This window comes from Streptomyces smaragdinus (assembly GCF_009604385.1).
Lineage (GTDB): Bacteria > Actinomycetota > Actinomycetes > Streptomycetales > Streptomycetaceae > Streptomyces > Streptomyces smaragdinus.
Window position 1 is genome coordinate 57672 of record NZ_WEGJ01000017.1, and the last position, 57671, is coordinate 115342.

The window sequence follows — 57671 nt, forward strand, 5'->3', positions numbered from 1 at the left end:
CGCTGCTCGGGTTCCTCTTCGCCGTGCAGTCGGTGCTCTATCTGCTGGCGCTGGAGCACATCTCGCCGGGGCTGGCCGTCCTGATCCACTATCTGTACCCGGTGTTCGTCCTGGTGCTCTCCGCGACGCTGCGGCACGACCGGACGGCGACCCGGATCATCCCCTCCCTCGCCGTCGCGCTGATCGGTCTGGGGCTGACCGTCGGGCCGCCCGGCTCCTTCGCCGGGCCGGGTGTGCTGTACGCGCTGGCCTGTTCGGTCGTCTACGCGGTGTACGTCGTCGTCGGCACCCGGATCTCGCCGGCCGTGCCGCCGCGGCAGCTCACGCAGTGGGTGGTGGTGTTCGCGGCCGTGTCGCTGGCTCTGGTGGCGGTGCCCACCGGGCGGTTCGCCATGGACTTCGAGCCGGCCGGCTGGGCGGTGATCGCGGCCATCGCGATCCTGTCGACCGCCATGCCGATCGCCCTGTTCTTCGCCGGTTCGGCGACGCTGGGCGCGACCCGGGCCTCGATCATCAGCATGGCGGAGCCCGTGGTGGGCGTGCTGACCGCCTGGGTGGCGCTCGGTGTGGGGCTCAGCACGCTCCAGCTGTTCGGCGGAACGATTCTGCTCGTGGGCGCCGCGATGAGCGTCCGGGTGCCGGCGTCGCCGCTGCGTTCCGAGTGAGTGACGGGCGGGTCACGGGGCCCGGTTAATCGGGTGCGGGCGCGGGGTGGTTGCTCGTACTGTCGTACCCATGAACGCACCTCCCGGTGCGAAGGCAGCGGTTACTTCTGGTGGATTTGGGTTCGATTCCCGAAAGTGAAGCCGGGCACGCGTTGCGCGGGCTCACTCGAACCGCCGCCGACCTTGATCTCGGGAGGCTGTACTTCGGCACCGGAGCGCCCGGTGCGCAGGTGACGGCTACTTCGGTCTGCAACACCGAGCCGGATACGGCTCCGTACCGTCGCCGCCTTCGACCTCGGGCGCCCGATGCCGGACGAGGCCTCCCCTCCCATTGACACTTCTCGGGGGGAAGCATGTCCAAGTTCAACCGGAAGGCCGCCGTCGGCCGCGCTCCGGACACCGTCACCTTCGAGGGCGGCGCCGCCTACACCCGCGACGCCAAGTCCGACCTCGTGCTGCTCGCCGTGGTGAACATGGTGGGCGAGGACACCTTCTACGAGAAGGCCGCCGACCGTGACAACCGCTTCCGGGACCTGGTGCGTACCGTCGCCGTCGAGGACGGCGAGTGGCTGGCCGCGTTCGTGCGCTGGCTGCGCGGCGAGGCGAACATGCGGTCCGCCGCGCTCGTCGCCGCCGCCGAGGGCGTACGCGCCCGGCTGGAGGCCGGTCTGCACGGCGTGAACCGGCGGCTGGTCGACGCGGTGTGCCTGCGCGCCGACGAGCCGGGCGAGTTCCTGGCGTACTGGACGGCCACCTACGGCCGTACGCTGCCCAAGCCCGTCAAGCGCGGGGTGGGGGACGCCGCCCGCCGGCTGTACAACGAGCGGTCGCTGCTGAAGTACGACGCCGGCACGGCCCGGGACTTCCGGTTCGCCGATGTACTGGAGCTCACGCACCCGGCGCCCGACGCCGCGAAGCCGTGGCAGGGGGAGCTGTTCAAGTACGCCATCGACCGCCGGCACCAGCGCGACACGGTGCCGCAGGGGCTGCGTACCGTACGGGCGCGGGCCGAGCTGATGGCGCTGCCCGTCGAGGAGCGGCGCGCCGTCGTCGAGCGGCCGGACGCGGCACAGACTCTGCGGGCGGCCGGGGTGACGTGGGAGGCGCTCGCCGGCTGGCTGCAGGGGCCGATGGACGCCACGGCGTGGGGGGCCGTGCTGCCGTCGATGGGCACCATGGCGCTGATCCGCAACCTGCGCAACTTCGACGAGGCCGGGGTGCCGGACGAGGTGACCGACCAGGTCCTCGCGCGGATCTCGGACCCCGCCGAGGTGGCGCGGTCGCGGCAGTTCCCGTACCGCTACCTGTCGGCGTACCGCGCCGCGCCCTCGCTGCGCTGGGGTCACGCGCTGGACAAGGCGCTGACGGCGGCCACCGCCAACATCCCGGCGCTGCCGGGGCGGACGCTGGTGCTCGTCGACACCTCGGCGTCGATGACCGGCACCGTCTCCGCGCGCTCGCGGGTGCGGCACGTGGACGTGGCGGCGCTGTTCGGGGTGGCGCTGGCGTACCGCGGGTGCGACGTGGACCTGGTCGGGTACGCCAACGGCTGGTTCCTGCACGACATCACCACCGGCGGGTCGGTGCTGCGTGAGATCGACAGGTTCTGCGAGCGGATCGGTGAGGTCGGCCACGGTACGGAGACGGCGCGCACGCTGCTCGACACGTTCGACAAGGACGCGCACGAGCGGGTCGTGATCATCTCCGACATGCAGGCGTTCCAGGCGTGGAGCTCGCACGGGCAGATCTCGGTGTCGGAGGCCGTCCCGGCGGATGTGCCGGTGTTCGGCGTCAACACCACCGGGTACGCGGCCGCGTCGATCGACGCGACGCGTCACCAGCGGTTCGAGATCGGCGGGTTCAGCGACAAGCTGTTCACGATGATCTCGCTGGTCGGCGACCGCGGCCGCACGGCGGCCTGGCCGTGGGAGACCGCGGCCCGGTAGCGGGCCGGCCCGGGGACCGCGGCGGCGGTCCGCGGCCGGCCGCGTCCTCCTCCCGAGGCATGCCGACCGGGAGGAGGACGAACGGGGGCGTACGGTGCCGGGATCCGTCCCGGCACCGTACGTGCGTCCCCGGCTGATACGGTCCGCAGTGATCCAAAGGGGGGCGGGGATGACCGACGACTGGCCGGAGACCGAGGCCGGGGCACTGGCCGTGCAGGAGCGGATCGCCCGCGCGGCGGATCTGACCGACCCCGGTCCCGCGCCCGGCGCGGCCCGGCTGATCGCCGGGGTGGACGTCGCGTACGACGAGCACAGCGACCGGCTCGCGGCGGCCGTCGTCGTCCTGGACGCCGCCACCCTCGACGTCGTGGAGCAGGCCACCGCCACCGGCCGCGCCCGCTTCCCGTACGTCCCCGGCCTGCTCGCCTTCCGCGAGCTCCCGCCGGTGCTGGACGCCCTCGCCGGCCTGTCCGCCGCCCCCGATCTCGTCGTCTGCGACGGTTACGGCCTGGCTCACCCGCGCCGCGCCGGCCTCGCCGTGCATCTGGGCGTGCTGACGGGGCTGCCGTGCTTCGGCGTGGCCAAGACCCCCTTCGTGTACGGCCACCCGGACCCGGGCCCCGCCCGCGGCGACACGGCCCCCCTCCTGGACGGCGCGGAAACCGTGGGCCGCGCCCTGCGCACCCGCGCGGGCGTCAGGCCGGTGTACGTGTCGGTGGGCCACCGGATCAGCCTGGACCACGCCTGCGCCCACACCCTGGCCCTCACGTCGAACGGCTTCCGCCAGCCGGAGACGACCCGCCGCGCGGACCACCTGTGCCGGGCGGCGCTGAAGGACGCGCTCTAGACGAGGTCACCGTCGGGCCGCCGCGACCAGGGCCGACAGCACCCGCACGTCGTCGCCCATCTCCGGATGCCACTGCACCCCCACCGCGAAGCGCGCGTCCGGCAGCTCGACCGCCTCCACCGTCCCGTCCTCCGCATGGGCCGACGGGACCAGTCCGGCGCCCAGCTCCGCCACCGCCTGGTGGTGGAACGCCGGCACGGACACCGCCCCGTCCAGGACGCCGCCCAGCACCGTGCCCGGGACCGGCTTCACCACATGGGTGCCGAACACCCCCGGCGTCCCCCGGTGGCCCTCCAGATGCTGGGTCAGCGTGCCGCCGCGGGCCACGTTCATCAGCTGCATCCCCCGGCAGATCCCCAGCAGCGGCAGGTCCGCCGCCGTCGCCGCGCGGATCAGCGCCAGCTCCCACGCGTCCCGTTCCACCGCCGGCGGGCCCGTCTCGGGGGCACGCTTCGCGCCGTAGCACGACGGGTCGACGTCCGGGCCGCCCGCGATCACCACCCCGTCCACCCGCGCCAGCACCTCCGGCGCCGCCCCGGCCGCGTCCGGCGGGAGCAGCATCGCGCGGGCGCCCGCCGCCCGTACCAGATCGACGTACCCCGCCGGCAGCAGCACCGCCGGCAGGTCCCATACACCCCAACGGGCGGATGTCTCACGGTAGGTGCTGATGCCGATGACGGGGGTGACCATGGCCGCTAGCGTAAGGGCTCCGCCGACAGGAGGTCCCAGACGTGGCAGACCGCACCCCCTCGCTCACGGCCGACGGACTGCGCGCGCTCGTCGACGCCGGGGAGATCGACACCGTCGTCCTCGCCTTCACCGACATGCAGGGCCGGCTGCAGGGCAAACGGTTCGCCGCCCGCTTCTTCCTCGACGAGGTGTCCGAGCACGGCACGGAGGGGTGCAACTACCTCCTGGCCGTCGACGCCGACATGAACACCGTCGACGGCTACGCGATGTCCTCCTGGGACCAGGGCTACGGCGACTTCGCGATGCACGCCGACCCGGCGACCCTGCGCCAGATCCCCTGGCACCCCGGGACGGCCATGGTCACCGCCGATCTCGCCTGGCACGACGGCTCACCCGTCCGCCCCTCCCCGCGCCAGTTACTGAAAGCCCAGCTGGCCCGGCTGGCGGAGCGCGGCTGGAGCGCGCAGACCGGCACCGAGCTGGAGTTCATGGTCTTCGAGGACACCTACGAGCAGGCCTGGGGGAACGGCTACCGGGGCCTCACCCCCGCCAACCGCTACAACGTCGACTACTCCGTCCTGGGCACCGGCCGCGTCGAGCCCCTGCTGCGCCGCATCCGCAACGAGATGGGCGCCGCCGGCATGACCGTCGAGTCGGCGAAGGGCGAATGCAACCTCGGCCAGCACGAGATCGCCTTCCGCTACACCGACGCCCTCACCACCTGCGACAACCACGCCGTCTACAAGACCGGCGCCAAGGAGATCGCCGCCCAGGAGGGCCGGGCCGTCACCTTCATGGCGAAGTACGACGAACGCGAGGGCAACTCCTGCCACATCCATCTGTCCGTCCGCGACGAACGGGGCACCCCCGTCTTCGCGGACGACACCGCCGAGGACGGCATGTCCGCCGTGATGCGCCACTTCCTCGCCGGACAGCTCGCGGCCCTGCGCGAACTCACCCTCCTGTACGCCCCGAACATCAACTCGTACAAACGCTTCCGCCCCGGCTCCTTCGCCCCCACCGCCGTCGCCTGGGGACGCGACAACCGCACCTGCGCCCTGCGCGTCGTCGGCCACGGCCGCTCGCTGCGGCTGGAGAACCGGCTCCCCGGCGGCGACGTCAACCCGTATCTGGCGGTCGCCGGGATGATCGCGGCCGGACTGCACGGCGTGGAGCACAAGCTCGAGCTCCCCCCGCCGGAGACCGGCAACGCCTACGCGGGCGACGCCGTCCGGGTGCCCGCGACGCTGCGCGAGGCCGCGGAGCTGTGGCACGGCAGCGCGCTCGCCCGGAGCGCGTTCGGGGAGGACGTCGTCAAGCACTACCTGAACATGGCGACGGTGGAGCAGGAGGCGTACGACACCGCCGTCACGGACTGGGAGCGCTACCGCTCCTTCGAACGCATGTAGGGAGTCCTGTGCCGCACGAGCTGCACGTCACCGATCCGGCGACCGGCGAGCGATTCGAGACCGTTCCCGGCACCCCGCCCGACGCCGTGGACGCCGCCGTCCACCGGGCCGCGCGGGCGCAGCGCGGCTGGGCGGACCTCGCCCCCGCCGACCGCGCCCGGCTGCTGCGCCGCTTCGCCGACGCCGTCGACGGGCACCGCGAGGAACTCGCCCGGCTGGAGGTACGGGAGGCCGGCCACCCCGTCACCAACGCCCGCTGGGAGGCCGGCAACGTCCGCGACCTGCTGGAGTACGCGGCCGGCGGCGCCGAACGCCTCACCGGCCGGCAGATCCCCGTCCCCGGCGGCGTGAACCTCACCTTCGCCGAGCCCCTCGGCGTCGTCGCCGTCATCGCCCCGTGGAACTTCCCGATGCCGATCGCCGCCTGGGGCACCGCCCCGGCGCTCGCCGCGGGCAACGCCGTCCTCCTCAAGCCCGCCGAGACCACCCCGCTCACCGCCCTGCGGCTGGCGGAGCTGGGGCTGGCCGCCGGACTGCCTGAGGGCCTCTTCCAGGTGCTGCCCGGCGCCGGCCCGGTCACCGGCGCCGCCCTCGTCGAACACCCCGGCGTGGCGAAGGTCGTCTTCACCGGCTCCACCGCCGTCGGGAAGCAGATCATGGCCACCTGCGCCGCCTCCGTGAAGAGGGTGACGCTGGAACTCGGCGGCAAGAGCCCCAACATCGTCTTCGCCGACGCCGACCTCGAACGCGCCGCCGCCACCGCCCCCGGCGCCTTCCTCGACAACACCGGCCAGGACTGCTGCGCCCGCACCCGTATCCTCGTCCAGCGCCCGGTGTACGACCGGTTCCTGGAGCTCCTCGAACCCGCCGTGCACGCCTTCACCACCGGCGACCCCGCCGACGAGGCCACGATGATGGGCCCGCTGATCTCCGCCGCCCACCGCGAACGGGTCCGCGGCTACGTGCCCGAGGACACCCCCGCCGCCATCCGCGGCAAGGCCCCGACGGGCGACGGCTTCTGGTACCCGGCGACGGTCCTCACCGGCGTCCCGCCCGACGACCGCCGCGCCACCGAGGAGATCTTCGGCCCGGTCGCCGTCGTCCTGCCCTTCGACGACGAGGACGACGCCGTACGGCTGGCGAACGCGACCCCGTACGGCCTGGCCGGCTCCCTGTGGACCCGCGACAGCGCCCGCGCCCTGCGGATGTCCCGCGCGGTCGCCGCCGGAAATCTCTCCGTCAACTCGCACAGCAGCGTCCGTTACTGGACACCCTTCGGCGGCTTCAAACAGTCCGGTCTGGGCCGCGAACTGGGACCGGACGCGCTCGCCGCCTTCACCGAGACGAAGAACGTCTTCATCAGCACCGAGCACTGAAGGAGCGCCCGTGTCCCAGGAACAGCCCGTCTGCCGCCGCCTGCCCGGCCGTACCGCCGTCGTCACCGGAGCCGGCAGCGGCATCGGTCTGGCCACCGCCCGCAGGCTCGCCTCCGAGGGCGCGCACGTGGTGTGCGCCGACATCGACGAACGGGCGGGGAAGGCCGCCGCCGACGAGACGGGGGGTCTGTTCGTACGGACCGACGTCACCGAACCGGACCAGGTCGAGGCCCTCTTCGCCGCCGCGCACGAGACGTACGGCTCGGTGGACGTCGCCTTCAACAACGCCGGCATCTCCCCGCCGGAGGACGACTCCATCCTCACCACCGGCCTCGACGCCTGGCGCCGCGTCCAGGACGTCAACCTGACCTCCGTCTACCTGTGCTGCCGGGCCGCCATCCCCTACATGCGGCGCCAGGGCCGGGGCTCCATCGTCAACACCGCCTCCTTCGTCGCCGTGATGGGCGCCGCCACCTCGCAGATCAGCTACACCGCGTCCAAGGGCGGCGTGCTGGCGATGTCCCGCGAACTGGGCGTGCAGTTCGCCCGCGAGGGCATCCGCGTCAACGCCCTGTGCCCCGGGCCGGTGAACACCCCGCTGCTGCGGGAGCTGTTCGCGAAGGACCCGGAGCGGGCGGCGCGCCGGCTCGTGCACATCCCGCTCGGCCGGTTCGCGGAGGCGGAGGAGATCGCGGCCGCCGTCGCCTTCCTGGCCAGCGACGACTCGTCCTTCGTCAACGCCGCGGAGTTCCTGGTCGACGGGGGGATCGCGGGGGCCTACGTGACACCGCTGTAAGGGGCATCCCTACAGAAACGTCTTCCCCTCGCCCCGGTACGTCGGCACCGTTGCGGTCACCTCGTCGCCCCGGATCAGATGCAGGGCGTCGAACCGCTCGCACAGCTCGCCCGCCTTCGCGTGCCGGAACCACACCCGGTCACCCACCTCCAGGCTGTCCGCCGCCGCGCCCAGCAGCGGGGTCTGCACCTCGCCGGCGCCCTCCTGGGCGTCGTAGCGCAGTCCCGTCGGCAGCCACGGCACGGGCAGCCGGTCGGTGCCGGGCGCGCCGGACGCCGGGTAGCCGCCGCCCAGCACGGTGACCGCGCCGGGGCCGGGGCGGCGGACCACCGGCTGGGCGAAGAGCGCCGCCGGACGGCCGCCGAAGGACGTGTAGTTGTCGAACAGCCGCGGCTGGTACAGCCCCGACCCCGCCGCGATCTCCGTGACGGCGTCCTCCGCCGCCGTGTGCTGCACGCTGCCCGTACCGCCGCCGTTGACGAACTCCAGCTCCGGCGCCACCGCCCGCACGGCCCGTACCGCCTCCGCCCGCCGCGCCGCCAGCTCCCGCTTCGCCGCCGCCTGCATCAGCCGGATCGACGCCGACCGCCCCGGCCGCCCGGCGAGCGCGTCGCCCACGCCGGCGATGTGACCCTCGTACGCCATGATCCCCGTCAGCCGGAACCCGGGCCGGCGCACCACCGAGCGGGCCAGCTCCGCCAGCGCCGCCGGCGTCGCGTGCGGCGAGCGGCGGGCGCCGATCCGCACCCGGCCGCCGAGCATCCGCAGCGAGGTGTCCAGCTCGACGCAGACCCGGATCTCCTCCCGCCCGCCCGCCCGCGCGGCGTCGATCAGCTCCAGCTGGTCCGGGGAGTCGGCCATCACCGTGACCGACCCGGCCAGCTTCGGGTCCGCCGCCAGCCGCGCGAAGCCCGCCCGGTCGGCCGACGGATACGCCAGCAGCACGTCGTCGAAACCCTCGCCGGCCAGCCACAGCGACTCCGCCAGCGTGAAGCTCATGATCCCCGCGAACCCCGGCCGGTCCAGCACCCGCTCCAGCAGCGCCCGGCAGCGCACGGACTTGCTGGCGACCCGGATCGGTTTGCCCTGCGCGCGGCGGACCAGATCGTCGGCGTTGGCGTCGAACGCGTCGAGGTCCACGACGGCGAACGGGGCGTCGAAACGGGCGGTGGCACGGTCGTAGCGGGCCCGCTGGGCACGCGACTCGGCGAGGGGAGCAGCCATGGCGCGAAGACTGCCAGACTCCGCCTACCCGTGGGTAGAGGAACGGGGGCGGAGATCGCGGCCGGATCGCCGCGGACGGCGGGGACAGCGCGGCGCCGACGTGAGTAGAGTGTGCCGTCCTCGGTTCGCCGGTTGTTCGCAGGTCATCGATACGCCACAGGGGAGGGACCGCCGGTGAGCACTGACGCCGGCCGGGTGTCCGCACAGGGCCCCGGAGCGCCCGGGTACCCGGCCCCCGTACGGCCGCCCCGCGCGCCCGGCGGACGGCGCTCCACGACGGCCGTCGTCTGTCTGCTGCTGGGCCTCGCCGCGCTGACCGTCGCCGCCGTCGGCACCTGGGCCGGCCACGGCCCCGACGTCCCCGCGGACGTCGCCGCGTTCGACCGCGTACGCGAGATGTGGCACAGCGAGCCCGTCGACGCCCTCCTCCCGCCCACCCTGCGCGGCGACGGCGCCGGACCCGGCGGCGCCGACCGCACCTGGACGCGGATCGTCCTCGCCCCCGACAGCGGCTGCGCCGGCGCCTTCGACCCGGCGCTGGCGAAGGAGCTCGCCCCCGTGGGCTGCGAACGGCTGCTGCGCGCCACGTACACCGACGCGACCGGCACCGACGTGATCACCGTCGGCCTCCTCTTCGCCCGGGCCGAGCCCGCGCCGTGGAGCCGGGCCGCCGCCCGCTTCGAGCACGAGGGCGTGGACAGCCGGGCCCGTACGCTCCCGCGGCCCGTCGCGGGGAAGGACACCCCGGCCGCCCGGTTCGGCGACCACCAGCGCGCCAGCTGGGCCATCGGCCTGCTGCCCGACGCGCCCGTCGTGGTGTACGCCGTCTCCGGCTTCGCCGACGGCCGCGAGATCGGCCGGCCGCAGCCCGCGGCCGAGGCCATGCTGGACAAGCAGACCTCCGCCGCCGCCCAGTCCGGGCTCGGGGACGAGGCGCAGGGCGTGGCCGACGGCGTCGAGGCGGCGCTGCGGGCCCGGATCACCGCCACCGCCCCCGGGGAGGACCGGTGAGGCGCCGGCTCGCCGTCCTCGCGGCGACCGCCGCCCTCGTCCTGTCCGGCACGAGCGCGCACGCCGACGCCGTACGGGACCTGGAATGGGGCATCGACGGCATACGCGCGCCCCAGGCGTGGGGCATCAGCCAGGGCCGGGGGATCACCGTCGCCGTGCTCGACACGGGCGTCGACGGCAGCCACCCGGACCTCACCGGGCAGGTCCTGCCGGGCAAGGACCTCGTGGGCTTCGGCGCCGGGAAGGGCGACGACTCCTGGGCCCGCCACGGCACCGCCATGGCCGGCATCATCGCCGCCCACGGACACGGCCCCGGCGGCGGCGACGGGGTGCGCGGGGTGGCGCCGGCGGCCCGGATCCTGCCGGTACGGGTGATCCTCGAGGACAGCGACCCCAAGCGGAAGCAGGCCCGGGCCAAGAAGGGCGGGGCGCTCGCCGACGGCATCCGCTGGGCCGCCGACCACGGGGCGGACGTCATCAACCTCTCCCTGGGCGACGACAGCCGCACCGCCCACCCGGAGCCCGGCGAGGACGCCGCCGTCCAGTACGCGCTGGCCAAGGGCATCGTCGTCGTCGCCTCCGCCGGCAACAGCGGCGCCAAGGGGGACCGGATCTCCTACCCCGCCGCCTACCCCGGCGTCATCGCGGTGACCGCCGTCGACCGGAACGGGGAGCGGGCCGACTTCTCCACCCGCCGCTGGTACGCGGGAGTCGCGGCGCCCGGGGTGGACGTGGTGATCGCCGACCCCGACCGCAACTACTACGAGGGCTGGGGCACCAGCGCCGCGTCCGCCTTCGTCTCCGGCGTCGCCGCCCTGATCCGCTCGGCCAACCCCGACCTCAGCCCCCGCCAGATCAGGCAGCTCCTGACGGACACCGCCCGGCGCACCCCGCCCGGCGGGCGCAGCGACTCCCTGGGCGCCGGCGTGGTGGACGCCGGGGCGGCGGTACGGCAGGCGGTGCGGACGAAGCCGCGGCCGCAGGCCCCGGTGGCCGCGAAGGCGCCGGACCGGTACTTCGGCGGCGGGCCCGACTCGGCGGCCACGGCCGGCGGCGGGGGGCTCGGGCTCCAGGAGACCGGCGAGGGCCTCGCGGGGGTGGCGCTGCTGGGGGCGGCGTGGCTGCTGTGGCGGCGCCGGCCGCAGGACGCCCCTGACGCCCCGCCGCCCGGTCCGGCCCCGCTACCCTCGTCGGGTGGCGCCTCAGAAACACCCTGACACCGGTCCGAAGAACATCCCGATCCACGAATTCGCCGACGACGACGGCTCCGCCGACCCCGCGCTCGCCGCGGCGCTGGCCGCCTGGGCGGCGGACCGCACACCGGCCACCGACTCCGGGGTGCTGGCGGCGCTCGCCGGCACCCGGCTGCTCGTCCCGGTCGTGGCGGTGCTGGGGGAGGTGGAGACCGGCCCCGACGGGCACAAGCGCGAGAAGACCAGCGACATGGCGGTCCCCACGCTCAACACCCCCGACGGCCGGCGCGCCCTGCCGGCGTTCACCTCGACCGACGCCCTCACCCGCTGGGACCCCGCCGCCCGCCCGGTCGCGGTGTCGCTGAAGCAGGCCGTCCGGGCCACGGTCTCGGAGCAGGCCGACACCCTGGCCCTCGACGTGGCCGGCCCCGTGCCGTACGCCCTCACGGGCCCGGCGCTGCTGGCCGCCGCCGACGGCCGCGCCTCCGTCGACCCGCTGGCCGACCCGGCGGTCACCGACGCCCTGCGCGCGGTGCTGAAGACGTCCCCCGCGGTGGTACGGGCCTACCTCGGCCCCGGCGACGGCTCCGACGGCACCCTGGCGCTGGCGATGGCCGGCGACGACCCGGGCGGCGAGGCCCGGCGCGTGGCCGCGGCCGTGGCGGCGGACCCCGCGCTGCGCGCCCGGCTGGTCAAGGGGCTGGAGCTGGCGGTGCTCCCGGAGGCGGTCACGCTCTCCATGGCGCCGTTCTACGTGCGCTGAGGGGGAGGGCTGTCAGCCGTAGACGGGCCCGGTGTACTTCTCGCCCGGGCCCTGACCCGGCTCGTCCTTCACCAGGGAGGCCTCGCGGAACGCCAGCTGCAGGGACTTCAGCCCGTCCCGCAGCGGCGACGCGTGGAAGGAGCTGATCTCCGGCACCCCCGCGTCGAGGAGTCCGGCCAGCGCGTGGATGAGCTTGCGCGCCTCGTCGAGGTCCTTGTGCTTCTCGCCGTCCTCGGTGAGCCCCGTCTTCACGGCGGCGGCACTCATCAGGTTCACCGCGACCGTCACGATCACCTCGACGGCCGGCACCTCCGCGATGTCGCGGGCCATGTCGTCGAAGTCGGGGTGCTGGGGCTCGGGGGCGGGGTTCGCGTCACTCATGGGGCCCAAGCGTAGAGCCTCCCGGCGTCCCGGCCCCCCGCCCCCCGGAGGGGACGACCCGCCGCCGATGTGCGCGGTACGTCCGGGGGCTGGTACTCTTGACTCCGACCGGTCGGTCACCCTTGTCATGTCTTGTAGTCATGCCAGAGTGCCGGCCCACAAGTGGACGCTCCTGAGCATCCCACCCGACCAGCCCCTGGGGCCGGCGGGTCACCGGTCCAGATGCGCCCCGCGGTCACCGCGGCGGTGCTCCCCGGCAAGGAGCATCCGCCTGTGTCCCGTCCGGGGCATTTTTCATGCTCCGGGTGTGTTAGGTCACCACACAGACGTAACGCGGCTGCCCGCCAGGCATCCGCGCGGTGCTACCGAGGAGGCCACATCAGCGCCGAGCCCCGCATCAACGACCGGATTCGCGTCCCCGAGGTGCGACTTGTCGGTCCCAGCGGCGAGCAGGTCGGCATCGTGCCGCTTGCCAAGGCCCTGGAGCTCGCACAGGAGTACGACCTTGACCTGGTCGAGGTCGCGGCGAACGCCCGTCCGCCCGTGTGCAAGCTCATGGACTACGGGAAGTTCAAGTACGAGTCGGCCATGAAGGCCCGTGAGGCGCGCAAGAACCAGGCGCACACGGTCATCAAGGAGATGAAGCTCCGGCCGAAGATCGACCCGCACGACTACGAGACCAAGAAGGGTCACGTGGTCCGCTTCCTGAAGCAGGGCGACAAGGTCAAGATCACGATCATGTTCCGCGGTCGCGAGCAGTCCCGTCCCGAGCTGGGGTACCGACTGCTGCAGCGCCTCGCGGACGACGTCCAGGAGCTGGGCTTCATCGAGTCCAACCCCAAGCAGGACGGCCGTAACATGATCATGGTTCTCGGGCCGCACAAGAAGAAGACCGAGGCCATGGCCGAGGCGCGGGAAGCCCAGGCGGCCCGCAAGGCCGAGCGCCAGGGCCGGCCGCTCGAGGGTGAGGACGAGGCCGAGGCCGGGATGACGGTCCAGGAGCCGGCCGAGGCCTGAGCCGGACGGACCGGCCCGGCCGGTCCGCACCAGCAACACCGGTGTCCCCCGCCCAGGGGGGCCATCGGAAGCCAACCGAAACACCGGGCGCTTTCGCCTGCCGGTTTACCGGCCGGGCAGGGGCGTCCACTGACGAGGAGTGAACGGCGCTATGCCGAAGAACAAGACGCACAGCGGTGCCAAGAAGCGCTTCAAGATCACCGGCTCCGGCAAGGTGCTGCGCGAGCGCGCCGGCAAGCGCCACCTGCTCGAGCACAAGTCCTCCCGCCTGACCCGCCGCCTCACGGGCAACGCGGAGATGGCCCCGGCCGACGCCAAGAAGATCAAGAAGCTTCTCGGCAAGTAACACCCCCGCGCCGGCGCGTGCCTCATACGCGCCGCGGCGCCCCGTCCCGGGACCATCCGTAACCAAGGAGTTTGAAAAATGGCACGCGTCAAGCGGGCAGTGAACGCCCAGAAGAAGCGCCGCGCGATCCTCGAGCAGGCCAGCGGCTACCGCGGCCAGCGTTCCCGCCTGTACCGCAAGGCGAAGGAGCAGGTCACCCACTCCCTCGTCTACAACTACAACGACCGCAAGAAGCGCAAGGGCGACTTCCGTCAGCTGTGGATCCAGCGCATCAACGCCGCTGCCCGCGCCAACGGCATCACCTACAACCGCTTCATCCAGGGTCTGAAGGCCGCCAACATCGAGGTGGACCGCAAGATGCTGGCCGACCTCGCGGTCACTGACGCGAACGCCTTCGCGACCCTCGTCGAGGTGGCCCAGAAGGCCCTTCCGAGCGACGTCAACGCGCCGAAGACCGCCGCCTGAGCGAGACTGCGACGTACGACGGCCCGCCGTCGACGCCACAGCCGGCCGCGTACCCGGCCGCACCCAGGCAGGGCAGGACCCGCAGGGCTGGAGCCCTGCGGGTCCTGTCGTTCCCGACGGCACCGATGGAGTGAGTACGAGCGTGACACCGTCCACAGCCCCCGCCCCCGAGCTGACCTCCGTGCGCTCCGCGCGCGTGACCGCCGCGCGGCGGCTGTCGCGGCGTACCTTCCGCGGCAAGGAGCGCCGCTTCCTCGCCGAGGGGCCGCAGGCGGTGCGCGAGGCCGTCGGACACCGCGGTGACGGGGAGCCGGCGCTGCTCGAGCTGTTTGCCACGGTGGAGGCCGCGGAGCGGTACGCCGACATCGTCGCCGCCGCCCGCGCGGCCGGGGCGCGGGTGCATACCGCCACCGACGAGGTCATGGCGGAGGTCTCGAACACCGTCACCCCGCAGGGCCTGGTCGGGGTGTGCCGGTTCGTGGACTCGCCGTTCGAGGACATCCTCGCCGCCCGGCCGAAGCTGGTCGCCGTGCTGGCCCATGTACGCGACCCCGGCAACGCCGGCACGGTGCTGCGCTGCGCCGATGCCGCGGGCGCCGAGGCCGTCGTGCTGACGGACGCCTCGGTGGACCTGTACAACCCGAAGTCCGTACGGGCCTCCGTCGGCAGCCTCTTCCACGTGCCCGTCGCCGTCGGCGTGCCCGTCGAGCGGGCGGTCGCCGGACTGCGCGAGTCGGGGGTGCGGATCGTCGCGGCGGACGGGGCCGGGGAGGACGACCTGGACACCGAACTGGACCGCGGCACCCTCGGGCGTCCCACCGCCTGGGTCTTCGGCAACGAGGCGTGGGGGCTGCCGGAGGAGACCCGGGCGCTGGCCGACGCCGTCGTACGGGTCCCCATCCACGGCCGGGCGGAGAGCCTGAACCTGGCGACGGCGGCCGCCGTCTGCCTGTACGCCTCCGCGCGCGCCCAGCGTGCGCCCGGCGGCTGCCGCTGACGGCGCGCTGCCTGTACCGGCGCCGGACGGGCGCCGGTGCCCACCCGGCGGGTGCCGTCCGGCCGCCTTCAGCGAGTAGGGTGGGCTGGCCAGAGGGCCGGACGACGGGGTGACGGGTAACACCGGGCCGGCGAAAGGGGGTTGCCAGTGGAGTTCACGGACGGCGTCGGCGACCCCAAGAGCCTGGGCCTGGACCCCGACGACCTGCCGGACGGACTGGTCGTGGCCGACGAGACGGGCCGGGTCATCTGCTTCAACAAGGCCGCCGCCCGGATCACCGCCACAGCCCCCCGCCGGGCCCTGGGACGCCCCCTGACGGAGGCCCTCCCCTTAGAAGACCTCAAGGGGCGGCGGTGGTGGGTCCTGACCGACCCGTACGGCGGACTGGCCATCCGTACCGCCCAGCCCGAACGCCATCTGCTGCTCCCGGGCAACCGCGAGGTGCTGGTCGCCGCCCGCTACGTCCGCCGGCACCCCGCCGGCCCCCTGCACCGCCTCGTCGTCACCCTCCGCTCCACGGAGGCCCGCCTGCGCAACGAACGCAGCCACGCCGAGCTGATCGCCACCGTCGCCCACGAGCTGCGCTCCCCGCTCACCTCGGTCAAGGGATTCACCGCGACGCTGCTGGCCAAGTGGGAGCGGTTCACCGACGACCAGAAGCGGCTGATGCTCGAGACGGTGCACGCCGACGCCAACCGCGTCACCCGGCTGATCGCTGAGCTGCTGGACATCTCCCGGATCGACTCCGGCCGGCTCGAGGTGCGCCGCCAGCCCGTGGACATAGCCGGGGCCGTCCGCCGGCACGTCGAGGCCCATACGACGGCGGGGGAGGACCCCGGCCGGTTCGTTCTGCTGGTCTCCCCGGGGCTGCCCGATCTGTGGGCCGACCCCGACAAGATCGACCAGGTGCTGGGCAATCTGCTGGAAAACGCGGTGCGCCACGGCGCCGGAACTGTCACGATCGAGGTGGCACCCGCCCCCCGCCCCCCGCGCGAGCCGGGGGACACCCCGTCCGCGCCCGCCCCGCAAGGCACAGAGGTGACCGTGAGCGACGAAGGCCCCGGCATCCCCGAGGAGTCGATGAGCCGCGTCTTCACCCGCTTCTGGCGCGGCAGCAAGCGCGGCGGCACGGGCCTGGGCCTCTACATCGTCAAGGGCATCGTCGAGGCCCACGGCGGGACGATCTCCGTCACCCGCGCGCCCGGCGGCGGTGCCCGGTTCCGATTTATGCTGCCCGTCGGCGTCCCGGCCCATCTGGCCTGAGGACCCGCCGCCGGGCGATCCCCACCCGCGCCCCGGGCCCGTACCGGCACCCGAGGGCCGACCCCACACCCCCGCGCCCCGTAGACTCGTGCTTTGGCACAAGGGCACCAACCGGCCACCACCGCCGGACCGGGGCGCGCCAGCCAGCCAATCGGAAGACCGGGAAGAGGATGTCCGCACCCAACAAGTCGTACGACCCCGTCGAGGTCGAGGCGCTGAAGCCGCAGGAGATCGAGCGGATGCGCGACGAGGCGATCGCGGCGTTCGCCGCCGCCACCGACCTCGAGCAGCTCCGCGAGGCGAGGACCGCCCACGGCGGCGACCGCTCGCCCCTGGCGCTCGCCAACCGCGAGATCGGCGCCCTGCCGCCGCACGCCAAGGCCGACGCCGGCAAGCGCGTGGGCCAGGCCCGCGGCGCGGTGAACAAGGCGTTCAAGGAGCGCCAGGAGCAGCTCGAGGCCGAGCGTGACGCCCGGATGCTGGTCGAGGAGGCGGTGGACGTCTCGCTGCCCTACGACCGGATCCCGGCCGGCGCCCGCCACCCGCTCACCACGCTCTCCGAGCGCATCGAGGACATCTTCACGGCCATGGGCTACGAGGTGGCCGAGGGCCCCGAGGTCGAGGCGGAGTGGTTCAACTTCGACGCCCTGAACATCGGCCCCGACCACCCCGCCCGGACCGAGCAGGACACGTTCTTCGTCCGCGGCCCGCACGGCGAGGAGGACTCCGGTGTGGTGCTGCGCACCCACACCTCGCCGGTGCAGATCCGCTCCATGCTGGACCGCGAGCCCCCGGTGTACGTGATCTGCCCGGGCCGCGTCTACCGCACGGACGAGCTGGACGCCACCCACACCCCCGTCTTCCACCAGGTCGAGCTGCTCGCCGTGGACGAGGGCCTGACGATGGCGGACCTCAAGGGGACGCTGGACCACATGGTCCGCGAGCTGTTCGGCGGCGAGGGGATGAAGACCCGGCTGCGGCCGAACCACTTCCCCTTCACCGAGCCGTCCGCCGAGATGGACATGGTCTGCTACGTCTGCCGCGGCGAGTCCGTCGGCAACCCGGACCGTCCCTGCCGCACCTGCTCCTCCGAGGGCTGGATCGAGCTCGGCGGCTGCGGGATGGTCAACCCCAAGGTCCTGGTGGCCTGCGGAATCGACCCGGAGAAGTACAGCGGGTACGCCTTCGGCTTCGGCATCGAGCGGATGCTGATGTTCCGCCACAACGTCCAGGACATGCGAGACATGGTCGAGGGTGACGTCCGCTTCACCCGGCCGTTCGGGATGGAGATCTGATGCGAGTCCCGCTTTCGTGGCTGCGGGAGTACGTCGACCTGCCGGCCGCCGTCACCGGCCGCGACGTCCAGGCCAAGCTCATCTCGGCCGGTCTCGAGGTCGAGACCGTCGAGCGCCTCGGGTCCGGCCTCAAGGGCCCCCTCGTCGTCGGCAAGGTCCTCGCGATCGAGGAGCTGACGGAGTTCAAGAAGCCGATCCGCTGGTGCCAGGTCGACGTCGGCGACGCCAACGGCACGGGTGAGCCGCAGAACCTGATCTGCGGCGCCCGTAACTTCGCCGTCGGCGACAAGGTCGTCGTGGTGCTCCCGGGCGCCGTGCTCCCCGGCGACTTCGCGATCGCCGCGCGCAAGACGTACGGCAAGGTCTCCGAGGGCATGATCTGCTCCGCCCGCGAGCTGGGCATGGGCGACGACCACGACGGCATCATCGTGCTCCCGCCGGAGTACGAGCCCGGCACCGACGCGATCGAGCTGCTGGAGCTGGTCGACGAGGTCCTCGACATCGCCGTCACCGCCGACCGCGGCTACTGCCTGTCGCTGCGCGGCGTCGCCCGCGAGACCGCCATCGCCTACGGCCTGCCGCTGCGCGACCCGGCGCTCCTCGACGTGCCCGGGCCCAACGACCAGGGCCACCCGGTGGAGATCTCCGACTACACCGGCTGCGACCGCTTCACCGCCCGCACCGTGACCGGCGTGGACCCCGAGGCGCGCTCGCCGCTGTGGCTGCAGCGCCGGCTGCAGAAGGCCGGGATGCGGCCGATCTCGCTGGCCGTGGACATCGCGAACTACGTGATGCTGGAGATCGGCCAGCCGCTGCACACCTACGACCGCACGCTGATCAACGGTGCGATCGGGGTCCGCCGGGCGACCGCCGGCGAGAAGCTGACGACGCTGGACGACGTCGAGCGCACCCTGGACGCCGAGGACCTGCTGATCACCGACGACAACGGGCCGATCGGCCTGGCCGGGGTGATGGGCGGCGAGGGCACCGAGATCGCCGACGCCGCCGAGCCGGCGCCGCTGCTCGGCGAGGCGCAGGGCACCACCGAGATCGTGATCGAGGCCGCGCACTTCGACCCGGTGACGATCGCCCGTACCGCCCGGCGGCACAAGCTGTCCTCCGAGGCGTCCAAGCGCTTCGAGCGCGGCGTCGACCCGCAGGCCGGCCCGGCGGCGGCGCAGCGCGCCGTCGACCTGCTGGTGCTGCTCGCCGGCGGGACCGCCGACCCGGGCGTCACCGAGGTCACCGGACCGGCCGCGCCGCGCACCGTGATGATGCGCGCCGACCACCCCGACCGCGTCGCGGGCGTCGCCTACGGCCGCGAGACGGTCGTACGGCGGCTGCAGGAGATCGGCTGCGACGTGTACGGGGCGGACGAGCTCACGGTCAGCGTGCCGTCCTGGCGCCCGGACCTGTCCGCGCCGAACGACCTCGCCGAGGAGGTCATCCGGCTCGAGGGCTACGAGAACCTGCCCTCCACCCTGCCCAAGCCCCCCTCCGGCCGGGGTCTGACGCCCCGCCAGCGGCTGCACCGCCGGGCCGGCCGGGCGCTGGCCGGCGCCGGCTACACCGAGGCGCCCTGCTACCCGTTCACCAGCGTCCAGGCGCTGGACCAGCTGGGTCTGCCGGCGGACGACGCCCGGCGCTCGGTGGTCACGCTCGTCAACCCGCTCAGCGACGAGGAGCCGGCGCTGCGCACCACGCTGCTGCCGGGCCTGCTCGCCGCCCTGCGGCGCAACGAGAGCCGGGGCACGCACGACGTGGCCCTCTTCGAGACCGGCCTGGTCTTCCGCCCGGTGCCCGACGCCGCCCCGGTGGCCGTACGGCTGCCGGTGGACCGCCGGCCCACCGAGGAGGAGATCGCCGCCGTCGAGGCCGCGCTGCCCCGCCAGCCCCGCCGGGCCGCCGTGGTCCTCGCCGGGTCGCGGGAGCAGGCCGGCTGGTGGGGCAAGGGACGCCCCGCGACCTGGGCCGACTCGATCGAGGCGGCGCGGATCGTGGCCCGTGAGGCGGGCGTGGAGCTGACCGTCGAGGCCGACCGGCACGAGCCGTGGCACCCCGGTCGCTGCGCCGCGCTGTACGCCGAGGTGGACGGCCGCCGGCAGCTCGTCGGCCACGCCGGTGAGCTGCACCCGCGGGTCGTGAAGGCGATGAGCCTGCCGGAGCGGACCGCGGCCATGGAGATCAGCCTGGACCTGCTGGGCAAGGCGGGCTCGAGCCCGGTGGCCCCGGTGATCTCGAACTACCCGGTGGCCACGCAGGACGTCGCCCTGGTGGTCGACGCGTCCGTCCCCGCGGAGTCCGTCGAGGCGGCGCTGCGCTCGGGCGCGGGCGAGCTGCTGGAGTCGATCCGGCTGTTCGACGTCTACACCGGCGACCAGACCGGCGCCGGGAAGAAGTCCCTGGCGTACGCGCTGCGCTTCCGGGCCGCGGACCGGACGCTGACGGTCGACGAGGCCTCGGCCGCCCGTGACGCGGCGGTCGCCGTCGCCGGCGAGCGGACCGGGGCGGTGCTGCGGGGCGCGTGACCTCGTACGACGCAGGAAGGGCCCCGCCGGTCGGCGGGGCCCTTCGTCGTGTCCGTACGGGACTCAGCGCTTGGCGTGCCGGCCCCGGCCGCCCGCCTGGGCGGCGGGGTCGTCGGAGGCGGCTCCGGAGGCGGACGACTTCTTCCGCGAGCGGAGGTACTCGATGCCGATCGGCACCACCGAGAGCAGCACGATCAGGACGAGCATCGCCTCGATGTTCTTGTGCACGAACTCGATCTGGCCGAGGAAGTAGCCGAGCAGCGTGACACCCACGCCCCACAGCAGGCCGCCGATGAGGTTGTAGGTGAAGAAGATCCGGTAGTTCATCCGGCTCACGCCGGCGATGATCGGCGTGAAGGTCCGGACGATCGGCACGAACCGGGCCAGCACGATCGACTTCGGGCCGTGCTTCTCGAAGAACTCGTGCGCCTTCTCGACGTTCTCCTGCTTGAACAGCTTCGAGTCCGGCCGGTTGAACAGGGACGGGCCCACCTTGCGCCCGAAGAGGAAGCCCACCTGGTCCCCGGCCACCGCGGCCAGCCACACCAGCAGGCACACCAGCGCCAGCGGGGTGTGCAGATACTCGCCGTCCGCGACCAGCAGACCCGTGGTGAACAGCAGGGAGTCGCCCGGCAGGAAGAACCCGATCAACAGCCCCGACTCGGCGAAGACGATCACCAGGATGCCGATCAGACCGAAGGTCTGGATCAGATAGTCGGGGTCCATCCAACTGGGACCGAGGGCGAGTGTCGTCACGGGATCGAAGCTCCTGTTGATCATCGGAACAGCCACGGATACCGCTCCAAGCTACAGGGCGCCGGGACCGGGGAGCGCACGGGCCGAACGGCCTCTCCCGCCGGTGAGGACGCTCGGGACCCGCGTGACGTTCCCGTGCGGGCGTACGAGTATGCCTCAGGCGTACGTGTAGAAGCCCGCGCCGCTCTTGCGGCCCAGCCGGCCCGCGTCGACCATCCGCTGGAGCAGCGGGGGAGCGGCGTACAGCGGCTCCCGGTACTCGGTGTACATCGAGTCCGCGATCGAGACGATCGTGTCCAGCCCGATCAGGTCCGACAGCCGCAGCGGGCCCATGGGGTGCGCGCAGCCCATCTCCATGCCGTTGTCGATGTCCTCCCGCGTAGCCAGACCCGACTCGAACATGCGGACGGCCGAGAGCAGGTACGGGACCAGCAGCGCGTTGACGATGAAGCCGGAGCGGTCCTGGGCGCGGATCGCGTGCTTGCCGAGCACCTTCCCGGCCAGCGTCTCGGCCCGCTTGATCGTCTCGTCGCTCGTGGTCAGCGCGGGGATGAGCTCGACCAGCTTCTGCACCGGGGCCGGGTTGAAGAAGTGGATGCCGATCACATGGTCGGGGCGGGAGGTCGCCACCGCCAGCTTCACCAGCGGGATGGAGGAGGTGTTCGACGCGAAGATCGCGTCGGGGCGGGTCACGACCTGGTCCAGGACCTGGAAGATCTCCGTCTTGACCTGCTCGTTCTCCACCACGGCCTCGATCACCAGATCGCGGTCGGCGAACTGGCCGAGATCGGTGGTGAAGGTCAGCCGGGCGAGCGTCTCGTCCCGCTCCGCCTCGCTGATCTTGCCGCGCTCGGCGGCCTTGCCCAGGGAGTTGTGCAGCCGGGTACGGCCCAGTTCCAGCGCCTCGCCGGTGATCTCGGCGACCTTCACGTCCAGACCGGCGCGGGCACAGACCTCGGCGATCCCCGCACCCATCTGTCCTGCGCCGATCACTCCGACGCGCTGGATGTCGTTCACGGCGTACGGCCTTTCCCTGGGGTTCGTGTACGGCCCGACGTTACCCGAGGCCACCGGGCGGGAACCGGGCAGGGCCGGACGCCGCCGGAGATTCCGCGGCGTAGACCAATGAATCACCGTGCGGATCCTTGTAGCGGCCCGGCCGTTCCCGTAAGGATGATCACGAACTCCGAAGTGGTTCAGACCACTTCGGGGCGCGTCCGTGTGCCGTGACCCGGCCGTACGGGCGCGGACAGCGGATCACCGACGAGTCGGAGGAATCTGATGGGGAGCAGCAACCCCGGACACGAGCCGAAGCTGAGCCGCCGCCGGTTCGGCGCGGCGGCGCTCGGCGCGCTGGGTGCGATGGCGCTGGGCACGGGCGGCGCCGTGGCGTCGCCCGCGGCAGGGCGGCCGGACTTCCTGGGCCGGCGGCCGCGGGAGCAGATGCGGGGGACGTGGATCTCCACCGTGGCGAACATAGACTGGCCGATGGCCCAGGGGCTGTCCGCCGGGGAGCAGAAGGCGGGTCTGCTGGCGCGGCTGGACGAGGCGGTGGCCCGGCGGCTGAACACGGTGGTCTTCCAGGTCCGCCCGACCGCCGACGCGATGTTCCCCTCCCCGTACGAGCCCTGGTCGGAGTTCCTGACCGGGGTCCAGGGGCAGGACCCGGGCTGGGATCCGCTGGGCTTCGCGGTGCGTGAGGCGCACAAGCGGGATCTGCAGCTGCACGCGTGGTTCAACCCGTTCCGGGTGCGCAACGACACGAAGGCGGAGCTGCTGGTCGCCGACCACCCGGCGAACGTGCACCCCGAGTGGGTCGTCCCGTACGGCGGGAAGCTCTACTACAACCCGGGCATTCCCGAGGTCCGGGCGTTCATCCGGGACTGCATCATGTACGCGGTGCGGAACTACGACATCGACGCCGTGCACTTCGACGACTACTTCTATCCGTATCCGGTCGCGGGCCAGGAGTTCGACGACGACGCGCAGTACGCGGAGTACGGCGGGGCGTACGCGTCGCGGGCCGACTGGCGGCGGAGCAACACCGACGAGCTGATGAGCGGGCTGAGCCGGGAGATCAAGGCCGCCAAGCCCCGGGTGCAGTTCGGCGTCAGCCCGTTCGGGGTGTGGCGCAACAAGGCCACCGACCCGGAGCTCGGCTCCGACACCACCGCCGGCGCGGAGACGTACGACAGCCTCTTCGCCGACACCCGCAAGTGGGTGAAGGAGGAGTGGCTCGACTACATCTGTCCGCAGGTGTACTGGAACATCGGCTTCGCCGCGGCCGACTACGCGAAGCTCGTGCCGTGGTGGAACGACGTGGTGGCCGGCACGAACGTCGACCTCTACATCGGTGAGGCGCTGTACAAGGTGGGCGCAGCCGGCCAGCCCGAGGCCTGGTTCGACCCGGCCGAGCTGTCCCGGCACCTCGCGTTCTGCGCGGACTACCCGCAGGTCAAGGGGAACATCTACTTCTCCGCGAAGCTGCTCCCGCAGGACCCGCTGGGCGCCGTGAGCCGGCTGGTGGCCGACCACTACGGCCGCCCGGCCCGCGCGCCGCGTTAGTCAGCGCCGCCCGGACCCCGTGCCACCGGCCTCGTGCTGGACCACGGTGTCCGGGCCCGGGGCCAGCACGCACTCCTGACCGTCCTCGTACGTCACCCGGTACGGGGGCCTGCCCTCCGTACCCAGCACCTCGGTGATCTTTCCGACCCGGTCGTGGTCTCCGACGGTCCTGCCGTGGGTCACCAGCCTGTCGCCCTTTTCGGCTCGCACGATGTCGACCTCCCGTCCGTCCTGTCTCGTTCGCCAGTCTATTTCGGTACGCGCCACTTGGCCCCTTCAACGAGCCGCCCGCTGGGTCACCGCGATGCACACCAGCACGGCCACCGCCGTCGGCAGCGCGGCGGGGGCCAGGTGCTCGCCCAGGAGGGACACCGACCACACCAGCGTCAGCAGCGGCTGGGCGAGCTGCAGCTGGCTGGCCCGGGCCACCCCGATGGCCGCCATCCCCCGGTACCAGACGAACAGCCCGGCGAACTGCGACGCCAGCGCGATCCACAGCAGCCCGGCCACGGAGTGCGCCGTCGGCCGGGCCGGCTCCGCCCCCAGCGCGATCAGCGCTCCCGGCAGCGACAGCGGGAGGCAGGCCACCAGGGCCCAGGCGATGACCTGCCAGCCCGGCATCGTACGGGCGAGGCGTCCGCCCTCCGTGTAGCCGGCGGCGCAGGCCAGCAGCGCGCCGAGCAGATACAGGTCCGCGGTGTCCGGGGCGCCCCCGCTCTGGCTGACAGTGAAGGCGCCGACGACCGCGGCGCCCGCCACCGCGGCCGGCCAGAACGTCCGCGGGGGCCGGGCGCCCCGGTGCAGGGCGGCGGCGAGGGCGGCCGTGGTCAGCGGGAGGAGCCCCGTGACGACGGCGGCGTGCGAGGTGCTGGAGGTGCGCAGGGCGAGCGTCGTGAGCAGCGGGAAGCCGATGACGACGCCGAGCGCCACCACCGCGAGCCCCGGCAGGTCGGCCCGGCGGGGGAGCGGCACGCGCAGCGCCAGCAGGGCGCCGCCGGCGACCACGGACGCGAGGACGAGGCGCAGGGTCACCGTCGACCAGGGGCCGAACCCCTCCAGGGCCCAGGCGGTGCCGGGGAAGGTCAGCGAGAAGGTGAGGACGCCGGTCGCGGCGAGGACGGTGCCGCCGAGGGGGGTGGCCCGGCGGGGCGTGGGGGCGCCGACCGTTATCGGCTCGGGGACGGTAGCGCTATTGTCTGCTCTCATGAATGACAGTAGCAGTACGGCGAATCTCGTACGTCTCCTGCGGGACGAGCTGAAGCGCTACTCCCCGGGTGAGAAGCTGCCGTCCAGCCGCAGCCTCGTCGAGCGCTACCGGGTGAGCCCCGTGACCGTCTCCGGCGCCCTGCGCAGGCTCGCCGCCGAGGGCCTGGTGACGACCCGCCCCGGCGCCGGCGCCTTCCGCGCGGAGACCCGCCCCCACGGGACCCCGGCCGGTGACACCTCCTGGCAGGAGATCGCCCTCAGCGCCGACCCCGCCGCCGACGCCGTCCCCCGCTCCGTGGACGCCGCCGACATCCTCGTCACCCTCGCGGCCCCGCCGCCGGGGGTGATCGAGCTCAACGGCGGCTACCTCCACCCCGCACTCCAGCCGGAGCGTGCCCTCGCCGCCGCCCTGGCCCGCGCCGGCCGCCGGCCCGGGGCGTGGGAGCGGCCCCCGGTGGAGGGGCTGGCGGAGCTGCGGGCGTGGTTCGCGCGGGAGATCGGCGGCGTCGCCCCGGACCGGGTGCTGGTCACCGGGGGCGGCCAGCCGGCGCTCACGGGCGCCCTGCGGGCCCTGGCCGCGCCGGGGGCGCCGGTGCTGGTGGAGTCCCCGACGTACCCGGGGATGCTGGCCGCCGCCCGGGCGTTCGGGCTGCGGCCGGTGCCCGTGCCGGTGGACGCCGAGGGGGTGCGTACGGATCTCCTCGCGGAGGCGTTCCGGGCCACCGGGGCCCGGGTGTTCGTCTGCCAGCCGCTGTTCCAGAACCCCACCACCGCCGTGCTGGGCGCCGGGCGGCGGCGCGAGGTGGTGCGTATCGCCCGCGAGGCGGGGGCGTTCGTGGTGGAGGACGACTTCGCCCGGCGGATCGCCCACGAGGACGCCGGCGAGCTGCCGCCGACGCTGGTCTCCGGTGATCCCGACGGGGTGGTCGTGCACGTCACGTCCCTGACGAAGGCCACCTCGCCCAGCCTGCGGGTGGGCGCGATCGCCGCCCGGGGGCCGGTGCTGGACCGGCTGCGGGCCATCCAGATCGTCGACAGTTTCTTCGTCCCCCGCCCGCTGCAGGAGGCCGCTCTCGAGCTCGTCGGCTCCCCCGCGTGGCCCCGCCATCTGCGCACCGTGGCGGCGGCGCTGCGCACCCGGCGCGAGGCGCTGCTGGGCGCCCTGGCCGGCGCGCTGCCGGAGCTTCCCGTACCGGAGGCGGCGCCGGGCGGCTTCCACGTCTGGCAGCGGCTGCCGGACGGCACCGACGAGCGGGCGCTGGCCGCCGCGGCGCTGCGCGCGGGCGTGGCCGTCGCCCCCGGCCGGCACTACTACCCGGCGGAGCCGCCCGCCCCGCGGTTGCGGCTGAGTTTCGTCTCGCCCGCGGACACCGGGGAGATCACGGAGGGGGTGCGCAGACTCCGTACCGCTTTGGACAGTCTTGTCTGATGCGTGTGGGATCTTGACCGGATTTCTGCCGCCCCCGATCAACTATCCCTTGATTGATCTGGGCAATCGCCGGTCCCGCTCCTATGATCCGGCCATGAACGTACGCCTCACGCTCCTGGCGGCGGCGCGGAACTCGTCCTCCCGGCTGCACGAGCGGTTCGACGACGATCGCCCGCTGGACGCCGGGGGCTGGGCGGAGGCCGAGCGTGCGCTGCCCGCGCTGGCACCGCTCGCGGCGGCCGATCTGCGCTACTGCTCGCCGTCCCCGCGGGCCCGGGAGACCGGCCGGGTGCTGGGTCTGGCACCGCTGGCGCAGGTGGCGCTGCGGGACTGCGACATGGGGCGCTGGCGCGGCCGGACGCTCGAGCAGGTCATGGCGGTCGAGCCGCGCGCGGTCGACGGCTGGCTCGCCGACCCGTACTCCGCGCCGCACGGCGGGGAGTCGCTGATGGCGTTCATCCAGCGGGTGGGCGGCTGGCTGGAGACCCGGCCCGCGGACGGCACGCTGCTGCTGGCGGTGGCCGAGCCGTCGGTGATCCGGGCGGCGCTGGTGTACGCGCTGAAGGCCCCGCCGTCGGCGTACTGGCGGATAGACGTGATGCCCCTGTCGACGGTGAGTCTGATGGGGCAGCCGGGGCGGTGGAACCTGCACCTGGACGGCTGGGTGTAGGGGCTCGCGCCCCCGCGCCCAGCCGTCCGGGGTCCGCTACGGCAGCGTGCGCAGCAGGGGGAGGGACGCCGTCGCGATCCGGCCCTTCTCCACCGTCACCACGGTCACGGGGGACCCGGTGACACCCTCGGGCAGGTCGGCGCGGACCTGGTACACGCCGGGCGCCACGTGCGCGAAGCCGAACCAGCCCGTGCCGTCGCTGAGCCGGGTCACGCTCTCGCCGCCCGCCGTCAGCGGGCGCAGCGTCACCGGCACCTGATCGAGCACGGCTCCGTCGCCGAGCTTCAGCACACCCGTCACATGGCCGTCGGTGGGCGCCGACTTCCACGGCATGCCGGGCACCGTCGCCGGGTCCTTGAACGGGGCGTCCGCGCCCTGGGTGAGCGCCTGGACGAGCTTGGCGCGCTCCGTCGCGAGGCCGTTGGCCGCCACGTCCATCGTCGGGTTGGCGTAGGAGTAGCCGCTCCAGCCGGCCGCCGTGTTCCCGGCCGCCGTCGGGCGCAGCGCCTCACGCACCTGGGCGACGGAGTCCGCGATGCCGTTCAGGTAGAGGGCGGGGCCGTTGACGGCCTGGCGCCCGGCCTGGTTGTCGGCCATGAACTGGGACCACTCCGAGTACATGAGCGCCTGGTCGGGGTTCCAGTTGCGCTTGTAGTTCATGGTCACCGCGGTGTCCATGATCCCCTCGTCCAGCCAGCCGGCCCAGTCCTGCAGCACCTCGGCGTACGTCCGGGTCCGCTCCCAGCCGCCGACGGCGGAGGGGCCGTGGCCGTAGGTGATGGCGTCCATCGACAGCCGCGCCTGCGGGTCGACCTCCCAGATGCCCAGGTAGATCTTCCGGACCAGGTTCGTCATCTGGGCGCGCCGCCACTCGGTCCACTGCGCGTCGTCGGCCGCGGGCACGTCGGTGCGGCCGGTGGCGTGCTGGAAGCGGGCGACGGAGACGTCGTTGTAGCCCCAGTCGCTGTGCGTCGTGGTGGAGCTGCCGTCGGGGTAGCGGACGTAGTCGAGGTTGACGCCGTCCACGTCGTAGTTGCGCACGATGCTCTGGATCGCGCGCACGATGTAGTCGGCGGCGGCCGGGTGGCCCGGGTCGACGTAGGCGTTGGCGCCGACCAGCTCCTGGCCGTTCTCCTTCTTGTTCAGCCACCGGTCGGCGCCGGTCGCCGACGGCCCGTGCTGGTTGAACACGTGGTCGGGGGAGCGGGGCGGGGTGGCGCTGTTCCACATGGTGTTGACGTTGACCCAGGCGTGCACCTGGAGCCCCGCCGCGTGACCCTGGCGGACGATCTCGGACAGGGGGTCGAACGGAGCCGGGGCTATCGCCGCGTCGGTGCGCGGGTACAGGGCGTTGTTGCAGAAGCAGTCGTAGCGGCGGGCGGTCTGGACGATCAGCGCGTTGGCGTTGATGTCCAGCGCGTCCTGCACCAGCTGCGAGACCTGGGCGGGCGTGTAGACGCCGTTGTTGAAGCCGTCCACCCAGTAGCTGCGCCACTGGGCCGGGGCCGCTGTCTCTCCGGTGCTGTCGGCCTGTGCGGGAAGCGCGGTGAACGCGCCCACGAGCAGTGCGAGGCTCGCCGCCAGGGTGGTGAATACGCGTGGCAGTCGCAAGTGATCTGCCCCCCTCGGGAGTTCGGATCGGACGGGAACGGTGTGGGGGGAGCCGGCGCTACACGGACAGGAATCGGCGTGCCGGGGCGTGACGCAACGGTCCTCCGGTTGCGGGTGAGGTGGCTGCGATTCTGGGAGCCGCGCCCGATCGGCGTCAAGACCTGCGCAAACGCGCGCAACCACCGCGCAACCACGATGAGTTGGGGCGCGGAACCCGGCCCTCCCGGGTGCGGTGTACGGGCGCCCCGGGCGGCTGGCTAAGGTGCTGCGTCATGACCGAGCCCGGATACGTGCGTGAGGCCCGCGAGTTCTACGACGCGATCGCCGTCGAGTACAACGAGATGTTCCCGTCGGGCCCCGAGGGCAACCCGCTCGACCGGGCGGTGCTCGAGACCTTCGCCGCCCGGGTCCGGGACGACGGCGGCGGCCCGGTCGTGGAGGCCGGCAGCGGACCGGGGCGCGTGTGCGCGTACTTCACGGCGCTCGGCACGGACATCACCGGCGTCGACGTGTCGCCGCACACGGTGAAGCTGGCGCGGGCCCGCTTCCCGGAACTGCGCTTCGAGACCGGCACGATGACCGCCCTGGAGCGCGCCGACGGCAGTCTGGCGGGCCTGCTCTCCTGGTACTCGCTGATCCACGTCCCGCCCGCCCGGCACCCGGAGGTGCTGGCGGAGTTCCACCGCGTGCTGCGACCGGGCGGCCGGCTGCTCCTCGGCTTCCAGGTCGGCACGGTCCCCAACCACCACGAGCGGCCCTTCGGCCACGACGTACGGCTGGACTTCCACCGGCTGTCCCCGGACCGCACCGCGGACCTCCTTGCGGCGGCCGGCTTCGATGTCGAGGTCAAGCTGGTCCGCGCGGCGCACGGCGAACAGGAGAAGACCCCGCAGGGATTCCTGCTCGCCCGCAAGGCCACCCCCTAGGCTCTCGTACGTACGGAGAGGAGCCCCATGTCCGCACCCACGCTCCGTGACGTCGCGCGGCACGCGGGGGTGTCCGTGCGCACCGTGTCGAACGTCGTCAACAACTACGCCGTCGTCGCCGCGACCACCCGGGCCCGTGTCCAGGCGTCCATCGACCTCCTCGGCTACCGGCCGAACCTGCTCGCCCGCCATCTCAAGCAGGGCCGCTCCCGGATCATCGGCCTCGTCGTCCCCGAGCTCGACGTGCCGTACTTCGCCGAGCTGGCCCGGCTGATCATCGCCCGGGCGCGGGCCCGGGGTTACACCGTGCTGATCGACCAGACCGACGGCGACGCCCGCCGGGAACGCGAGCTGATCACGGAGCACGCGTACGCCCTCAGCTTCGACGGTGTCATCGTCAGCCCGCTCGCCCTGACCGCCGACGATCTGCGCGAGCGGCGCAGCGGGCTGCCGCTGCTGCTCCTCGGGGAGAAGCTGTTCGGCGGCGGCGCCGACCACGTGGCGATCGACAACGTCGGAGCCGCCCGCGAGGCCACCGCCCATCTGCTGGCCGCCGGCCGCCGCCGGATCGCCGCCATCGGCGTCCAGCCCGGCGCCGTCACCGGCACCGCCGCCCTGCGCGTCCAGGGCTACCGGCTGGCCCTCGCGGAGGCCGGGGTCGAGCCCGACGAGTCGCTGCTGGTGCCCGCCGCCCGCTACCACCGGGCCAACGGCGCCGCCGCGATGGCGGGGCTGCTCGACCGGCCGGATCCGCCGGACGCGGTGTTCTGCTTCAACGACCTGCTGGCCCTGGGCGCCCTGCGCGTGGCGCTCACCCGCGGGCTGCGGGTGCCGCAGGACCTCGCCGTCGTGGGCTTCGACGACATAGAGGACGGCCGCTACAGCACCCCGACGCTCACCACGGTCGCCCCGGACAAGGAACTCCTCGCCCGGCACGCGGTGGAGCAGCTGCTGGGCCGGATCGAGGACGGCGACACCGGTGACCCGCTGGAGCTGCGCACCCCGTACCGTCTCATCGTCCGGGAGAGCGCTCCGCGCGGTAGTCGCCGGGTGGGACACCCATGACCCGCTTGAAGGCGACGCCGAACGCGCTCTCCGAGCCGTAGCCCACACCGCGGGCGATCGCCGCGAGGGTGTCGCCGCCGGTCCGCAGCCGCCGGGCCGCGAGCTCCATCCGCCACCGGGTCAGGTACTCCAGCGGCCCCTGCCCGACGGTGGCCCCGAACCGGGCGGCCAGGGTGGACCGGGACACCCCGGCGGCCTCCGCCAGCGCGGCCACCGTCCAGCCCCGCGCCGGCTCGCGGTGCAGGGCGGTCAGCGCCGCGGCGACCACGGGGTCGGCGAGGCCCGCGGGCCAGCCCGGCACGGCGTGCGGCTCGCGGGCGAGGTGCAGGCGCAGGACGTGGACGAGCATGACGACGGCGAGATGCTCCGCCACCAGCGAGGCGGCCGCCGGGCGGTGCGTCAGCTCGCGGTCGATCTCGGCCAGGGCCCAGGCCACCGTCCGGGCGTGCGGGGTGCCGGCCGGTACGTGGATGACCGGGGGCAGCCCGCCCAGCAGCAGCTCGTGGGCGCGGTCGCCGAAGGTGAAACGGCCCCCGACGAGGAACACGTCGTCGCCCGCGCCGGCCCGGGCGACCCCGTCCCCGGCCGCCACGAACAGGGGACCGGCGGGGACGGCGACGGCGTCGGGATCGCTGCGGAGGGTGAAGGGGCGGGGCTGGGTGAGGAGGTAGCAGTCGCCCTCCGCCAGGGCGACCGGCGCGTCCACCCCGTCGACCTCCAGCAGACAGGAGCCCCGGCGTACCGCGTTGAACTTCACCCCGGGCGGGGCGTCGAACCGTACGGCCCAGCGCCCTCCGGCCGCGAGGCCCGAGGAGAGATGGGCGCGCGTCTCGAGCAGGGTCAGCACATCCTCCAAGGGGTCCACGGGCACCTCCGTTCTGGACGATGGCTAATGAGATCAGGACTTTCGATGATAGATAGTCCAGCCACCGGGTTCTACCGTGGATCCCATGAACCTTCTCACCACCCCCTTCGACGCCCGCTCCCGCGCCTCGGAGGTGCTCGACGGCGTGGACCTCACCGGCCGGCGCGCCGTGGTCACCGGCGGCGCCTCCGGCATCGGCGCCGAGACCGTACGGGCCCTGGCCGCCGCCGGCGCCGAGGTCACGATCGCCACCCGCCGCCCCGAGTCCGCCGGGGCGCTCGTCCGCGAGGGCGCGGGCCGGGTGCACGGCCGGGCGCTCGACCTGGCCGACCTCGCGTCGGTCGACGCCTTCGTACGGTCCTGGGACGGCCCCCTCGACATCCTCGTCGCGAACGCCGGGATCATGGCCCTGTCCACCCGCACCCTCACCCCGGCCGGCTGGGAGCTCCAGCTCGCCACCAATTACCTCGGCCACTTCGCCCTGGCCACCGGCCTGCACCCGGCGCTGCGGGCCGCCGGCTCCGCCCGGATCGTGGTCGTCAGCTCCGGGGCCCACCGGGGCGCGCCGTTCGACTTCGACGACCCGCGCTTCGAGCGCCACCCGTACGACCCGTGGACGGCCTACGGCCGGTCCAAGTCCGCCGGCGTGCTGTTCACGGCCGGTGCCCGCCGCTGGACGGCCGACGGGATCACCGCCGACGCGCTCAACCCCGGCTACATTCTCACCCGGCTGCAGCGGCACCTCGGGGACGACGACCTGCGTGCGTTCGGCGTGCTGGACGACGAGGGCAACGTCACGCCGCCGTCGTACTACAAGACCCCCGAACAGGGCGCCGCCACCTCGGTGCTGCTCGCCGCCTCGCCCCTGCTGGCGGGCGTCACGGGGCGCTACTTCGAGGACAACCAGGAGGCCCGTACCGTCCGCGGCGACGAGGACGCGCCCGGCGGCGTCGCCGCCCACGCGCTCGACCCGGAGGCGGCCGACCGGCTCTGGGACCTCGGTACGAAGGCGCTGGCCGGACGGCCGGACTCCCGCTGAACCCCGGCCTGTTGACGGCGCGGCGGCGGGGCGATACAACGTTGCAACATCCGCCGACGGAAGGCCCGCAGATGCCGCGTACCGCCCGGTTCACCGTCGACCCGGACTTCACCGTCGGCGAGGTGGACCCGCGACTGTACGGAACGTTCGTCGAGCACATGGGCCGCTGCGTCTACACGGGTATCTACGACCCCGCCCACCCCACCGCCGACGCCGCGGGCTTCCGCGGGGACGTCGCCGGGCTCGTCCGCGAGCTCGGCACCCCGCTGGTCCGCTACCCCGGCGGCAACTTCGTCTCCGGCTACCACTGGGAGGACGGCGTCGGCCCGGCGGCGGACCGGCCGCGGCGGCTCGACCCGGCGTGGCGGTCCATCGAGACCAACCGGGTCGGCACGAACGAGTTCCTCGGCTGGGCCCGCGGCCTGGGCCTTGCCCCGATGATGGCCGTCAACCTCGGCACCCGCGGCATCGACGCCGCCCGCTCCCTCGTCGAGTACTGCAACCACCCCGCCGGCACCGCCTGGTCGGACCTGCGGATCTCGCACGGGGCACGCGAGCCGCACGGCGTGCGGCTGTGGTGCCTGGGCAACGAGCTGGACGGCCCCTGGCAGACCGGCCACAAGACGGCCGTCGAGTACGGGCGGCTCGCGGCCGAGGCCGGCAAGGCGATGCGCCAGGTCGACCCGGCGATCGAACTCGTCGCCTGCGGCAGCTCCGGCGCCGGTATGCCGACGTTCGGCAGCTGGGAGCGCGAGGTGCTCGAGCAGGCGTACGACGAGGTCGACTATCTCTCGCTGCACGCCTACTACGAGGAGCTCGACGGGGACCGGGCGAGCTTCCTGGCGTCCGGCGCGGGGATGGACGCCCAGATCGCGGACGTCGTCGCGACCGCCGACCACGTCCGGGCGGTGAAGCGGGCGAAGAAGCGGATGCGGCTGTCGTTCGACGAGTGGAACGTCTGGTACGCGCAGCGCTTCGCCGGCGAGCGCAACCTCGAGACGGCCGAGGTGCCGCGCCTGATCGAGGACACCTACAGCGTCACGGACGCGGTGGTCGTCGGCTCGCTGCTGATGACCCTGCTGCGCCACGCCGACCGCGTCGCGATCGCCTGCCTCGCGCAGCTGGTGAACGTCATCGCCCCGATCCGCACGGAGCCCGGCGGCGCGAGCTGGCGCCAGACCACCTTCCACCCCTTCGCCCTCACGGCCCGCCACGCCCACGGCCGCGTCCTGCACACCACCGCCACCGGCCCCCTCCTGGACACTCCCCGGTACGGCGAGGTCCCGGCCCTGGACCACGTGGTCACGTACGACGAGGAGTCCGGCGCCCTCACCGTCCTCGCGGCGAACCGCGACCAGTCCTCCCCCCTCCTCCTGCGAGCCGCCCTGCGCGGCCTGCCCGCCGCCTACCGCGTCGTGGAACACCTCGCCCTGACGGACGACGACCACGACGCGGCGAACACCGAGGCGGCCCCGGACCGGGTCGTCCCCCGTCCCGTCACCGGGACGACCGTGGACGCCGACGGGGTCCTGGCCGCGGAGCTCCCGCCCGTGTCCTGGCACGTCATCCGGCTGGCGCCGGCGGTCGGCTGAGCACCGCCGCGCGGGCGGCGTCAGTGCGCGAAGCGCCAGCGCATCGCCCCGTGCGGGGCCGCGGTGGCGACGCCGACCGCGGTGTCGAACGAGAGGCGGTACACGTACCACGGCGGCGGACCCGCGCTCGGGGCGCTGTACGGGGCCGTCAGCGCGTCGTCCGCCACCGCCACGGGCCAGCCGCCCTCGCGGTAGCTCTCCGCGACCTTCTCCAGGGTGCGGGCGGTGGTGACACGGGCCGCGCTCCCCTCCAGGACCAGGTCCAGACCCTCCAGACCGAAGGAGACGGCGCACGCCGGGTTGACGGCGAGATTGCGTGACTTGCGGGTGTGAGGCCCGCTGGTGAAGAAGAGGTCACCGTCGAGCCACAGCGAGCCGATCCCCGCGGAGTGCGGCCGGCCGTCCTTGCCGGCCGTCGCGAGGAACGTCGTGGTGCTCACGTGCACCAGGTCACTCCCCAGACGCTCCAGGGCCCTGCTCCAGGGCAGCGGCGCGTTGCCGTAGCGGTCCAGATTGGTCGTCTCGACGGGTTCGGGGTCCGTCATCGTGTCGCCTCCGGTCGTCGGGCGGTCTCTCCTCGAGTGACTGTCGCGCAGCCGGGCGGGAGGCGCCACCGCACGGCCCGGACGATCATCCGTTGCATAAAACTTCAGCGCTCCGTATAGTCATGCCATCGAGAGAGGGAGGACGACGATGGCGGTGCGCGCTGCTGTGGCCGGTGCCAGCGGCTATGCCGGAGGAGAGATCCTGCGGCTGCTGCTCGGGCACCCCGAGGTGGAGATCGGCGCGCTGACGGCGCACTCCAACGCCGGACAGCCCCTGGGCGTGAGCCAGCCGCACCTCGTGCCGCTCGCCGGACGCATCCTCGAGCCCACCGACCCCGCGGTCCTCGCCGGCCACGACGTCGTCTTCCTCGCCCTGCCGCACGGCCAGTCCGCGGCCGTCGCCGAACAGCTCGGCGACAGCGCGCTGATCGTCGACTGCGGCGCCGACTTCCGGCTCACGGACGCCGCCCAGTGGGAGGCGTTCTACGGCTCCCCGCACGCCGGCACCTGGCCCTACGGCCTGCCCGAGCTCCCCGGCGGCCGCGACGCGCTGCGCGGCACCCGGCGGATCGCCGTCCCCGGCTGCTACCCGACCGCCGTCTCCCTGGCCCTGGCCCCCGCCTACGCCGCCGGGCTCGTCGAACCGGAGGCCGTGGTGGTCGCCGCGAGCGGCACCTCCGGCGCCGGCAAGGCCCCCAAGGCCCATCTGCTGGGCAGCGAGGTCATGGGTTCCATGAGCCCGTACGGCGTCGGCGGCACCCACCGCCACACCCCGGAGATGATCCAGAACCTCAGCGCCGCGGCCGGCGAGCCGGTCACCGTGTCCTTCACCCCGACCCTCGCCCCGATGCCCCGCGGCATCCTCGCCACCTGCTCCGCCCGGGCACGTCCCGGCGTCGGGTACGAGGAGCTGCGCGAGGCGTACGAGAAGGCGTACGCGGGGGAGACGTTCGTGCACCTCCTCCCCGAGGGCCAGTGGCCGTCGACGGCCGCCGTCACCGGGGCGAACACCGCACTGATCCAGGTCGCGTACGACCGGGCCGCCGGCCGGGCCGTCGTGGTCGGCGCCATCGACAACCTGACCAAGGGCACCGCGGGCGGCGCGGTGCAGAGCATGAACATCGCCCTGGGCCTCCCGGAGGAGCTCGGGCTTTCCACGACAGGGGTGGCACCGTGAGTGTGACGGCAGCGAAGGGATTCACCGCGAGCGGCATCGCCGCGGGGATCAAGGAGAGCGGCAACCCGGATCTGGCGCTCGTCGTCAACACCGGCCCGCGGCCGGCCGCCGCCGGCGTCTTCACCTCGAACCGGGTGAAGGCGGCCCCGGTGCTCTGGTCGGAGCAGGTGGTCAGGGGCGGCCGGGTCTCCGCCGTGATCCTCAACTCCGGCGGCGCCAACGCCTGCACCGGCCCGGCCGGCTTCCAGGACACCCACGCCACCGCCGAGAAGACCGCCGAGGTCCTCGGGCACAACGCCGGGGAGATCGCCGTCGCGTCCACCGGGCTGATCGGTGTCCGGCTCCCGATGGACAAGCTGCTGCCCGGCATCGATCAGGCCGCCGCCCAGCTGTCCGCGCACGGCGGGGAGAAGGCCGCCATCGCCATCAAGACGACCGACACCGTGCACAAGACGGCCGTCGTCGAGGGCGACGGCTGGGTCGTCGGCGGCATGGCGAAGGGCGCCGGCATGCTGGCCCCCGGCCTTGCCACCATGCTGGTCGTCCTCACGACCGACGCCGACCTCGAGGCGGGCCCGCTCGACGCCGCGCTGCGCGAGGCGACCCGGCTGACGTTCGACCGCGTCGACTCCGACGGCTGCATGTCGACCAACGACACCGTCCTGCTGCTCGCCTCCGGCGCCTCCGGCATCACCCCCGGCCAGGAGGTCTTCGCCGAGGCCGTACGGGCCGTCTGCGCCGACCTCGCCCGCCAGCTCATCGGCGACGCGGAGGGCGCCTCGAAGGACATCCGCATCGAGGTGGTGAACGCCGCCTCGGAGGACGACGCCGTCGAGGTCGGCCGCTCCATCGCCCGCAACAACCTCCTCAAGTGCGCCATCCACGGCGAGGACCCCAACTGGGGCCGCGTCCTGTCCGCCATCGGCACCACGAAGGCCGCCTTCGAACCGGACGAGCTGAACGTCGCCATCAACGGCGTCTGGGTCTGCAAGAAGGGCTCCGTCGGCGAGGACCGCGACCTGGTCGACATGCGCTACCGGGAGGTCGTCATCACCGCCGACCTGGCCGCCGGCAGCGACTCCGCCGTCATCTGGGCCAACGACCTGACCGCCGACTACGTCCACGAGAACAGCGCGTACAGCTCATGACCACCTCCGGCGGGACCACCCGCAAGCACACCGCCCTGCCCAAGGCCCGCATCCTCATCGAGGCGCTGCCCTGGCTCACCCGGCACCGCGGCAAGACGGTCGTCATCAAGTTCGGCGGCAACGCCATGGTCGACGAGGAGCTGAAGGCCGCCTTCGCCCAGGACGTCGTCTTCCTCCACCACGCCGGCCTGCGGCCCGTCGTCGTGCACGGCGGCGGCCCCCAGATCAGCGCCCAGCTCGACCGGCACGGCCTGGTCAGCGAGTTCCGCGCCGGCCTGCGGGTCACCACGCCCGAGGCCATGGACGTCGTCCGGATGGTGCTGGCCGGCCAGGTCCAGCGCGAGCTCGTCGGCCTCCTCAACGAGCACGGCCCGCTGGCCGTCGGGCTCACCGGCGAGGACGCGCACACCATGACCGCCGTCCAGCACCGCCCGCTCATCGACGGCGAGCTCGTCGACATCGGCCGGGTCGGCGAGATCACCGGTATCGACACCGGCGCCATCGAGGCCTTGCTCTCCGACGGCCGGATCCCGGTCGTGTCCTCGATCGCCCGCAGCGCCGACGACGGCCACGTCTACAACGTCAACGCCGACACCGCCGCCGCCGCGCTCGCCGCCGCCCTCGGCGCCGAGACCCTGATGGTCCTCACCGACGTCGAGGGCCTGTACGAGGACTGGCCGAACAGCGACGAGGTCATCAGCCGGCTCACCGCGACGGAGCTGGAGAAGCTGCTCCCCGACCTGGCGAGCGGCATGGTCCCGAAGATGGAGGGCTGTCTGCACGCCGTACGCAACGGAGTGCACACCGCCCGCGTGATCGACGGCCGGGTGCAGCACAGCATCCTGCTGGAGATCTTCACCGACGAAGGAATCGGCACCATGGTCGTGCCGGACGAACCGGGGGAACTGTGACCCACAACGCTGCGACGCGTAACACTGCGACCCGCAACGACCGGCTGACCGCCCGCTGGCAGTCCGCCCTCGCGGACAACTACGGCACCCCCCGGCTGCCCCTGGTCCGCGGCGCCGGGGCGAAGCTCTGGGACGCCGACGGCAAGGAGTACCTGGACTTCGTCGGCGGCATCGCCGTCAACTCCCTGGGCACCGCCCACCCCGCCGTCGTACGGGCCGTGACCGAGCAGATCGCCACCCTCGGCCATGTCTCCAACCTCTTCGTCGCCGAGCCGCCGGTGGCCCTCTCCGAGAAGCTGCTGGAGCTCACCGGCCGCGCGGGCCGGGTCTATCTGTCCAACTCCGGCGCGGAGTCGGTCGAGGCCGCGTTCAAGATCGGCCGGCTGACGGGCCGTACGCACATGGTCGCCACCGAGGGCGGCTTCCACGGCCGCACCATGGGCGCCCTGGCGCTGACCGGACAGCCCGGAAAGCAGGACGGCTTCCACCCGCTGCCCCCCGCCGTCACGCACATCCCCTACGGTGACGCCGAGGCGCTGCGCGCGGCCGTCACCGAGGAGACGGCGATGTTCGTCGTGGAGCCCATCCAGGGCGAGAGGGGCGTCGTCGTACCGCCGGCCGGCTATCTGGCCGCCGCCCGCGAGATCACCGCCGCCACCGGCACGCTGCTCGTCGTCGATGAGGTGCAGACCGGAATCGGCCGGACGGGCAGCTGGTTCGAGTCGCAGGCGCAGGGCGTCGAACCCGACGTCATCTGCCTGGCGAAGGGCCTCGGCGGCGGACTGCCGATCGGCGCGACGATCGCCTTCGGCGCGACGGCCGGCCTCCTCACGCCCGGCAAGCACGGCTCCACTTTCGGCGGCAACCCGGTGGCCTGCGCCGCCGCCCTCGCCGTACTGGACACCATCGCGAACGACGGTCTGCTCGACCACGTCAAGCGCACCGGGGAGCGGCTGCGCGACGGAATCCAGCGGCTGGGGCACCCCTTGGCCGACCACGTGCGTGGTGCGGGACTGCTGCTGGGTATCGTTCTCACGAAGCCTGTCGCCGCCCAGGTGCAGCAGGCCGCTCAGCACGCCGGGTTCCTGGTCAACGCGGTGGCGCCGGACGTCATCCGGCTCGCGCCGCCGCTCGTCCTGGCCGAATCCGAAGCCGACGCACTGCTGCAGGCACTGCCCGCCGTACTCGACACGGCGGAGCGATCCGCCGCGGCCGGCGTCTGACATCGCCGGGAGGCGTGAGATGACCGAGTCGCAGGGGAGCGGACCCGCGGTGCCGCAGACCCGCACCGCCCGCCATCGCAGGATCGTCGACATCCTGAACCGGGACCCGGTGCGGTCCCAGAGTCAGCTGGCGAAGCTGCTGGCGGACGACGGGCTGACGGTCACGCAGGCGACGCTCTCCCGCGACCTCGACGAACTCGGCGCCGTCAAGATCCGCAACACCGGCGGCGAACTCATCTACGCCGTCCCGTCCGAGGGGGGCTTCCGCACCCCGCAGGCCCCCCTCGGCGAATCGGCGAAGGAGGAGCGGATGCGCCGGCTGGCCGGCGAACTGCTCATCTCCGCCGAGGCGTCGGCGAACATCGTCGTCCTGCGCACCCCGCCCGGCGCTGCGCAGTTCCTCGCCTCCGCCATCGACCAGGCGGAACTGCACGACATCCTGGGCACCATCGCCGGCGACGACACCCTGATGCTCATCAGCCGGGAGGCGACCGGCGGCCAGGCGCTGGCGGACCATCTGCTGAAGCTGGCCCAGGGCGCGCACTGAACTGGGCGCCCCGCGCGTACGGTTGACCGCACGGATGTGCGCTCCGCGCCGCCGCCAAGTGCGGCGGCGCGTCACCGGTCCAGGTGACCGCCGGGTGCGCCGCTGCCGCGAGCGGCCGCCGGGCTGCTGGGATGCCCTTCGTGACGTATACCGACATGACGCTGGCCAGCGTCCAGCCCGGCATCCCCGTGAGCACCGCGCCGACGGTGCGGGACGTCGGATTACTCCTGCTCCGGCTCTGCATCTGCGTGATCATGACGACGCACGGTACGCAGAAGCTCTTCGGCTGGTTCGGCGGCCCGGGCCTGACCGCCACCGGACGGTTCTTCGAGGGCGTCGGCTATCCCTCGGGCCGGGTGATGGGGCTGGTGGCCGGGCTCTGCGAGACCCTCGGCGGGCTGGGCCTCGGGCTCGGCCTGCTCACACCGCTGGCGGGCGCCGCCGTGCTGGGCACCATGCTGAACGCCCTCTCGGTCCACTGGACCGGCGGCCTCTTCGCGTCGAACCAGGGCTTCGAGTACGAACTGATGCTCGCCGGCACGGCCGCCGCCCTCATCCTCACGGGACCGGGTTCGCTCGCCGCCGACCGGCTGCTCCCGGTGCTCGGCGACGACCGCCGCGGCGGCGTCCGGGTCGCGGCGCTGCTGCTGGCCGTGGCGGCGGCGGGTCTGGTGCTGCTGATCCGCGACTGAGCGGGCCCGCTACGGGGCGTCCGCGGCCGGCAGCGGGGCCAGCGGCAGCGGGAGGCCGGGCAGGCCGTCCATGCTCGTCTCGACGTGGTCCTTCTTGCGGAAGTACTCCGTCAGGCTCTCCCGCGTCTCCCGTTCGAACCTGCGGCGGTGCAGATCGCGGTCCTCGTCGTACGTCATGAACGGCACCGCGTAGCCGCAGGTGTCCCGGACGAGCTCGGCCCGCACCACGATCACCGCCCGCAGCCCGTGGGCGGCGCCGTCGATGTCCGGGAAGTGCGCGAGCAGCCCGGCGAAGCGCGGGTCGTCGCGGAACACGGCCTCGCCCGTGCCGTGCACCCGCACGATGTTCGGCGGACCCTGGAACGCGCACCACATGAGCGTGATCCGGCCGTTCTCCCGCAGATGGGCGATGGTCTCGGCGTTCGAACCGGCGAAGTCGAGATAGGCGACGGTGAGGTCGTCGAGCACCGCGAAGGAGCCCCGCAGGCCCTTCGGGGAGAGATTGATGGTGCCGTCGCCCGCCAGCGGGGCGGTGGCGGTGAAGAACATCGGCTGCTCCTCGATGAACGTGCGGAGCCGGCCGTCGATGCGTTCATATGTCTTTCCCATGCCTTACAGCCTGCGGCACCCGGTGTGCGGGCTGCCGGTCATTCCGGTATACGGACGGCGGCCGGACGCCTCCGCACCCGGTAGGATTGACGAAACATGCAGAGCTCTGCATAATTATGCCAAGAAGACCACTGCGAAGAGGGGCCCGGCACAGTGACCACGTCCAACTCTCCCGAGGGCAAGCTCTGGGGCGGCCGGTTCGCCGACGGGCCGTCCGCCGCGCTGGAGAAGCTGTCCGCGTCCGTCCACTTCGACTGGCGGCTGGCCCCGTACGACATCGCCGGCTCCCGTGCCCACGCCCGGGTGCTGCACCTGGCGGACCTGCTCACCGCCGACGAGCTCACCGGGATGATCGCGGGCCTGGACGCCCTGGAGGCCGACGTGGCCTCCGGCGCCTTCACCGGCACCGTCGCCGACGAGGACGTGCACACCGCCCTGGAGCGCGGGCTGCTCGAACGGATCGGCCCCGACCTCGGCGGCAAGCTGCGGGCCGGCCGCTCGCGCAACGACCAGATCGCCACCCTCTTCCGGATGTACCTGCGCGACCACGCCCGGATCATCGGCGGCCTGATCGCCGAGCTGCAGCAGACGCTGGTCGACCTCGCCGAGGCGCACCCCGGCGTGGCGATGCCCGGCCGCACCCATCTGCAGCACGCCCAGCCGGTGCTCTTCGCCCACCACGTCCTCGCCCACGCCCAGGCGCTCTCCCGGGACGCCGAGCGGCTGCGGCAGTGGGACGAGCGCACCGCCGTCTCGCCGTACGGCTCGGGCGCGCTGGCCGGCTCCTCGCTGGGCCTGGACCCGCAGGCCGTCGCGGCGGACCTCGGCTTCGAGCACGGGTCGGTGGCCAACTCCATCGACGGCACCGCCTCCCGGGACTTCGTCGCGGAGTTCGCGTTCATCACAGCGATGATCGGCGTCGACGTGTCGCGGATGGCCGAGGAGATCATCCTGTGGGCGACGAAGGAGTTCTCCTTCATCACCCTGCACGACGCGTTCTCCACCGGCTCGTCGATCATGCCGCAGAAGAAGAACCCCGACATCGCCGAGCTGGCCCGCGGCAAGTCCGGGCGCCTCATCGGCAATCTGACGGGCCTGATGGCCACCCTCAAGGCCCTCCCCCTCGCGTACAACCGCGATCTGCAGGAGGACAAGGAGCCCGTCTTCGACTCCTGCGACCAGCTGGAGGTCCTGCTCCCGGCGTTCACCGGCATGATGGCCACCCTCACCGTCAACCGCGAGCGGCTGGAGGAGCTGGCCCCGGCGGGCTTCTCCCTGGCCACCGACATCGCCGAGTGGCTGGTCAAGCAGGGCGTGCCGTTCCGGGTCGCGCACGAGGTCGCCGGCGCCTGCGTCAAGGTCTGCGAGGCCGAGGGCATCGAGCTCGACCAGCTCACCGACGAGCAGTTCGCCGCGATCTCCCCGCATCTCACCCCCGAGGTGCGCACCGTGCTGAACGTGCCCGGCGCGCTCGCCTCCCGCAGCGGCCGCGGCGGCACCGCGCCGTCCGCCGTGGCCGTCCAGCTGGCCGAGTTCAAGGAGAACCTGGCCGTCCAGTTCGCCTGGGCGAACGGCAAGAAGTAAACGCGAAACCCCAGGCCCGGCCCCGTCTCCGGGGCCGGGCCCGCGCGTTGTCAGACCGTACCTCTACAGTTCTGGTCACTTGGAGGACCAGCTGTGGGGAGACGGCTATGGGGTGGATGCCAGCAGGTGACTACGAGGTCGCCCTGGACGAACGCGGCACGGTGGTCTGCCGCAACGCGAAGGGCCGGCAGCTCAAGTCCGTCCCCTCGAAGATCGCCGACGAACCGGCCGTGATCGGCCTGCGCCAGCTCACGGAATGGCTGGAGCGTCACGAACGCGAATGCCGCGACCGGGTCGAGACCTGGATGATCCGGTCCCTCCCGGTGCCGGCCGCCGTGCTCACCGAGGTCTGGCCCGACCCCGCCTGGCAGTCGGTGCTGCGCGATCTGGTGGTCACCGGCGCCGACGGCTCCGTGGCCGGCTTCCTGCGCGACGCCGACGCCGCGACAGGCATCGGCCTCGTCGACCTCGACGGCGACACCGTGCGCGTCCGGCCCGACGCGGTCCGCATCCCGCACCCCGTCCTGCTGGAAGACCTCGAGGACCTGCGGGAGTTCGCCCTCGAGCTTGAGGTCGAGCAGGGGGTGCAGCAGCTGTTCCGGGAGATCTGGCGGTACGAGCCGAAGGGCCGCGACCCGCACGGCACCGCCGTATCCGACTACGAGGGCGGCGTGTTCAAGCAGACCCGCTTCCTCCTGGGCCGTGCCACCGGCCTGGGCTACCGGGTGCGCGGCGGCCAGGCCGTCCTGCCCGTGCTGGAGGACGGGCGCACCGTCGAGGCCCGCGTCTGGCTGGGCGACGGCGATCCGTACTACGAGACGGAGACCGGCCCGCTGAGCTGGAGCACGACGGCCGGGGCAAGTCTGGAGCTCGGCGACGTGGGCCCGGTGGCCTGGTCGGAGGGCATGCGCATGGCGGCCGCACTGTACGCGGGCCGGGAGATCGAGGACGGGGAGGCGCAGTCATGAGCGGGCGGGCCCGGGGCGGGGAACGAGCGGGGGGAGCGGACACGATGGCCGACACGGGAGAGCTGCTGGAGGCGGGCGCCGTCCTGCCGGCCGGTACACACACCGGCGAGGACGCGGACGTGCTGACCGCGCGGACGTACCGCCATCCCGCTCTCGGGGGACGCGCGGTGGTGCGGCTGGTGGGAGAGACCCTCGGCGAGGCGGAGGACCTCGCGCTGGACTTCCTCAGCCTCGCGCGGGAGTCGGTGACGGCCGGACTGGGCCAGGTGCGCCGCGAGACCCTGGGGTTCCCGGCCTGGGCGCTGGTCAACGACCCGGCGAACGGGCATCACGCGCTCGCGCTGGTCAAGGACATCGAGCGGCTCGGCCGCATGGCCAAGTCCCGGGCCGGCGCCGCCAAGGACGGCTTCGACCAGCTCGGCGAGCGACTCGGCCGGTCCGTGCCGCACTTCCTGCCCACGTACTACGAGCAGGCCGGCCGCTGCTTCCTGCAGCACGAGAACACCACCTACGCCGCCGCCTTCTTCGGCAAGGCGCGCGAGGCGGAGCGGGTGCACAGCCTCGCTGTCGACGAGGACCGGCAGCGGGCGGTGTTCCTGGAGTTCGCGTTCGCCGGGGCGCTCACTGTCAAGGCGCTCAAGAGCCATGTCCAGGACCTCACCCGCCGGCTCACCCCGGCCGCCGCCTGGGAGCAGTACCGCAGGCTCACCGTGGAGCGCTGCAACGCCGGCCTCCCGCCCTACGCCGCGCTGCCGCAGGACGCCCGCCGGCTGATCAAGGCGGCCGGCCTGGACCGCGTCACCGAGGAGTGCGCGCTGCTCGCCGCCCTGCTGGCGACCCCGTCGATCGGCCGGGCGCCGGGCTCGTTCTGGACGGCGTACCGCGCCACGCTCGTCGTTCTCGCCGAGCGGGAGCCGGCCGTACGGCGCCGCCTGCTGGAGATCGTGCCCACCGGCAACAGCGACGCCGGGCGCACCGAGGAGGGCTGGCTGGACATCCTCGCGGAGACCGGCGCCGCCGCCCTGCTCACGGCCCCCGAGCCGGATCCGGCGACCGACGCCGGCGCCTGGCTGCACCGCTGGGCGATGCATCTGCAGAGCGGCTGGAGCGGATCGCGCCGCTCGCCCGCCACCTACGCGCTGGTGCGCCGGATGGCGCCGCGGCTGCGCGCCGAGGGCCGGCCGGTGGACCTCTTCCAGCGCCGGTACTGGCGGATCGGCTGCGACCTGGACCTGGCCGACATCTGCCTGGCCGAGGGGATCGCCCTGGCGCCGCCGCCCGCCGCCGACCAGGACGGCCGCTTCAGCCTCGACGACTGGTGGGGCGGCTACGACGAGGGGCGGCAGTCGCTCGAGGCCGTCGGCGCCGACCCCCGCTTCGTACCGCTGCTGCGCCAGGCCGTCGCCCACGGCGGACGCTACAACAGCAGCGGCAACCGCCACGTGCACCGCACAGCGGCGCACCCCGTGCTGCGCACGGTGCTCGCCGACTATCTCGCCGAGCGGGCCGACGCCCTGACCGGCGCGGCCGGACTGCCCGGCATCGGCTCCGCGCTGGGCGAGATCTCCTTCGCCCGGGAGGTCGCCGGCGAGGTCAGCGCCGACGCCGTCGCCCGGGTCCGCGGCCACGACGTCACCCGGGTCCTCGCCCGCACCCTGCGGGCCGGGATCATGGACGAGCTGGGCTGGCCCGCCCTGGACGAGGCCCTGGGGCTGCTCGGGCCCGTCGACCCCAACGCGAAGAACAACTGGCAGACCGTGCAGGAGGCATGGCCCGCGCTGATCGTGGCCCGCCGCCACAAGGCCGTCGTGGTCGGCCCCGAGGGCGTTCTGCTGGAGCACGACCTGCGGCTGCCCGACACCGTCAACGACTACCGCCAGCCCGACTTCCGCTGGGCCGGCGGCGAACTCCTGGTGCGCTGGTGGGAGGACGGGAAGCACCGCGGCTACTGGTCCGCGCGACCCGCCGAGATCTTCGACATGACCGGTGACCCGGGCTACGTCTTCGACCGGCGGGGCCTGCTGGTCTCCCTGCCGCTCCCCGACGGCGCCCGCTCCTTCGGCTCCCGCCCGCTGCACGCCGGCGACACCGCCCTGCCCAAGCAGCACCGCGTCATCGCCGACGGACAGGCGTACTGGCGGCTGCGGGAGACCACCACCGCCGACAGCTGGCTGGAGTACGAGCCGGCCACCGGCGCCGTCGGCCGCGCCTCGCTGCCCCCGTTCCTCGCCGGCGCCGTCCGCGACGGAAGCAGCCTGCGGCACGCCGACTGCCAGCTGCTGCCCCTCCGGCCGGGTATGGAGGGATCACCGCTCGGCACGGACGGCACTGTCCTCGGCCACTGGGTGCGCCAGGACGGCGACCTCCTCACCGCCGGCACCCCCGACGGCACGACCGTCACCATGGCCCCCGACGGCGACACCGTCCCCGTCGGCGCCCTGCGCCTGCCCGGCGGGGCCGCCGTGGTCCTGGGCACCGACCGGGGCCGGGTCAGCCTCCACCGCGACGGTGCCGCCGCCGGCGAAGGCGCCCTGGGCCACGCGATGTACGGCCACCGCGGTGAGACGTACGCGGCGGGGTGGGAGGTCGTTCCGCCCCTGTCGTACTGGCACGCGCTGCGGCCGCGTGACGAGGCGGGATCGCTTGCCCTGCGCGACATCAGCGACGAGCTGGCCGGTGAGCTGTTCGGGCACATCGAGGCTGTCGCGGCCGCCTTCCACGAGCGGCCCGGTGACCCCGCCGGACACCCGCGGCTGGCGCCGATCGTCCATCTGCTGCCGCCGCAGGCGCTGCGACCGGCCGAGAAGGGGATGGACCGCGGGCCGGACAGACGGGCCGCCGTCGACGCCGTCGTGGCACGGCTGCTGCCCGCCGTCACCCACCCCGCGCTGCGCACCGGCGTCGGCGCGGTCGTGGGCGCCGCGGTCCAGACCCGGCACCGGATGGCTCACTTCACGGATCCGGTGCAGCCTGAAGCGAAGGCCCGTCCCGCGGACGACGACATGTTCGCGGACCACCGGCCCGAGAACGGCGACGACCGGACCGTGCTGACCGCCTGTCAGAACGTGCTCGGCGTCGGCCTGGGCGGCGCCTGGAGCGATCAGTCCTGGAGCGTGCTGCGCCAGATCCGTTCCGTCGGCCGCGTCTTCACCGGCGAGCCGGCCGCCGGCAAGCCCCTGCCCGCCGCCGGCGAACTGGGCACCCTGCCCGGCGGCTGGACCTCCGACCCGCTGACGATCCCCCGGGGCGCCACCGACTGGCCCAAGGTCCTCGACCGGCTGCCGCTGTTCGCCTACTGCGCGGCGAGGCACGCCCTCGCCGCCGACGAACGGACCGGGCTGCTCCTCCTCCTCGACGAGCTCGCCGACAGCGGACTCACCGAACGCGGCGGCACGCTGCGCCGGACGGTCCTGCGCGAAGGCGACCACCGGCGCGAGCGCACCGGGCAGGTGATGCGGCACGGCGACCGGATCGTGGTGCTGCTCGCCGCCCTGCGGACCAACACGCAGAAGAAGGAGACCGACTGGCTCGCCCTCGACCTCGACCCGAGCGGCACGTTCGGCCCGGTCGCGCACTTCACCACCCTCGAGGACCGCCTCCTGGGGACCTGCCCGGCCGACCGGCTGCGCACGGCGACCCGCTGCATCCGCGAGCACGGACCCGCGCCCTGGCGGCCGGAGGCCGTCGACGCCCTCGCGGGCGCCCCCGGGTCGGGCCCCGCGCAGTCCGCGCTGCTGATCGCGGGCATCCTCGGGACCGGACACACCCCGCCGTCGGTCCTGGCGGACCTCACCGGCCTCAGGAGCACCCACCTCGACCACGGCCACGACCGGCTCGGCGCCCTCGACGTCGAGGGGAGGTCCGCCGTACTCGGCGCCCTGCTGCCCGAAGACCCGGCCTCCCTGTGGACCGAGGGACCGGACACGACGGCAGCCGTCGCCGCGTGGACGCGGTGGTTCGGCGGACTCGTGCGCCTGCCCGAGGACCTGGAGATCTCCTTCAACGGCATCGCCTCGCCCGCAGCGGCGGAGGCGGTGCTCAACCCGGACCGCACCCCGTGGCTCAGCCGGACCACCACCCAGTGGGTCGACGAGGAAGGCCGGATACGCGCCGGCGACTCGTCGGCGATCCCCGCGAGCTACGTCTTCGTGTCCGCCGTCCGGTCGCTCGCCCTCCTCGCGTACGAGCTGCCCGGCGGCCATCCCCTGCGCGCCCCGCTGCCCGGCGCCCTGGACGCCCTGCGCCGGCGGCTGCGCGACCCCGGACTGCTGCTGGACTTCAATCTGGCGTGGAGCGCCACGGGCGGCGGCACCGTCGCCACCGAGCTGCGCAAGGTGCACGGGCTGCCCGAGGCCGGCGGCGCGGGGAAGGACGGACTGACCCCGGTGGGCGAGGCGTTCGTCCTCGCGCCCCTGTACCGGGAGCACGAGACCACCCTGCTCCGGCCCGCTGCCCTGACCGGGCCCGACGACCCGGCCCTGGGCCTGCTCGAGGGGCTGGCCGGCGGCTCGGGCACCACGCCGCTGGACGCGCTGCGGACGGTCCTCGGCGACGGACTGGAGCGCGCCGTGGCCACCGCCGTCCCCGACGGCTACGCCCACGACCCGGGGCTCAGCGTGCCGGGCCTGGTGGCCGAGGCCGCCAAGGAGCACGGCCTGAGCGACGACGCCGCGGTCGTCTATCTCCAGCTCCTCGCGCTGCCCGACCCCACCGACCGCAACTGCGCCCGGTGGACCGGGTGGAAGCCCGCGCGGCTGAAGAAGGCCCGCGCCGAACTCGCCGCGACGGACCTCGTCGTCGGGGCCAAGCGCTCGCGCGCCGGACGGAGCCTGTTCCTGCCCGGCGGCTGGGAGGCGCTGAAGGCACCCGCCCTGCCCCTGGAGACGTGGAAGCGCGGCCATCTGCCGGCCGACGACGCCCGCGTGATCCCGGCGGTTCCGGTGTCCGACCTGTTCGAGACGGCGTGGCAGCGCGTTCGCGACGGGGACGTCCCCGCCTTCGAGGAACTCACCACCCGTGCCACCCGGAAGGGCCGCCGCCGATGACCGACACCGTCTCGCCCCCACGCCAGATCGTCCCGCCCGAGGAGCTGTACGCCGCCGAGCTGGAGTTCCTGGCCGACCACGACACAGGACCCCGTCCGCCCGGCTGGCGGCTCACCCCGCGCGCTGCCGTCACGTTCATCACCGGCAGCGACGGCGCCCTGGCCCTGCCCGACGGGCGACGGCTGGAGATCGTACGGAAGTTCGTCGGCGACCGCGCGCTCGTGGAGCGCTGCGTGGTCACCCTCGCCGGGGAGCGCGGGCTGCTCCTCGTCGGCGAGCCCGGGACCGCCAAGTCCATGCTCTCCGAGCTGCTCGCCGCCGCCGTGAGCGGCACCAGCGCGCTCACCGTCCAGGGCACCGCGGGCACCACCGAGGACCAGCTCAAGTACGGCTGGAACTACGCCCTGCTGCTGGCCCAGGGCCCCAGCCCGCAGGCCCTCGTTCCCTCCCCGGTGCTCAGCGCCATGACCACCGGCGCCATCGCCCGGGTGGAGGAGGTCACGCGCTGTCTGCCCGAGGTCCAGGACGCCCTGATCTCCTTGCTCTCCGAACGCCGCATCGCCGTCCCCGAGCTGGCGGGCACCCCCGGCGCCCAGGCCCACGCGGCGCCCGGGTTCAACGTGATCGCCACCGCCAACCTCCGCGACAAGGGCGTCTCCGAGATGTCCGCCGCCCTCAAACGGCGCTTCAACTTCGAGACCGTGGGCCCGATCGGCGACCTGGACGCCGAACTCGACCTCGTACGCCGCCAGTCCAGGGCCGCGGTCGAGCGCTCGGGTGCGGCGTTCGCCGTCGACGACGCGGTGCTCGAGGCGCTGGTGACGGCCTTCCGGGACCTCAGGTCCGGGCGCTCCGCCGAGGGCTGGGAGGTCGAGCGGCCGTCCACGGTCATGAGCACCGCCGAGGCGGTGTCCGTCGCCACCGCGCTCGGGCTCGCCGCCGCCTACTTCCCCGGCGACCGGGACATCCTGGGGCTGCTGCCCGGCCATCTCACCGGCGTGGTGCGCAAGGACGACCCGCAGGACGCCGCCCGGCTCATGGGCTACTGGGACGGTGCCGTGCGGCGGCGCGCCGAGGAGGGGTCGCGGACCTGGCGCACCCTGTGGGACCTGCGCCCGGCGCTGGAGGGCTGAGGGAATCGTGGAGCACGCGGACGCGGCCCTGGCGGCCATGACCGACCCCGCCGGACCCTTCCTGATCGGGGTACGGCACCACGCGCCCTCGCTGGCCGCCGCCATGCCGGCCCTGCTCGAGGAGGCCCGCCCCGACGTCCTGCTCGTCGAGCTGCCCGCCGAGCTGCAGGACTGGGTGCCGTGGCTGGCGCACGAGGACACCGTCGCCCCCGTGGCGCTCGCCGCGGTGCCCGACGGGGACCGGGAACGCGGGCCCGCGTTCTACCCGTTCGCCGACTTCTCCCCGGAGCTCGCCGCTGTACGGTGGGCCGCCCGGCACGGGATCCCCGTCGAGGCGTGCGACCTCCCCCTGGCCGACCGGGCCGGGGACCGGCGCCCCGCTCCGGCCGGACGGCCCGGGCTGCAGGACGCGCTGCGGGCCAGGCTCACCGGCCGCCCGGGCGACGACCTCTGGGACCGGCTCGTCGAGGCACCGGCGCCCGGCTCGCCACCGGCGGCGCTGCGGCGGGCGGCGCTGCTCACGGGGTGGGCGCTGCGGCGTGACGCGGAGGACGGCGCCGGGGTCGACCCGGTGGACCTCGCCCGTGAGGCGTGGATGCGGGGACGGCTGCGGGAGGCCGGGAGCGGGGGGCGGCGGGTGGCGGTGGTCGTGGGGGCGTTCCACGCGCCGGCGCTCGCGGGGGGCGGGGCGGCGGAGGACGTTCCGGCGCTCGCGGGCGGGGGCGGTCTGGGGGAGGACGCACCCGCGCTCGCGGGCGGGGGCGGGCTTCGGGAGGACGCACCCGCGCTCGCGGGTCGGGGCGGTCTGGAGGAGGACGCACCCGCGCTCGCGGGCGGCACCGGTCTGCGGGAGGATGCGCCCGCGCCGGCCGACGGGGGACCTGAGGCGGAGCCGGGGCTGCCCACGCCGGTCGACGGCGGTCGGGAGCCGGAGCCGTCGTCGGAGACCACCGGATCCGGGGACTGGACGGTGTCCCTCATCCCGTACACCTACGCCCTGCTCGACGAGCGGTCCGGCTACCCCGCCGGGATCCGCGACCCCGAGTGGCAGCACCTCGTGCTGGACGCCGGCGGCCGGCCCGCCGCGCTGGACGAGGCCCTGCTGCGCAGCGCGGTGCGGATCTGCGCCGAGCTGCGGGCCCAGGACCAGCCCGGCGGACCGGCCGACGCCCGCGAGATCACCCGCCTCGCCGGCGATCTGGCCCGGCTGCGCGGACTCCCCGCGGCCGGCCGCGGCGAGCTGGTCGAGGCCGTGCAGACGGTCCTGGCCCAGGGCGAACCCCTCGGGCGGGGGCGCGCCGTCGCCCGCGCCCTGGAGCGCGTGCTGGTCGGTGACCGGCACGGCCGCCCCGCCCCGGCGGCGCCGCGCAGCGGGCTCGCCCCCGGCGTCGAGGCGGAGGTGGCGGCGCTGGGCCTGCCCGGACCGGGGACGCCCGGCGTGGAGCGGCAGCTGCGCCTGGACCCCCTGCGGACGGACCTCGACCGCAGACGCGAGGTGCTGCTGCGCCGGCTCACGGTCTGCGGCGTCCCGTACGCCGACGAGCAGACCGTCACCGCCGCCGGCGGCGCCGACGCCCTGACCACGCGCTGGACGGTGCGCTGGACCCCCGCCACCGCCGCGGTCCTGACGGCGGCCGGAGCCCGCGGCGTCACCACGGCCCAGGCCGCCGAGGGCGTCCTGCGCGAACGCCGCCGCACCGCGCACGAGGCCGGGGGCCCCACCGCCGCCCAGGCCCTCGACCTCCTCGCCGCCTCCGCCGCCTGCGGGCTCCCGGCCCTGGCCGCCGAGGCACTGCGCGAGGCGGAGACCGTCCTGCGCGCCACGGCGACCCTCCCCGAGCTGCTCGCCGGACTCGCCCTCACGGACCGCCTCGCCGACGGACACATCGCCGGCCTCGCCGACACCGGCCCGGACCCCGCCCTGGGCCCCTGCGCCGACGCCCTCACCCAGGCCGCCGTCCGCCGCCTCGACGGGCTCACCGGCTCCGACGACCCCGACGACGCCCGCGCCCTGCTCGAGCTGGCCCACCGCGCCGACGCCTTCGGCGGCATCCGCCTCACCGACGCGCTCGCCCGCCTGGCCGCCGACGGCTCCCCCCTGATCCGCGGCGCCGCCGGAGCCGTCCGGGTGCTCCTCGGACTCGACCCCGCCGCCCAGTTCGGCGCCCGCGTCGCCTCCTGGACCGACGCGGCCACCGGACAGCACGGCCGGGAGGAGCTGGCCGCCCGGCTCACCGGACTGCTGACCGCCGCCGGCTCCCTGCTGGAGACCGCGCCCGCCGCCCTGCACCCGCTGCTGGACCGCGTCGGCGCCCTGGCCGACCGGGCGTTCCTCGACCGCCTCCCCGCCCTGCGCGGCGGCTTCGACACCCTGAGCCCCGCCGCCCGCGACCGGCTGCTGGACACCGTGGAGGAGCGGCTCGGCGGCATCGTCCCGCAGCTGCCCGACGGCGACACCGACCCCGTCGCCCTCGCCCTGTGGACGTCCGTCGACCTGGCCGTACGGGAGACGCTCGGGACCTGGGACCTGCTGCCGCGGCCGGCGGCGGCCGACGAGGTGCCCCTGCCTCCGCCGGACGACGACCTGTTGCCGGGCCCGGCGGCGGCCGAGGAAGAACCCTCCCCGCTGCACGCGCCGGACGAAGCCCACGTCATCACCCCCGCCGAGCGCTGGCGGCTGCTCCTCGGCCGCCGCTCCCGGGACCTGCCGCCGCGCTCCGCCGCCCTGGCCACCGCGCTCGACGAGCTCTACGGCACCGGCCGGGGCGAGGGGGCCCGCGGCGACCTCGACCGCGCCGGCCGCGGCGGAGGCCGCGAGCCCGCCTACCCCGGCGTGCGGGAATGGGCCGAGGAACTCTCCGCCCTCTTCGGCCCCGGCATCCGCGAGGAGGTGCTGGCCGCCGCGGCGGCGGGCGGACGCCAGGACGCCGTGTTCGCCCTCGACGCCGACAGCGCCCGCCCCTCCGTCGAGCTGCTGCGGACGGTGCTGCGGCACGCCGGCGGCCTCCCCGAGGCCCGGCTCGCCGCCCTGCGCCCCCTGGTGCGCCGGCTGGTCGAGGAGCTCACCCGGCAGCTCGCCACCCGCATCCGCCCGGCCCTCACCGGGCTCGCCACCCCGCGCCCCACGAGCCGCCCCGGCGGCGGACTCGACCTCGCCCGCACCCTGCGGGCGAATCTCGCCACCGCCCGCCGCACCGAGGACGGCACGGTGCGGGTGATCCCGGAGCGGCCGGTGTTCCGCAGCAGGGCCCGCAAATCGGCGGACTGGCGGCTGATCATCGTCACGGACGTGTCGGGCTCGATGGAGCCCTCCACCATCTGGGCCGCCCTCACCACGTCGATCCTCGCCGGGGTGCCCGCCCTGTCCACCCACTTCCTGGCCTTCTCCACCGAGGTCGTGGACCTCACCGACCAGGTCGCCGACCCGCTCTCCCTGCTGCTGGAGATACGGGTGGGCGGCGGTACGCACATCGCCGGCGCGCTGCGCCACGCCCGCACCCTCGTCACCGCCCCCTCGCGCACCCTCGTCGTCGTGGTCAGCGACTTCGAGGAGGGCTATCCGGTGGGCGGACTGCTCCACGAGGTCCGCGAGCTGGCCGGCGCCGGCTGCCATCTGCTCGGCTGCGCCGGCCTCGACGACGCCGGCCGCCCGCGCTACTCCGTGGGCGTCGCCGGGCAGGTCGTCGGCGCGGGAATGCCCGTGGCCGCCCTCAGCCCGCTCGAACTCGCCCGCTGGGTGGGGGAGAAGGTCCAGTGACACTGCCCGCCGTACCGCCCCACGTCACCGCCGAGCTCGTCGAGGCGCTCTCCCCCCGGCTGCGCAAACGGCTCGACGCCGCCGCGGCCAAGCTGCTCGCGCGCCCGCTGCGTACGGAGGGGGACCTCGTACGGATCGAGCTCGACGAGTCGACGGTGCTGGAGCTGCGCGCGCCCGGCGGCCGGGTGACCGCCGCCGAGGCGATCCGGTGTAGCTGCCTGCTCGCCCCGGGCTGCGTGCACCGCGCGGCGATCGCGGGGGCGGCCCCGGTCGCGGAGGAGGAGGAGCCGCCGGGGGAGGCCGAAGACGCGACAGCGGCACCGGCCGCGGAACCGGCGTCCGTCGAAGTCCCCGACCCCGCCGCCGTCGACGCCCTCTGGTCCGCCGGCGCCGCCGTCCTCGAGGCGGGAGTCGACGGCGCCGGCGCCGTCCTCCAGGCCGAGCTCCTGCGCGCCGCCCACACCGCCCGCCTCGCCGCCCTCCCCGGCCCGGCCGCCGCGGCCGTGCGCATCGTGAACCAACTGCGCGCCGCCCGCGCCGCCGACCCCGACCACCGCCTCGCCGACCTCACCGACGCCCTCCGCGAGCTGCTTACCGCCGCGCATCTGCTGCGCCGCGACCCCACCGCCCGCGACCACCGCGGCACCGCGCGCCGCGCCTACACCCCCGGCGGATCGCTGCGCCTGTACGGCCTGTTCACCGAGCCGGTGCTCGCCAGTACGGGCCACGCCGGCGCCGTGACCTGGACCGCCGACGCCGACGGCCGGCTGTACAGCGTTCCGGACGTCGCCCCCGGCACCCTGGCCCGCGCGACCGGCGCCGCCGGCCGGGCGATCCGTATGGGCGACACCGCCCTCACCCACCGCGAGCTGTCCCGGGCGGGCCTCGCGGTGTCCGGCGCGACGGTCTCCGCCGACGGCAGGCTCGGCGCGGGCAAGGGCGTCCAGGCCGTACGAGCGGCCGGCGCGGACTGGACCGAGGCCCCCCTCGACCGGCTCTGGACCGTCCCGCCCGCCGAGCAGGTCGACCGCGCGCTGGCCGCCCCGGACGGCCCCGGCCTGCTGTTCCTCGACGTGACCCTGACCGGCGCCGTCCGTGAGACGGGCGGCGACAGCCTCCTCGCCGACTGCGCCGGCGTCCCCCTGCGCCTCACCGCCGCGCACGAGCACCCCGGCCTCGCCTACCGGGACAACCTCAAGCTGCTGGCCACCGCCCCCGGCACGGCCCTGCGCATCATCGCCCGCCTCGTCCGCGCCGACCACCCCCGCGCCCAGCTCCTGGCCGTCCGGCGCGAAGACGGGCGCGAAGGCGGGCGCGAAGGCGGGCGCGAAGACGCCCCCGCCGCCCGCCACGACCTGGGCCTGGACCGCCTCCAGCGCACCGACGTCCCTCCACCCCCCGACGTACACCTCCCGCTCCAGCCGCCCGCCGCGCCCGCGGCCCCCGTGCATGTGCTGCGCCGCCGCACCGAGCAGGCGGTCTCCGCCGGACGGCGCGCCCTCGCCCTGCCCGGCGGCGCGGACGACACCCGGGCGCTGCGCCGCGCCGGCCTGGTCACCGCCGCCGAGCTCCTCGCGGGGCTGCGCGGCGCCGCCGCCGACCGGGGGCGCGACCACTTCGGCCGGCTGCTCCCCGCGGACGGCGGACAGTTCGCCCGGGCCTGGCTCGGCGCCGCGCTGTACTCGGAGGAGGCCGCCCGCCGGCTGTGCCGTACGGCCTGGCTCGGCGGCGCGGGGGACACCCGGGAGTACGGTGGTTGACCTGCCGGGGGCGCCGGAGCGCCGGACGCCCCCGGGCCGCAGCCCCCCACGCGCCGGAGACAGCGATGCCCTTCTCCCGACTCGACCGTGTCACGACCCCCGCCGCGCACATCGGCTTCGGACTGGCCGCGGTGGGCCGGCCCGGCTACCTCGACCTCGACCGTGACCTGCCCGGACAGCGGACCGTGGAGCAGCTGAGGCAGCGGACGCACGAGCTGCTGGACGCCGCGTACTTCCAGGGCGTGCGCTACTTCGACACCGCCCGCTCGTACGGCCGCGGCGAGGAGTTCCTCGCCGAATGGCTCACCGCCCGGCCCGAGGTGCAGGACGTCGTCGTCGGCAGCAAATGGGGCTACACCTACGTTGCCGACTGGGCCGTCGACGCCGAGACGCACGAGGTCAAGGACCACGGCGCGGCCGCCCTCGCCCGCCAGTGGGCCGAGAGCTCAGAACTGCTGGGCCCCCGGCTGGACCTCTACCAGATCCACTCCCTGACCCCGGACAGCCCGGCCCTCACCGACACCGGCGTGCACGCCGCGCTGGGGCGGCTGGCCGCCGACGGCATGACGATCGGGTTCTCCACCAGCGGACCCGCCCAGGCCGACACGATCCGCCGGGCGCTGGCCGTCGAGGTCGACGGCCGCCCCCTCTTCCGTACGGTCCAGTGCACGTACAACGTCCTGGAGCCGTCCGCCGGGGAGGCCCTGGCCGAGGCGCACGACGCCGGGCTCGCGGTGATCGTCAAGGAGGCCCTGGCCAACGGCCGGCTCGCCGGACCCGCCGCGCCGGCGGCGCTCACGGCGATCGCGGGGGAGTGCGGCGCGGAGCCGGACGCCGTGGCGCTCGCGTTCGTGCTGCGCCGGCCCTGGGCGGACGTCGTGCTCTCCGGCGCGGCAAGCGTCGCCCAGCTGCACACGAATCTGGCCGCCGCCGCGGTGGACCTCGACGACGGGCAGTTCGACCGGCTGACGGAGCTGGTGGAGCAGCCGGAGCCGTACTGGCGGCACCGGGCGGGCCTGCCCTGGCACTGAGGGGAAGCTACGCGGCTTCCTTGACCTTCGAGGCGTAGATGTCCACGTACTCCTGGCCCGAGAGCCGCATGATCTCGCTCATGACCTCGTCGGCGACCGACCGCAGCACATAGCGGTCGCGGTCCATGCCCTCGTACTTGGAGAAGTCCAGCGGCCGGCCGAACCGCGCGGTGAAGCGCGCGATCCGCGGCATGCCCGCGCCGGTCGGCTGGATCCGGTCGGTGCCGACCATGGCGAACGGCACCACCGGCGCCCCGGTCATCATCGTCAGCCGCGCCACCCCCGTGCGGCCCCGGTACAGCCGGCCGTCGGGCGAGCGCGTGCCCTCCGGGTAGATGCCGAAGGCCTTGCCCTCCTCGAGCACCCGCTTTCCGGTCATCAGCGCCGCCACCCCGCCGCGGCCGCCGTCGCGGTCGACGGGGATCATGCCGCCGATGTTGCTGAAGAACCAGGCCATCAGCCGGCCCTTGACGCCCTTGCCCGTGACGTACTCGTCCTTGCCGATGAAGTGCACCTGACGCTTCAGCAGGAGGGACAGGAACATCGAGTCGATGAACGTGAGATGGTTGCCGGCGAGGATCACGGGTCCGTCCGCCGGCAGGTGCTCCGCGCCCTCGACCTGTGGGCGGAACAGGACGCGCATGAGCAGTCCGAGAAACGCCTTGATCAGGATACGAAGCAACGGGCCCTCCGATTCACGAGTGGGGTGTGCGCACCCGAACGGCACGCAGCTCGGACCATACTCGCGCGGCCCGCACCGGCGCACATCGGGTTCACAGGCCGGTTACCCCACGTTGACTCGTTTTCGCCGCGCGTTTTGCGCGCCGTCTCCCGGCCGTCACTCCCATCGCCCTAGCATCACTGGCGACTTGGCAGGTTCCAGACACCGGCGACGGGAGTGCGGAATGACCCAGACATCCAGCCACGAACAGGGTCCGATCGGCAGAAGGGCCGTGCTGGGGGCGGCCGCCCTGGGCGCCGCGGGTGTGACGCTCGGCACCGGCGCCGGCCCGGCCGCCGCGCAGGGCAGGGGACCGGCCCGCGGCGGGAAGCTGCCGGTGCCGACCGTGATCGGCCACCGCGGCACCAGCGGCTACCGGCCGGAGCACACCCTCGGCTCGTACCAGCTGGCCTACGACATGGGCGCGCACATCATCGAGCAGGACCTGGTGCCCACGAAGGACGGGCATCTGGTCTGCCGCCACGAGAACGAGATCGGCGGCACGACCGACGTGTCCGGGCGGCCGGAATTCGCCGGCCGCCGCACCACCAAGACGGTCGACGGCGTGGCGATCACGGGCTGGTTCACCGAGGACTTCACCCTCGCCGAGCTGCGCACCCTGCGGGCCAAGGAGCGCATCCCGGCCAACCGCCAGCGCAACACCGTCTTCGACGGCCGCTGGGCCGTGCCCACCCTCGAGGAGGTGCTGCGCTGGGCCGGGACGCTCGAGGAGCAGGACGGCCGGCCGGTGTGGCTCTACATCGAGACCAAGCACCCGTCGTACTTCCGCCACCTCGACCTCGGCCTCGAGGAGCGACTGGCGGCGCTGCTGCGCACGTACGGGCGGGCCGGGAGCCGCGCGCCGAACTTCCTGCAGTCCTTCG

At 74.1% G+C, this 57671-nt stretch carries 49 protein-coding genes (2 of these 49 cut by a window edge); 37 read left to right on the top strand and 12 right to left on the bottom strand.

Features of this window, described 5'->3' with window-relative positions; all coding sequences use genetic code 11:
- The 3 genes from SRB5_RS20960 to SRB5_RS20970 all read left to right on the top strand — a co-directional run.
- On the top strand, positions 1–665 hold the 3' portion of the coding sequence (locus tag SRB5_RS20960) for an EamA family transporter (protein WP_194292977.1). The gene continues 190 nt to the left of window position 1, outside the view; 665 of the gene's 855 nt are visible here — the last part of the coding sequence; its start codon lies beyond the left edge, outside the window; the stop codon is at positions 663–665.
- Between the two features lie 353 nt (positions 666–1018).
- The gene (locus SRB5_RS20965) at positions 1019–2611 is read left to right on the top strand and encodes a TROVE domain-containing protein (RefSeq protein ID WP_153454277.1); all 1593 of its coding nucleotides are present in this window, start codon (positions 1019–1021) and stop codon (positions 2609–2611) included.
- Between the two features lie 169 nt (positions 2612–2780).
- A complete protein-coding gene (locus tag SRB5_RS20970) occupies positions 2781–3458 on the top strand; it encodes an endonuclease V (protein WP_153454279.1) in 678 nt (225 codons plus the stop codon).
- 6 nt (positions 3459–3464) lie between these two features.
- Here SRB5_RS20970 and SRB5_RS20975 read toward each other — a convergent pair whose 3' ends face one another.
- A complete protein-coding gene (locus SRB5_RS20975; RefSeq protein WP_153454281.1) occupies positions 3465–4148 on the bottom strand; it encodes a gamma-glutamyl-gamma-aminobutyrate hydrolase family protein in 684 nt (227 codons plus the stop codon).
- Between the two features lie 41 nt (positions 4149–4189).
- On the opposite strand from SRB5_RS20975, the gene SRB5_RS20980 reads away from it, so the two are divergent.
- From SRB5_RS20980 to SRB5_RS20990, 3 genes are read left to right on the top strand one after another with little or no spacing between them, the layout of a single operon-like run.
- Entirely contained in the window at positions 4190–5557 is a 1368-nt protein-coding gene (locus SRB5_RS20980) for a glutamine synthetase family protein (protein ID WP_323378224.1), read from the top strand.
- 8 nt (positions 5558–5565) lie between these two features.
- Complete coding sequence (locus SRB5_RS20985; protein ID WP_323378225.1) at positions 5566–6933, top strand: aldehyde dehydrogenase family protein; 1368 nt, start codon at positions 5566–5568, stop codon at positions 6931–6933.
- A 10-nt stretch (positions 6934–6943) separates the two neighbouring features.
- Positions 6944–7729: a 3-oxoacyl-ACP reductase gene (locus SRB5_RS20990; protein WP_323378226.1), complete on the top strand. Its 786-nt coding sequence runs from the start codon at positions 6944–6946 to the stop codon at positions 7727–7729.
- Between the two features lie 9 nt (positions 7730–7738).
- Here the strand turns inward: SRB5_RS20990 and SRB5_RS20995 are convergent, their stop codons facing one another.
- Entirely contained in the window at positions 7739–8953 is a 1215-nt protein-coding gene (locus tag SRB5_RS20995) for an amino acid deaminase/aldolase (protein WP_153454283.1), read from the bottom strand.
- 174 nt (positions 8954–9127) lie between these two features.
- Here SRB5_RS20995 and SRB5_RS21000 point away from each other — a divergent pair, with 174 nt between their 5' ends.
- From SRB5_RS21000 to SRB5_RS21010, 3 genes are read left to right on the top strand one after another with little or no spacing between them, the layout of a single operon-like run.
- A complete protein-coding gene (locus SRB5_RS21000) occupies positions 9128–9964 on the top strand; it encodes a hypothetical protein (RefSeq protein ID WP_323378227.1) in 837 nt (278 codons plus the stop codon).
- Positions 9961–11181 (top strand): type VII secretion-associated serine protease mycosin, encoded by a 1221-nt coding sequence (mycP, locus tag SRB5_RS21005; RefSeq protein ID WP_323378228.1) that lies wholly within the window; start codon positions 9961–9963, stop codon positions 11179–11181. Before SRB5_RS21000 ends, mycP begins: the two co-directional genes overlap by 4 nt.
- Complete coding sequence (locus SRB5_RS21010; RefSeq protein WP_323378229.1) at positions 11159–11920, top strand: SseB family protein; 762 nt, start codon at positions 11159–11161, stop codon at positions 11918–11920. Before mycP ends, SRB5_RS21010 begins: the two co-directional genes overlap by 23 nt.
- 12 nt (positions 11921–11932) lie before the next feature.
- Here the strand turns inward: SRB5_RS21010 and SRB5_RS21015 are convergent, their stop codons facing one another.
- Positions 11933–12301, bottom strand: coding sequence for a DUF1844 domain-containing protein (locus SRB5_RS21015; protein WP_153454287.1), 369 nt, complete (start codon positions 12299–12301; stop codon positions 11933–11935).
- Positions 12302–12679: 378 nt separating this feature from the next.
- Between SRB5_RS21015 and infC the strand changes: the two genes are divergently transcribed.
- The 7 genes from infC to pheT all read left to right on the top strand — a co-directional run bounded on the left by infC (position 12680) and on the right by pheT (position 20212).
- Entirely contained in the window at positions 12680–13318 is a 639-nt protein-coding gene (gene infC / locus SRB5_RS21020) for a translation initiation factor IF-3 (protein WP_323378244.1), read from the top strand.
- 151 nt (positions 13319–13469) lie between these two features.
- Positions 13470–13664 (top strand): 50S ribosomal protein L35, encoded by a 195-nt coding sequence (gene rpmI, locus SRB5_RS21025; RefSeq protein WP_153454289.1) that lies wholly within the window; start codon positions 13470–13472, stop codon positions 13662–13664.
- A gap of 78 nt (positions 13665–13742) precedes the next feature.
- Positions 13743–14129, top strand: a complete 387-nt coding sequence (rplT, locus tag SRB5_RS21030) for a 50S ribosomal protein L20 (RefSeq protein ID WP_153454291.1) — start codon at positions 13743–13745, stop codon at positions 14127–14129.
- Positions 14130–14271: 142 nt separating this feature from the next.
- Positions 14272–15126 carry a TrmH family RNA methyltransferase gene (locus SRB5_RS21035; RefSeq protein ID WP_323378230.1) on the top strand — a complete coding sequence of 285 codons (855 nt, stop codon included), beginning with the start codon at positions 14272–14274 and terminating at the stop codon, positions 15124–15126.
- 147 nt (positions 15127–15273) lie between these two features.
- Positions 15274–16389: a sensor histidine kinase gene (locus SRB5_RS21040; protein ID WP_323378231.1), complete on the top strand. Its 1116-nt coding sequence runs from the start codon at positions 15274–15276 to the stop codon at positions 16387–16389.
- Between the two features lie 170 nt (positions 16390–16559).
- On the top strand, positions 16560–17684 hold the full coding sequence (gene pheS, locus SRB5_RS21045; RefSeq protein ID WP_153454295.1) for a phenylalanine--tRNA ligase subunit alpha: 1125 nt from the start codon (positions 16560–16562) through the stop codon (positions 17682–17684).
- Positions 17684–20212: a phenylalanine--tRNA ligase subunit beta gene (gene pheT / locus SRB5_RS21050; RefSeq protein WP_153454297.1), complete on the top strand. Its 2529-nt coding sequence runs from the start codon at positions 17684–17686 to the stop codon at positions 20210–20212. Before pheS ends, pheT begins: the two co-directional genes overlap by 1 nt.
- Positions 20213–20275: 63 nt before the next feature.
- Here pheT and SRB5_RS21055 read toward each other — a convergent pair whose 3' ends face one another.
- On the bottom strand, positions 20276–20968 hold the full coding sequence (locus SRB5_RS21055) for a DedA family protein (RefSeq protein WP_323378232.1): 693 nt from the start codon (positions 20966–20968) through the stop codon (positions 20276–20278).
- A 156-nt stretch (positions 20969–21124) separates the two neighbouring features.
- Positions 21125–21985: a 3-hydroxybutyryl-CoA dehydrogenase gene (locus tag SRB5_RS21060; RefSeq protein ID WP_323378233.1), complete on the bottom strand. Its 861-nt coding sequence runs from the start codon at positions 21983–21985 to the stop codon at positions 21125–21127.
- A gap of 264 nt (positions 21986–22249) precedes the next feature.
- Here SRB5_RS21060 and SRB5_RS21065 point away from each other — a divergent pair, with 264 nt between their 5' ends.
- On the top strand, positions 22250–23533 hold the full coding sequence (locus SRB5_RS21065; protein ID WP_153454298.1) for a glycoside hydrolase family 10 protein: 1284 nt from the start codon (positions 22250–22252) through the stop codon (positions 23531–23533).
- On the opposite strand, the gene SRB5_RS21070 is transcribed toward SRB5_RS21065, so the two are convergent.
- On the bottom strand, positions 23534–23743 hold the full coding sequence (locus SRB5_RS21070; RefSeq protein WP_323378234.1) for a DUF1918 domain-containing protein: 210 nt from the start codon (positions 23741–23743) through the stop codon (positions 23534–23536).
- A 66-nt stretch (positions 23744–23809) separates the two neighbouring features.
- Positions 23810–24739, bottom strand: coding sequence for a DMT family transporter (locus SRB5_RS21075; protein ID WP_153454300.1), 930 nt, complete (start codon positions 24737–24739; stop codon positions 23810–23812).
- Between SRB5_RS21075 and SRB5_RS21080 the strand changes: the two genes are divergently transcribed.
- Both SRB5_RS21080 and SRB5_RS21085 read left to right on the top strand, forming a co-directional pair.
- On the top strand, positions 24738–26168 hold the full coding sequence (locus SRB5_RS21080) for an aminotransferase-like domain-containing protein (RefSeq protein ID WP_153454302.1): 1431 nt from the start codon (positions 24738–24740) through the stop codon (positions 26166–26168). The two genes, SRB5_RS21075 and SRB5_RS21080, sit on opposite strands and share 2 nt — an antisense overlap.
- 94 nt (positions 26169–26262) lie before the next feature.
- A complete protein-coding gene (locus SRB5_RS21085) occupies positions 26263–26838 on the top strand; it encodes a histidine phosphatase family protein (RefSeq protein ID WP_153454304.1) in 576 nt (191 codons plus the stop codon).
- 36 nt (positions 26839–26874) lie between these two features.
- Here SRB5_RS21085 and SRB5_RS21090 read toward each other — a convergent pair whose 3' ends face one another.
- Complete coding sequence (locus tag SRB5_RS21090) at positions 26875–28449, bottom strand: family 10 glycosylhydrolase (RefSeq protein ID WP_153454306.1); 1575 nt, start codon at positions 28447–28449, stop codon at positions 26875–26877.
- Between the two features lie 272 nt (positions 28450–28721).
- Between SRB5_RS21090 and SRB5_RS21095 the strand changes: the two genes are divergently transcribed.
- Entirely contained in the window at positions 28722–29375 is a 654-nt protein-coding gene (locus SRB5_RS21095) for a class I SAM-dependent DNA methyltransferase (RefSeq protein ID WP_153454308.1), read from the top strand.
- Positions 29376–29402: 27 nt separating this feature from the next.
- The gene (locus SRB5_RS21100) at positions 29403–30440 is read left to right on the top strand and encodes a LacI family DNA-binding transcriptional regulator (RefSeq protein ID WP_153454310.1); all 1038 of its coding nucleotides are present in this window, start codon (positions 29403–29405) and stop codon (positions 30438–30440) included.
- Here the strand turns inward: SRB5_RS21100 and SRB5_RS21105 are convergent.
- Positions 30388–31305 (bottom strand): AraC family transcriptional regulator, encoded by a 918-nt coding sequence (locus SRB5_RS21105; RefSeq protein ID WP_323378235.1) that lies wholly within the window; start codon positions 31303–31305, stop codon positions 30388–30390. The genes SRB5_RS21100 and SRB5_RS21105 overlap by 53 nt on opposite strands.
- A gap of 85 nt (positions 31306–31390) precedes the next feature.
- Between SRB5_RS21105 and SRB5_RS21110 the strand changes: the two genes are divergently transcribed.
- Together SRB5_RS21110 and arfA are read left to right on the top strand one after the other, a co-directional pair.
- Positions 31391–32344, top strand: a complete 954-nt coding sequence (locus SRB5_RS21110; protein WP_153454312.1) for an SDR family NAD(P)-dependent oxidoreductase — start codon at positions 31391–31393, stop codon at positions 32342–32344.
- Positions 32345–32415: 71 nt separating this feature from the next.
- Positions 32416–33936, top strand: a complete 1521-nt coding sequence (gene arfA, locus SRB5_RS21115) for an arabinosylfuranosidase ArfA (RefSeq protein WP_153454314.1) — start codon at positions 32416–32418, stop codon at positions 33934–33936.
- Positions 33937–33956: 20 nt separating this feature from the next.
- On the opposite strand, the gene SRB5_RS21120 is transcribed toward arfA, so the two are convergent.
- Positions 33957–34481, bottom strand: a complete 525-nt coding sequence (locus tag SRB5_RS21120) for a pyridoxamine 5'-phosphate oxidase family protein (RefSeq protein ID WP_153454316.1) — start codon at positions 34479–34481, stop codon at positions 33957–33959.
- A gap of 148 nt (positions 34482–34629) precedes the next feature.
- On the opposite strand from SRB5_RS21120, the gene argC reads away from it, so the two are divergent.
- The 6 genes from argC (at position 34630) to SRB5_RS21150 (ending at position 40179) form a co-directional block, all read left to right on the top strand.
- Positions 34630–35658 (top strand): N-acetyl-gamma-glutamyl-phosphate reductase, encoded by a 1029-nt coding sequence (gene argC, locus SRB5_RS21125; RefSeq protein ID WP_153454318.1) that lies wholly within the window; start codon positions 34630–34632, stop codon positions 35656–35658.
- Positions 35655–36806: a bifunctional glutamate N-acetyltransferase/amino-acid acetyltransferase ArgJ gene (gene argJ, locus SRB5_RS21130; protein ID WP_323378236.1), complete on the top strand. Its 1152-nt coding sequence runs from the start codon at positions 35655–35657 to the stop codon at positions 36804–36806. The genes argC and argJ overlap by 4 nt, the downstream gene beginning before the upstream one ends.
- On the top strand, positions 36803–37717 hold the full coding sequence (gene argB / locus SRB5_RS21135) for an acetylglutamate kinase (protein WP_153454320.1): 915 nt from the start codon (positions 36803–36805) through the stop codon (positions 37715–37717). The genes argJ and argB overlap by 4 nt, the downstream gene beginning before the upstream one ends.
- Positions 37714–38940 carry an acetylornithine transaminase gene (locus tag SRB5_RS21140; protein WP_323378237.1) on the top strand — a complete coding sequence of 409 codons (1227 nt, stop codon included), beginning with the start codon at positions 37714–37716 and terminating at the stop codon, positions 38938–38940. Before argB ends, SRB5_RS21140 begins: the two co-directional genes overlap by 4 nt.
- 19 nt (positions 38941–38959) lie before the next feature.
- Positions 38960–39487: an arginine repressor gene (locus SRB5_RS21145; RefSeq protein ID WP_153454322.1), complete on the top strand. Its 528-nt coding sequence runs from the start codon at positions 38960–38962 to the stop codon at positions 39485–39487.
- A 155-nt stretch (positions 39488–39642) separates the two neighbouring features.
- Complete coding sequence (locus tag SRB5_RS21150) at positions 39643–40179, top strand: DoxX family protein (protein WP_194292980.1); 537 nt, start codon at positions 39643–39645, stop codon at positions 40177–40179.
- A 9-nt stretch (positions 40180–40188) separates the two neighbouring features.
- Here SRB5_RS21150 and SRB5_RS21155 read toward each other — a convergent pair whose 3' ends face one another.
- Positions 40189–40788, bottom strand: a complete 600-nt coding sequence (locus SRB5_RS21155; RefSeq protein WP_153454326.1) for a pyridoxamine 5'-phosphate oxidase family protein — start codon at positions 40786–40788, stop codon at positions 40189–40191.
- Positions 40789–40941: 153 nt separating this feature from the next.
- Between SRB5_RS21155 and argH the strand changes: the two genes are divergently transcribed.
- The 7 genes from argH (at position 40942) to SRB5_RS21190 (ending at position 56066) form a co-directional block, all read left to right on the top strand.
- Positions 40942–42372 carry an argininosuccinate lyase gene (gene argH / locus SRB5_RS21160; protein ID WP_323378239.1) on the top strand — a complete coding sequence of 477 codons (1431 nt, stop codon included), beginning with the start codon at positions 40942–40944 and terminating at the stop codon, positions 42370–42372.
- 107 nt (positions 42373–42479) lie between these two features.
- A complete protein-coding gene (locus SRB5_RS21165) occupies positions 42480–43340 on the top strand; it encodes a DUF4132 domain-containing protein (RefSeq protein ID WP_153454328.1) in 861 nt (286 codons plus the stop codon).
- A 44-nt stretch (positions 43341–43384) separates the two neighbouring features.
- Complete coding sequence (locus tag SRB5_RS21170; RefSeq protein ID WP_153454330.1) at positions 43385–48385, top strand: hypothetical protein; 5001 nt, start codon at positions 43385–43387, stop codon at positions 48383–48385.
- On the top strand, positions 48382–49518 hold the full coding sequence (locus SRB5_RS21175; RefSeq protein WP_153454332.1) for an ATP-binding protein: 1137 nt from the start codon (positions 48382–48384) through the stop codon (positions 49516–49518). Before SRB5_RS21170 ends, SRB5_RS21175 begins: the two co-directional genes overlap by 4 nt.
- Before the next feature lie 37 nt (positions 49519–49555).
- Positions 49556–53275: a DUF5682 family protein gene (locus tag SRB5_RS21180; RefSeq protein ID WP_153454398.1), complete on the top strand. Its 3720-nt coding sequence runs from the start codon at positions 49556–49558 to the stop codon at positions 53273–53275.
- Complete coding sequence (locus tag SRB5_RS21185; RefSeq protein WP_323378240.1) at positions 53272–55035, top strand: hypothetical protein; 1764 nt, start codon at positions 53272–53274, stop codon at positions 55033–55035. The genes SRB5_RS21180 and SRB5_RS21185 overlap by 4 nt, the downstream gene beginning before the upstream one ends.
- Positions 55036–55100: 65 nt before the next feature.
- Complete coding sequence (locus SRB5_RS21190) at positions 55101–56066, top strand: aldo/keto reductase (protein ID WP_153454334.1); 966 nt, start codon at positions 55101–55103, stop codon at positions 56064–56066.
- A 7-nt stretch (positions 56067–56073) separates the two neighbouring features.
- Here SRB5_RS21190 and SRB5_RS21195 read toward each other — a convergent pair whose 3' ends face one another.
- Entirely contained in the window at positions 56074–56748 is a 675-nt protein-coding gene (locus SRB5_RS21195; protein WP_153454336.1) for a lysophospholipid acyltransferase family protein, read from the bottom strand.
- 223 nt (positions 56749–56971) lie between these two features.
- Here SRB5_RS21195 and SRB5_RS21200 point away from each other — a divergent pair, with 223 nt between their 5' ends.
- Positions 56972–57671: the 5' portion of a glycerophosphodiester phosphodiesterase gene (locus tag SRB5_RS21200; protein WP_153454338.1), read on the top strand. Its footprint extends 458 nt past the window's final position; the window shows 700 of its 1158 coding nt (coding positions 1–700); it begins with the start codon at positions 56972–56974; its stop codon lies beyond the right edge, outside the window.

Bases quoted from the DNA above. Each gene is read 5' to 3' on its own strand.
- SRB5_RS21100 (WP_153454310.1), top strand. From the start codon at position 29,403: ATGTCCGCACCCACGCTCCGTGACGTCGCGCGGCACGCGGGGGTGTCC.
- SRB5_RS21085 (WP_153454304.1), top strand. From the start codon at position 26,263: ATGAACGTACGCCTCACGCTCCTGGCGGCGGCGCGGAACTCGTCCTCC.
- SRB5_RS20970 (WP_153454279.1), top strand. From the start codon at position 2,781: ATGACCGACGACTGGCCGGAGACCGAGGCCGGGGCACTGGCCGTGCAG.
- SRB5_RS21120 (WP_153454316.1), bottom strand. From the start codon at position 34,481: ATGACGGACCCCGAACCCGTCGAGACGACCAATCTGGACCGCTACGGC.
- SRB5_RS21170 (WP_153454330.1), top strand. From the start codon at position 43,385: ATGGCCGACACGGGAGAGCTGCTGGAGGCGGGCGCCGTCCTGCCGGCC.
- SRB5_RS20975 (WP_153454281.1), bottom strand. From the start codon at position 4,148: ATGGTCACCCCCGTCATCGGCATCAGCACCTACCGTGAGACATCCGCC.
- pheT (WP_153454297.1), top strand. From the start codon at position 17,684: ATGCGAGTCCCGCTTTCGTGGCTGCGGGAGTACGTCGACCTGCCGGCC.
- SRB5_RS21080 (WP_153454302.1), top strand. From the start codon at position 24,738: ATGAATGACAGTAGCAGTACGGCGAATCTCGTACGTCTCCTGCGGGAC.
- SRB5_RS20995 (WP_153454283.1), bottom strand. From the start codon at position 8,953: ATGGCTGCTCCCCTCGCCGAGTCGCGTGCCCAGCGGGCCCGCTACGAC.
- arfA (WP_153454314.1), top strand. From the start codon at position 32,416: ATGCCGCGTACCGCCCGGTTCACCGTCGACCCGGACTTCACCGTCGGC.
- SRB5_RS21175 (WP_153454332.1), top strand. From the start codon at position 48,382: ATGACCGACACCGTCTCGCCCCCACGCCAGATCGTCCCGCCCGAGGAG.
- SRB5_RS21190 (WP_153454334.1), top strand. From the start codon at position 55,101: ATGCCCTTCTCCCGACTCGACCGTGTCACGACCCCCGCCGCGCACATC.
- SRB5_RS21075 (WP_153454300.1), bottom strand. From the start codon at position 24,739: ATGAGAGCAGACAATAGCGCTACCGTCCCCGAGCCGATAACGGTCGGC.
- SRB5_RS21145 (WP_153454322.1), top strand. From the start codon at position 38,960: ATGACCGAGTCGCAGGGGAGCGGACCCGCGGTGCCGCAGACCCGCACC.
- SRB5_RS21165 (WP_153454328.1), top strand. From the start codon at position 42,480: ATGGGGTGGATGCCAGCAGGTGACTACGAGGTCGCCCTGGACGAACGC.
- SRB5_RS21065 (WP_153454298.1), top strand. From the start codon at position 22,250: ATGGGGAGCAGCAACCCCGGACACGAGCCGAAGCTGAGCCGCCGCCGG.
- pheS (WP_153454295.1), top strand. From the start codon at position 16,560: ATGTCCGCACCCAACAAGTCGTACGACCCCGTCGAGGTCGAGGCGCTG.
- SRB5_RS21095 (WP_153454308.1), top strand. From the start codon at position 28,722: ATGACCGAGCCCGGATACGTGCGTGAGGCCCGCGAGTTCTACGACGCG.
- rplT (WP_153454291.1), top strand. From the start codon at position 13,743: ATGGCACGCGTCAAGCGGGCAGTGAACGCCCAGAAGAAGCGCCGCGCG.
- SRB5_RS21015 (WP_153454287.1), bottom strand. From the start codon at position 12,301: ATGAGTGACGCGAACCCCGCCCCCGAGCCCCAGCACCCCGACTTCGAC.
- argB (WP_153454320.1), top strand. From the start codon at position 36,803: ATGACCACCTCCGGCGGGACCACCCGCAAGCACACCGCCCTGCCCAAG.
- argC (WP_153454318.1), top strand. From the start codon at position 34,630: ATGGCGGTGCGCGCTGCTGTGGCCGGTGCCAGCGGCTATGCCGGAGGA.
- SRB5_RS20965 (WP_153454277.1), top strand. From the start codon at position 1,019: ATGTCCAAGTTCAACCGGAAGGCCGCCGTCGGCCGCGCTCCGGACACC.
- rpmI (WP_153454289.1), top strand. From the start codon at position 13,470: ATGCCGAAGAACAAGACGCACAGCGGTGCCAAGAAGCGCTTCAAGATC.
- SRB5_RS21150 (WP_194292980.1), top strand. From the start codon at position 39,643: ATGACGCTGGCCAGCGTCCAGCCCGGCATCCCCGTGAGCACCGCGCCG.
- SRB5_RS21155 (WP_153454326.1), bottom strand. From the start codon at position 40,788: ATGGGAAAGACATATGAACGCATCGACGGCCGGCTCCGCACGTTCATC.
- SRB5_RS21110 (WP_153454312.1), top strand. From the start codon at position 31,391: ATGAACCTTCTCACCACCCCCTTCGACGCCCGCTCCCGCGCCTCGGAG.
- SRB5_RS21180 (WP_153454398.1), top strand. From the start codon at position 49,556: ATGACCGACCCCGCCGGACCCTTCCTGATCGGGGTACGGCACCACGCG.